Here is a 55,221-nt window from a genome sequence, read left to right on the forward strand (position 1 = left end):
CCCGGAACAACGCGTCGGCGTCACCGAATTCGTGGGGCATAACGTGTTCAGCATGGCCTCATTCATCATGCTGTTTGCCGTGCCGCTGCTGTCCATGCGCCTAATCAGCGAAGAGCGCAAGAATCAGACCTTGCCGTTCCTGTTCAGCGCACCGTTGTCGTTGACGGAAATCGTGCTGGGCAAGTTCTTCGGACTGGTGAGCTTCCTCACGGTGATGATCGCCATCATCGGCGTGATGATCTCCTCGCTGAATATCTGGGCGGAGCTTGATTTTGGCTACGTGGTCGCCAACCTGATCGGCCTGTGGCTCCTGGTCGCGAGCTTCTCTGCATTGGGTATCTTCGTGTCCAGTCTGACGCAGCAACCCATCATCGCCGCCATCATTACCTTCGTGGCCTTGTTCGGCTTGCTGATCCTAGATTACTTTTTCGCCAGCGATCCCAACAGCACGTTGAACTACCTGTCGCTGCTGCGCCATTTCGAACCGTTCTCGCGCGGTCTGATCGATACCCGCGATCTGGCTTATTTCGCGTTGTTCATCCTGACTTTCCTGACGTTCACGGTGCGCCGCCTCGATGCGGACCGCCTGCGCGGCTAACCGGGGCTTTAGACGATTATGAAGATCAACCGCAAACTGCGCATTCAGCTGTTCATGCAGAACAGCATTTTCGTGGTCCTGTTCCTGGCCCTGGTCGGGCTGGTGGGCTACTTGTCCTACGAGTTCCACGGCTCGCGCGACATTACCCAAAGTGCCCGCAACACGCTTACCGAGGGTAGCGTGAATGTCTTGAAGCAGATGAAGGGCCCGGTCAGTATTACGGTCTACGCATCCAACGACGATACCTACCGCAAGGGCATCGTCGACTTCGTGACGCGCTACCAGCGCGCCAAGCGAGACATCCAGTTCAAGTTCGTCAATCCGGCCGAAAACCCCAAGCAGGCGCAAGAAGCCGGCGTTCGTGCCGAAGGCGAGTTCGTCGTCGAATATAAGAGCAAGAGCGAACATCTGCTGCCGCCCATCGTCGAGCAGGATATGACCAACCTGCTGGTGCGCTTGTCCCGCGAGAAGTCGCGCAACGTGATGTTCCTGGATGGTCACGGCGAGCGTCGCCTCAACGGCCTCAAGAACTTCGACCTGGGCGATTTCGGTAAGCAGTTGGAAAAGAAGGGCTTCAAGCTCTCTAACCCCGACTTGACCTTGTCGCCGGATGTGCCTGCCAACGGCGCGATGTTGGTGATCGCAAGTCCGCAGGTGGATATTCCTGAAATCGAAGTCAACAAGATCAAGAAGTACATCGCAGAAGGCGGCAATCTGTTCTGGCTCATCGACCAGGACTCCATGCACGGCCTGATGCCCATCGCCGAGCAGCTCGGTCTGCAATTGACGCCGGGCATCGTGGTGGACCCGATGGCTGCGCAATATGGCGGCGACTACAAGATGGCCTTCGGCGTGCAGTACGGCGATCACCCGATTACCCAGGGCTTCGGTCTGCGTACGCTGTTCCCGATGGCCCGCCAGATCGATTCCAACGGCCAGGATCGCGGCTGGACGGTTTCCCACCTGGTAGACGTTTCTGCCACTGGTTGGCTGGAAACCAGCCCCATCGAGGGTACGCCGAAATTCGATGCTAAGACTGACGTAGGCGGCCCGATCAATATCGCGGTGGCGCTTGAGCGCAAGATCGAAAACAAGGACCAGCGCGTGGTGGTAGTCGGCAGCGGCGGTTTCCTGGCCAATACTTTCCTGGGTAACGGTGGCAACCTCGATCTCGGCGTCAACATGATCAACTGGCTGGCCGGCGACGATAACCTCATCACCATCCAGCCGCGTCCGCTCAAGGATGTGAACATCACCATCCCGCCGGGGGACAAGATTCTGGCGATCCTGATCTTCTTCGGCTTCCGTCTCGGCCTGCCGATTGTGCTGCTGATCACTGGTGTCGTCATCTGGCTGAAGCGCCGCAAGAGATAAGCGAGGGCAGGTATGAAATCTCGTTGGATCGTTAACCTGGTATTGCTGCTGTTGGTGGCCGGCATTGCCGCTTTCCTGTACCTGCGGCCGAAAACTGCGGATCAGAAGCCGACAAGCTATGCGTTGTCGCAGCTCAACCCCAACAAGTTCGAGCATTTGAACATCGAAGTGCCGGGCAAGAAGCCGGTAGTGCTGGAGAAGCAAGGCGGCCGCTGGCGCTTGCTCGAGCCGGCCAAAGGCCGTGCGGATCTAGCCTCCGTTGGGCGCGTGCTGTCGTTGGCGATTGCCTCTTCGGCAGAGAAGTTTCCGGCAACGGACCTCACCCGCTTCGGTCTCGACCATCCGGCATTGACCGTGCGCATGGACAACGAGGAATTCACTTTCGGCATGTATCACCCGGTGACGGGCGACCAGTACATCAAGTACAAGGGTGCCGTGTACCTGCTGCCGACCATGTTCTCGGAAGGCGCCTCCATGCAGCCGCTGGAGTTCCTGGACAAGCATCCGCTGGACCTCAACGAAGAGATCGTTGGCTTTGATTTCTCCGGCCTGGAGCAATGGGAAAAATCCCGCCTCTCCATGCAACTTGAAAACGGCAAGTGGAAGGTTTCCGCACCTGATGCCAAGCCCAAGCAGGATGAACTGAAGGAATGGTTCTCCAATAACTGGCAGCAGTTGACGGCCAAGTCGGTCGAACCCGCCAAGCTGGACGGACATCCGCAGCCCTGGTTCTCGGTCAAGCTCAAGAGCGGCAAGGTGGTGAAGTTCCTCAAGTTGCAAGAGTCGCCCGAACTCCTGCTGGTGCGCGAGGATGAAGGCTTGCTTTACCACTTCTCGCAAGACACCGGCTTTACCATCCTCAATCCGCCAGTCGGCTACAAGGAATAAGGCCTCTCCGTGCCTGAGTTGCCCGAGGTCGAGACAACGCGCCGAGGGCTGCTCGGCGTCGTTGGTCAGCGCATCGATCAGGTCGTCATCCGCGACCATCGCCTGCGCTGGCCCATCCCTCTCTCACTTCCAGAAATTCTTAAAGACCAGCATTGGCTTGAGCTAGACCGCCGCGCCAAATACATCCTGGCGCGCTGCGAGCGCGGCACTTTGCTGCTGCACCTCGGTATGTCGGGGCGGCTCTGTCTTCTAGCGGGCGACGAGCCTGCGCAGAAGCACGACCATATCGACATCGTGTTCGAAAGCGGCCAGCGCGTGCGTCTGCGCGATCCGCGTCGGTTCGGCGCCGTGTTATGGCTGGAGGGAGATCCCTTGCAACACTCGCTGTTAGCCAGCCTGGGCCCGGAGCCACTGGAAGATGCGTTCGATGGCGCTTATTTGTACCGAGAAACGCGTACTCGCAGCGCACCGATCAAAACCGTCATCATGGACAGCCATCTCGTCGTGGGCGTCGGTAATATCTATGCGAGCGAATCGTTGTTCCGTGCAGGCATTAATCCCAAGATTCCCGCAAACAAGCTCAGCAAACCTCGTTGCGAGCGATTGGTGGCGGAAATCAAAGCCACGTTGACCGATGCCCTTGCCGCGGGGGGTAGCAGCTTGCGGGATTTCTTCGGCGCGGATGGAAATCCGGGATATTTTCAGCAGACGTATTTCGTCTACGGGCGGACGGATGAGCCATGCCGAGTGTGCGGCGGGGCCGTGAGGATAATCAAGCAGGGGCAGCGCTCGACTTTTTATTGTCCAAAATGCCAGCGCTGATTGGCCATCCTAAACTAATCGCCGGTTTGTGAACTGGACACATCCAGACCAATTTAAGCGGCCTAAGAACTGTAGCGCAGGCGAGTCGCGGCCTGCGCTACAAATGGCGGTCCTCTTTACATCGGTAAGTTGTGCGAATTACTCGGGCCGATGCGTCACATGCGGCTGATGGGCGGCGTGTTCGTGCAGGTAATCGTGCGGCTCGACATGCGCCTCATGACCGAAGTAAGTGGGCATCAGCGAGCCAACAACCATCCCTAGCGTACTGGCGATCAGCCCGGCGAACTGAGCCGGAATCAGCGGGTCTTCCGGACCGACGAGGAGCACGGCAAGCCAGGTGCTCAAGCCTAGGAAGATCGACAGGAGGGCGCCCTGATTGGTCGCGCGCTTCCAGTACACCCCACATGCCAATGGTACGAATGCCATAACGAGCGTGACCTGATAGGCGTTCTCCACCATCTTGAAGATGCTCATCTTGGAATTCATCGCATAAAGCGTGACGAGTACCGTGAAAGTGAGCGTCACCACCCGCATCCAGTACAGCAGTTTCTGATCGCTCATCTTGCTCATCATCGGGCGCAGGATGTTCTCGGTAAACGTGACCGAAGGTGCCAATAGCGTGGCCGATGCACAGCTCTTGATGGCGGACAGCAGGGCGCCGAAGAACATCACCTGGGCAAACAACGGGGCGTGTTGCAGCACTAGGTTGGGCAGGATCATCTGCGGGTCGGCGTCGATGAATTTCTTGACCATCTTAGGATCGATGAGCGTGGCAGAATATGCCAGGAACATGGGTACAAAGGCGAAGATGAAATACAGGCTGCCGCCCAGGACCGAGCCCCAAATGGCGATTTTCTCGGTCTTGGAGGATTGCACGCGCTGGAAGACGTCTTGCTGCGGAATCGAACCGAACATCATGGTGATCCAGGCTGCTGCAAAGGCGATGACTTCCTTCAAATCCATCGTCGGCCAGAACGAGAACTTTCCAGCCTCGCTCGCATGCTGCACGACTGCCCCCACGCCGCCCACCATGCCGCTCACCTCGCCGCCGATATACAGCATGCCTACGCAGATGATGATCATCTGGAGGAAGTCGGTGATCGCTACCGCCCACATACCGCCGAACAAGGTATAGATGAGAATGGTACCGGAGCCGATCATCATGCCCATATGGCGACTGATCTCGCCGTTGGATACCACATTGAATACCAGTCCCAGCGCCGTGATTTGGGCGCCCACCCACCCCAGGTAGGAAATCACGATGGCGACGGTCGTCATCACCTCGACCTTTCGGCCGAAGCGTTTTTTGTAGAAATCGCCGATTGTCAGCAGATTCATGCGATAGAGTGGCGCGGCAAAGAACAAGCCGACCAGGATCAGGCACAGCGAGGAACCGAATGGATCGGCCACGACGCCGTGCAAGCCTTCCTGCAAGAAGGTGGCAGGAATGCCCAGTACGGTTTCCGATCCGAACCAGGTGGCGAATACTGTCGCCGTGACCATGTAAAAAGGAAGATGGCGCCCGGCAATGGCGAAATCCTTGGTGGTATGCACGCGGGAAGCGGCCCACAGGCCGATGCCGACGGAAATGACCCAGTAGGCGATAACGAACCAGAGAAGCACAAAAATCCTTTCCGGATAAGCTTAAATTGGCGTTATTCTAGCAATTTGCAAATAAAAGTCGGCGTTTACGATGAGCTTGGGAAGAATTTTTATTTCTTGCCCATATCTGAGTAATAGCGGGCTTAGGATTCAACGCAATTATCTGGGACGGCACGTATGGATTCCGTTTGTAGAAATCTCTGGCCCAGGCATTGAAACAAGGACGATTGCAACAAGGACAACCCAATGAGTGAGCACGAAAAGAATCTTGAATATTGGCTCAAGTTTTTGACTGCCGCTGAAATCCCCGTGTTGAAGCACACCGCACGGGAATTGGAGCGTTTGCACGCCGATGAGGAAAACCTGGGAGCACGGAGTGTTTCCAACGTGGTGATGCACGATCCACTGATGGCAGTGAAGCTTCTGCGCTTCATGCAAAACCACAAGCACAGCCGGCAAATGCGCGATCTGGTGCAAATTGAACAAGCCATCATGATGATGGGCACCACGACTTTTTTCCGCGATGTGCCTGCCATGCCCATCGTCGAGGAGATGCTGCACGAGCATCTGGACGCATTGGTGCGGCTTCTTCGCACCGTCCAGCAAGCGCAAAGGGCAGCGCATTACGCCTTTGACTGGGCCTTGCTGCTGCATGACCTTCATGCAGAAGAAGTGCGTATCGCCGCCTTGCTGAGTTACCTCGGGGAAATGCTGATGTGGTGCTTCAATCCGCTTCCCATGCTGGAAATTCGGCGTCGCCAGGAAGCGGATAAGACCCTCCGTAGCGCCACCGTGCAGGAAGAAGTGCTGGGCTTCAAGGGCTTGGACCTACAGCGTGCGCTGGCCACTCACTGGAACTTGCCGCAATTGCTCAAGGATATGCTGGACCCGGCGTTGGCTGAGAATCCGCGGGTAAAGAACGTGATGCTGGCGATCAACCTTGCCCGTCATTCAGCCAACGGTTGGGACGATGCTGCGCTGCCGGACGATTACAAGGACATCGGCGCGCTGCTGCGCATGAAACCCGAGGATGTGAAAGCCTTGGTGATGCCCAAGGAAGAAGCCAAGCTAGTTTAGCGCGTTGTTGCTAAGAGCCACACCGTAGGCGCCAGCTGCACGGCCAGGATAAGGAACAGCAGCCATGCAATGACGGCCAGCCTGCGGTTTTCGCGCCGCTCCTGGGCGATGAGCAGTGCCTCTATCTCGAGCAGGTGATCGGATTGGCTGCGAGCGAGCTGCCCATGCAGCAACCGCGGTAGTTGCGGCAGTAGTTTCCCCCACATCGGCGCTTCTTTTTGCAGCGTTTCCAGTGCGCCGCGCCATCCCAGCTGTTCCGACATCCAGCGCTCCAGATAAGGCCGAGCAGTTTTCCAGAGATCGAGCTCAGGATCGAGATCGCGTCCCAATCCTTCGATATTGAGCAAGGTCTTTTGCAGCATGACCAGCTGCGGCTGGATTTCCACGCCGAAGCGGCGCGAGGTTTGGAACAGGCGCAGCAGGACGCGGCCGAAGGAAATATCTTTCAGCGGCTTATCGAAAATCGGCTCGCAGACAGCGCGAATCGCCGATTCGAACTCATCCGGTGGAGTATCGGCAGGTGCCCAACCGGATTCGATGTGTGCCAAGGCGACTTCCTTGTAATCTCGACGGAAAAACGCGAGAAAGTTGCGGGCCAGGTAATTTTTATCGGTGTCGTTGAGCGTGCCCATGATGCCGAAATCGAGGGCGATATAACGCCCCGCATGCGGTCCTTCGGCTTCTACCAGGATATTGCCCGGATGCATGTCGGCATGGAAAAAACCGTCGCGGAACACTTGGGTGAAAAAAATCTGCACGCCGTCGCGCGCCAGTTTCGGAATATCAACGCCCAGCTCGCGCAGCCGTCCCACTTGGCTCACCGGCACGCCGTGCATGCGCTGCATCACCATGACCTGCTCGCGGCAGTAATCCCAATACACCTCTGGTACAGCCAGTAGCGGGCTGTCGAGAAAATTGCGGCGTAGCTGGCTGCAATTCGAGGCTTCCTGGATCAGGTCCAGTTCCTTGTGCACATGCTTGGCGAATTCGGCCACGACTTCGCGCGGCTTGAGGCGTTTGCCGTCGGACCAGAGCTTTTCCAGAAGGAGCGCTGCGGCATCCAGCAGCGCAAGGTCGTTCTCGATGATGGCGCCGATGCCGGGACGGAGGATTTTAACGGCGACTTCCGTGCCGTCCGGCAACCGCGCGAAATGGACTTGCGCGACAGAGGCGCTGGCGACCGGGATCGGGTCGAACTCGGCGAACACCTTTTGCGGGTACTGGCCATAGGCGAGGAATACGACTTGCTGCACGATCTGCGGAGCAAATGGCGGAACCTGATCCTGAAGTTTGGCCAGCTCGTCGGCGATGTCGAGGGGGATCAGGTCGCGGCGGGTGGAAAGCATTTGGCCGAACTTGACGAAGATCGGTCCCAAATCTTCAATCGCGAGCCTCAGTCGTACGCCGCGGGGTTTGCTGAGCGTGCGCCAGAACAGCAGGGCACGCGCCAACCGTTGCAGCCATCGGAAGCGGGCGTGGCCGAGGAAGAATTCCTCCAGGCCGTGACGCAGAGTGACGCGCAGGATTTTCGCAAGCCGCAAGAGGCGCATCAGTGCTGGGTTTCCAGTTTTTCGATGCGTTTGGCGAGGCGGGCGAGGTCGTCGCGCAAGGTGTCTACTTCCTGTGAAAAGGCCTCGAGATGACGCTGCTTGGCGATGAGCGGCTGCTCTTCCAGCCAGTAGTCGGCAAGCATTTCGCCGAAGGCGCGCAACTGGCGCTTACCTTCGCCGACAACGCGTTTTCCGGTGCTGACCAGTTGATGTGCCGGGATATCGCCTAACAGGCGGCTCAGGTCTTCCTCGACTTCCCATTCCAACTGTTGCAGCACGCGGCCGACACCGGTTGCGAGGTCTAGGTCGCCTTCCATGCGCGCTCCGCTCAGGTCGAATTCGCGGCTTAGCGCAAAGCGGAACGCGGCGGTGGGGGAGAGGGCGATGCTGGCGTCGATGACCGGATTCTCGACGGCGGGAACCAATAGTCCGCTATCGACGATGGTGATGTCTGTCGAAAATGGCGCGAGTTCCAGGCGCAGGGTTTTCCCAGCATAGGGTTGTAGATGCTCGGGCGCCCAGGCGTTCTGGTGCAACAAATGATTCAATGCATCGACCGCGGGACTCAATATTTCCAACCCTTGTGCAGCGCCACTACGCCGGCCGTGAGGTTGTGATACTCCACGCGGCCGAAGCCGGCATCCAGCATCATCTGCTTGAGTTCTTCCTGCCCCGGATGCATGCGAATGGATTCGGCGAGATAGCGATAGCTGTCTTCATCGTTCGCCAGGAGCTTGCCCATGATCGGCAGCAGCTTGAACGAATAGGCATCGTAGGCCGGTTTCAGCGGCGACCACACCTGGGAGAACTCCAGTACCAGCAAGCGGCCGCCGGGTTTCAGCACGCGGTGCATCTCGGCCAGTGCGCGGTCTTTGTGTGTCATGTTGCGCAGGCCGAAGGCGACGGAGACGCAGTCGAAATAATTCGAGGGGAAAGGCAGTTTTTCCGCATCGCATTGCAAGGCCGGCACGGCGGCCCCGTCGTCGATCAGACGGTCGCGGCCGACGCCGAGCATAGAGGCGTTGATGTCGGTGAGCAGTACCTGACCGGTAGGGCCTACTTTCTTGGCGAACAGGCGTGAGAGATCGCCGCTGCCGCCCGCGACGTCCAGCACGCGATCGCCGCTGCGTACGCCGCTGGTCTCGATGGTAAAGCGCTTCCACAAGCGGTGCAGCCCGGCTGACATGACGTCGTTCATGAGGTCGTAGCGACGGGCGACGGAGTGAAATACCTGGCCGACCTTCTTGGCCTTTTCTTCTTCGGCGACGGTTTCAAAGCCAAAATGCGTGGATGTCATGATGAACCTGCGTCAATCTGCCGTATCGGCGTTATTGCTTGCGTTGAATTCCTGCTGCGGCGAGCCGGTCCAGATATTCCTGCCACAGATGTTCGTGGCGCATGCACAAGTCGAACAGGTAGTCCCAGGAATAGAGGCCGGTGTCGTGACCGTCGGAAAATGCCAGTTTGATGGCGTAGTGGCCGACCGGTTCAATACCGACGATAGTGACGTCTTCCTTGCCGACTTGCAGCACTTCTTGCCCGGGGCCATGGCCGCGCACTTCCGCTGATGGGGAATAGACGCGCAAAAACTCGCAAGGAAGCACAAAGTGCATGTAGTTATCCCAGGCCAGCTCGAGCTTGCGTGATTGCTGATGCAGCTTGATTTCGGTGGGGCGTGGGGTGGTTGGGGTCAGTCCGCTCATAGGCTTGAAATCATACCAGAAAGGCCAGGGTTCAAATTGCGCCGTCGCCCACATAGCAACGTCGAGATGCCGCGCTAAAAGCCCGTCATATTATGCTGATTCCGTTGAATTTTCATTAGTTTGTGCTAGAGTTCCACCAATTCTTAAGTCCGGATTCGCGCTACATGGGTACTCTTGCCGATCAGTTCAATGCATACAGTCAATGGCGCGGCGGCCTGGTCGACACGCTTTGCGATTACCGTGCATGGCTGAACGAGCAGGAACTCAACGACGCCCAGATCGACCTGCGTATCCAGCATTTGCTGGATCGGTTGCGCGACGACAAGCTCAACGTGGCCTTCGTCGCCGAGTTTTCGCGCGGCAAATCCGAACTCATCAACGCCATTTTCTTCGCCGATTACGGCCAACGCTTGCTGCCTTCCAGCGCCGGACGCACCACCATGTGCCCGACCGAACTGCTGTACGACGAGTCCAAGCCGACTTCATTGCAGTTGTTGCCCATCGAGACACGCACTTCTGATGCGACGACGACCGAATACAAGCGTTATGCCGACGAGTGGAAAGTGTTCGAGTTCGACCTCGATTCCAGCGAGAGCATGATCGCCGCGTTCAAGCAGGTGAGTCTCACCAAGCAGGTATCGCAGGACGAGGCTGTGCGCTATGGGTTGTTCGACCCGAACAATCCGGATGACGCCATGAATCTCAACCCGGACGGTACAGTCGATATCCCGGCTTGGCGCTATGCCGTCATCAATTTTCCCCACCCTTTGCTCAAGCAAGGACTGGTGATCCTGGATACTCCTGGGCTCAACGCCATCGGTACCGAGCCGGAGCTCACGCTCAACATGCTGCCTAACGCGCACGCCGTGCTGTTTATCCTGGCGGCCGATACCGGCGTCACCAAGTCCGAGATCGATGTCTGGCGCCATTACATCAGCGGGACACGCTGGAAGCAAAAGGGCCGCCTTGCAGTGATGAACAAGATCGACGGTCTGTGGGATGAGTTGAAAAGCGATGCCCAGATCGAGCGCGAGATCGGCAAGCAGATTGCAACCAGCGCTGAGTTGCTGGGCTTGCAACCCAGTCAGATTTTCCCGGTGTCTGCGCAAAAAGGCCTGCTTGCCAAGGTCAACCAGGACGATGCACTGCTGGATAAAAGCCGCCTGCTGGAACTGGAGCGCGCACTGTCGGACGAGTTGATTCCTTCCAAGAAGGAGATCGTGCGGGACAACACCCAGAATGAGATCGAGGACCTGCTCAGCAATTCCGCCAATCTCCTCGATGCGCGGTTGCACAACCTGATCGAGCAACTGGAAGAGCTTCGCGGACTGAGAGGCAAGAACGAAGACGTGGTCGAGCACATGATGGCCAAGGTCAAGGTGGACAAGGAGAGCTTCGAGAAAGGCTTGCAGCGCTTCCAGGCGCTGCGTAGCGTGTTCTCGCAGCAAACCAATAACCTGTTCACCTACCTCGGCATGGAAACGCTCAAGGCCGAGGTGGCGAAGACGCACGAGGCCATGGTGAAAAGCAATTTCACCAAGGGCATCCGTACCGCGATGGACAACTTTTTCGCCGACTTGAAGTCCAAACTGACGCAATCTGAAAACCAGGTCGCGGAAATCAAGAACATGATGGATGCCATGTATAAGCGCTTTTCTGAAGAGCATGGCTTGAAGCAAGTCGAGCCGCCGGCATTTTCGACGCTACGCTATCAGAAAGAGTTGAACAAGCTGGAGCGCGCCTATAAGGAGCAGTTCGATACCGCATTTAACATGCTGACCAACGAAAAGATGACGCTGACCACCAAGTTCTTCGAAACCTTGGCAAGCCGCGTCATCCATGTGTACGAAGTTGCCAATCGTGACGTTGAAAGCTGGCTGAAGGCGGTGATGGCACCGATGGAATCGCAAGTGCGTGAGCATCAATTGCAGCTGCGTCGCCGCCTGGAAAGCATCAAGCGCATCTACCAGGCCACGGGAACGCTGGAAGAGCGTATCGGCGAGTTGGAAGCCATGGAAAAGTCCATACACGCACAAATGAAGGATGTGCGAGTGCTGCGTCAGCATATCGGCAACGCGCTCGCCTTTGATGTGCCGCACAAGGAAGAGCAAGCAGCATGACCCCGATTCTTTTATTTCTCTTCGGCTTGACGTTGGTATTCGTGGGCTTTGCCGCAGTGGGTATCCTATGGGCCATCAAGAGTGGCCAGTTCGACGACCTCGAAGGCCCTGCGCAGCGAATCCTGATGGATGACGACGATCCCATGATCCCGTTCAACGCCAAGCACAAGCCTTAGTATTGAAAGCTGGAAGGGGTTGGATTAAAATGCGACGTCTGCGTCTTTTATTGGGGGTCAAATAACATGGGTAAGCTCTTCACTTGGGAAAACGCTCCGATGACGGTGATCGTCACTTTGATCGTCTGGTCTTGGATCGCTTTCTTCTCCGTCATCCTGGCCTAACCGGATCCGGATTTAGAATTCACCAAATAAAAACGGCTGCCTAGGCAGCCGTTTTTATTTTCTGTGCTTGGCTTATCAAGCCGGCGCCATCAAGAGTTTCATCTTCTGCATGGCTTTCTGCTCGATCTGGCGGATGCGCTCGGCAGAGACGCCGTATTCAGCCGCTAATTCGTGCAGGGTCGCGGTGTTGTCCTCGCGCAACCAACGGGCTTCGACAATACGACGGCTACGCTCGTCCAGGCTCTCCAGGGCGTTCCTCAAGCCCACTGTATGCAGGATTTCCATCTCGCGTTCGGCCAATTCCTCGGAAGGCTCTGGGTGATGGTCCTCGAGATAGGCGATTGGGCTGTAGGTTTCCTCGCCATCTTCCTCGCCGTGCGACTCCATGGAGATGTCGTGCCCGCTGAAGCGGGATTCCATCTCCAAGACTTCCTCGGGCTTCACGTTCAATTCGCGGGCGATTTCCTGTACTTCTTCCGGATGCAGCGACCCACTATGGGTGGTCATGCTACGCAGGTTGAAGAACAGCTTGCGCTGCGCCTTAGTCGTGGCGATTTTCACCAAACGCCAGTTGCGCAGGATGAATTCGTGGATTTCAGCCTTGATCCAGTGCACGGCAAACGATACCAGGCGTACGCCGCGATCGGGGTCGAAACGCTTGACGGCCTTCATCAGGCCCAAGTTGCCTTCCTGAATAAGGTCGGCTTGCGGCAAGCCGTAGCCGGAGTAGCCGCGTGCGATGCTGACTACGAGGCGCAGGTGGGATAACACCAAGGATTTGGCGGCTTCGACATCGTTGTGCTGCTTGAGTCGCGAAGCAAGCTCGTGCTCTTCCTCTGCGGAAAGTACGGGGAATGCTCGCACGGCCTGAATATAGTGGTCCAGGCTGCCCAGCGGCATCGGTATAGGTAATGAAATTGATTGATTCATTGATTAACCTCCCGGAATGAATTCATTTTAGCACTCGCGATTAGAGAGTGCTAGTGGCGAAAAGTTCGCGAAAATCCGCTTCGCCTCGCTGCCTCGGTCGTACAGGGTAAGGACAGTTGAGTCGATTATTCAGGCCAAAAGTTCAATTGAAGCCAGTCGGGGGGTGCCAATGAAAACGGGCGGGAGGACGCCGTTTTGTGGCTGGGGATTTAGACTTGCCGGCTGAGCTTGAACTGCCGGATGGTGCTGCTGATTTCGTTGGCGAGGCGTTCCAGCGTGGTGGCCGTATGCGAGGTTGCTGCGGCCGCAGCGTTATTTTCGTCGGTCATTTGAGCCACTTGCTCGACGTTCTGGGCAATGATCTGGCTCGCGATGCTTTGTTCCTTCAACGCGGCTGAAATGTCCTGAACCGCCATCTTCACGTGCTGTGTGCTGGTCTGAATCTGGGCGATGTATCCGCCTGCTTGCGTCGCCAGTGCCTTGCCGTGATCGACCTTGGACAGCATCCCTTGCATGCTGGTCACGGCAGTGACGGTGCCATCTTGGATATTCGCCACCATGGATGCGATTTCTTCCGTGGAACGCGAGGTCCGTTCCGCGAGCTTGCGGACTTCATCGGCGACCACGGCGAAACCGCGGCCTTGCTCGCCGGCGCGGGCTGCTTCGATGGCGGCGTTGAGCGCAAGCAAATTGGTCTGTTCTGCAACCTCGCGGATGGTGCTGACGATGCTGGAAATCTGCGCGGAACGGTCTCCCAGCGTACCGATGGCTGTCGAGGTGCTTTTTGCGACTTCGCCGATGGCGTTCATTTCGTCCACGGTCTTGCGGATGACCATGCCGCCTTCCTCGGAAATCCGGCCTGCGCTTTCCGAGAGTTCCAGGGCTTGCGACGCATTGTCGGCCACATGGTCGATACTGACCGACATTTCTTCGACTGAGGCAGCCATGGATGCAGTCGCTTCGCTCTGGTCTTCCGAACTCCGAGCGACTTGTCCCGAAGCGGCCGATAAGGACTTGGCGGAATCGTCCAACTTGGTCGCCTTGCCGAGAATATCGAACATCGCGTGATCCATTTTGGCGATCAGGCTGTTGAACGCCTGGGCGGTCTCGCCGATTTCATCCTGGGTCGCAACCTCGGCCGGGCGCGTAAAGTCGTTGGTGCTTTCGATCGTCTTCATGGCGGACTTGACCGTTTGCAGCGGTCCGATGATGGAACGCGAGATCATGTAGCCCAGCAGCGCCAGCGCCAGGAATGCGGCAGCCACCGATGCGGCAATCCAGGTGTTTTGCCGCGAAATCGTTGCCGCGCTGGTTTCGTAGTATTGATTGGCTATCTTGACGTTGATGTCGACCAGCTGATTCAACGGCTTGAGTGTTTTCTGCAAAAGCGGATCGACTTCGTTGTCGAGCTCAGCTTTAAAGACCTGGACCAGATGTTTCTGAGATTCCATATCATTGTTGCGTGTCAGCTGGAGCAAGATGGTATCCAACTTTTTATTGGCATCCAGCCATTGACTGTAGTTATCGAGAAACTCCTTCCACGGCGCAATTTCCTCTGGCACCTGAGGTAAGGGTTCATAGATGCGCTTGCCGGCTTCCATTTGCCGGTAGGCATCCTGTTTCTTTTCCAGCTGGCGCGCGAATTTGGCTTGGGCGTTTTGCTCGTCGGCATACACAAAAACGCTCCGGTTTCTGACGCGAGCTTCCAACTGTCCCCGGCTCATGTCCATCAGTCCCACGATGCTGGGCATGCGGTTGAGGCCGATTTCACGGGTGACTTCAGCAGATTGGCCCAAACCGTAAATGGCGAAAAGACCTAGTACCAAAATGAAGACGAGGGCGATGAGGTTGAGCAGGTTGAGCTTGGCGCGTATCGATAGGCTATTCATGAGCTGGACGAGATGGAGAGGTGCTTGGAGTAGCTAATACGGCAGGGGGCGCCAGCATTTTAGGCCCGCTGTCATGCATTCAAGCCGCTAAGAACCACAAGTTTTTCCTTTGAGTTTCGTCGGTACTTAGTGCAAAGTCAGCGCTGAATCGTTATCGGGAGCAGTGATGGAGTGGGAAGAAGAAAGTCGCCTGGCGATTGCCGCGGTGCTTAAAGGCGGGGGAATGACGCAGCAACCTGCGGTCGCCTTGGATATCCAAACCAAGCAATCCGCGCGCGACATCGCAACAGTGGTGGATCTTGAGGTCGAACGCGTAGTGATGGAAATGCTGGGCGCATCCCCTTATCCCATCGTCGGCGAGGAAAGCGCTGCCGAGCGGTCATATCTGGAGGGGCCGACATGGGTGGTCGACCCTATCGACGGCACGGCCAACTTCGTGCATGGGATGGACTACTACGCCGTCTCCATCGGCCTGTGCCATGGTCTGGATTTCCTCACCGGCGCCGTCTATCTGCCGCGCATGCAGCAGCTGTATTCGCTGGTCGAGGGGCAGGCGCAGCTTAACCATGCTTCGATTTATCATGCCCATCAGCCATATCGCGAATCCTTGGTCGCGGTGGGGTTCGCCAATTTCGCCCACGATGCGGAACATCGCGCCAAACAATATGCCTTGTTCGGCGATATCAACGACGAAACGCGCGGCTGCTTGCGGCTGGGCAGCACCGCCGTCAATATTTGCTTTGCTGCGGCGGGCCGGGTGCAAGCGGCTTATGGCTTGCAAGCCAAGATTTGGGACGCGGCGGGCGCGATTGCCGTTGCCATCGGGTCTGGATGCAAGGTCAAGGTGGCGCCATGCAGCGGACGCAATACCATCGATTATATTGTCGGCTCACGCGATGCCGTGGATACGATTCACGAACGCTGTGTTGCGCGCGGCTTGATGAGCGCCGATTGCCGGGAGTGGGGCGCTTAAGGGGTAAGGGCTGGTTTCGTTAGCCGCGCTCAATCAGCGCGGCCATTTCCAGGGCGGTTGGGGATTGGTATCGCGCCATAAACCGCGGCGGTGGATCTTGGCATCGAATTCTGCATGCTGGTAGGCGCCGCGGTCGGCCTGCCCCAAATCTTCCACCGTCTCCAGGTGCCACCAGGCCATGCCGTCGTCGATCTGTTGCAAGCCGGCATCTTGCGGTTGTCCGCCGGGTGCGGCCAGCATTACTTTGCCGACGAGGGCGCCATCGGCCGAGCGCTTGTTCCAGAGCACATTCACTTGCTGTCCGGAAAGCAAACTCCCCAGATGGCTTTGCGATTCCTTGCCGAAAGGTTGCTGGAGGCGTGGCGCCGCGATACCGATGAGGCGAACCCGCATCGACCGCGAGTTCTGATCGACCAGGCGTATCGTATCCCCGCTTTCGATGCCGACGACTTGTCCGATAAGTATATCGGCATGCGTCTGGGCGGCAAACAGCCATAGAAGGAGCAGGACGGCAAGTTGCATGCGATGTGCCTCGGGGGGAGATACAAATGAAAACGGCAGCCGAAGCTGCCGTCTTGTCTACCGGTTTTGAACCGGCAGCAAACGCTTAGCGGTTGCAGACGTACATCGTCACTTCGAAACCGAAACGCATTTCCGTCACTTCAGGCTTGCTCCACATGGTGAATCTCCTTTTGAAAATTTAGTTTTAATACGGTCAAACGGTTGCTTGCCGTACGACCCTACTATACCTGTCTGCCCGAATTTGAAACTCGGGTGGGTCATGAATTGCGCCTAATGATTTTCATGAGTGCTGGGCTTGACGAAATGTACGTCCGTACAGTATTGTGCGCGCATGGGAAACGATTTCGATTACCTCGCCAAGCTGCAGGATTATTACGCCGACCACAAGACTCTGCCGTCGTATTCGACGATTGCACAGATGGTGGGGTTCAAGTCCAAGAACGCTGTGACCGCCCTGGTGGCCAGACTCAAGTTGCAGGGCTACTTGGAGTCCGCGCCGGATAAGCGCCTTAAGCCAGGTTTGCGCTTCTTCGAGCGTTTGTTGGCTGAAAGCACGGTGCGCGCGGGCTTTCCTTCCGCCGCCAGCAGCGATCGCGGCGATACGCTCAGCATCGACGAATTCCTGGTGGAGCGTCCTTCCCAAACTGTGCTGATTACGGTGAAGGGCGACTCCATGATCGACGCCGGCATCATGCCGGACGATATCGTCATCGTGGAAAAGCGCCAATTGGCGAATGTCGGCGATATCGTCGTCGCCATCGTCGATAACGAATTCACCCTCAAGACTCTTGGGCGCGAAAAGAACGAGTTCGTCTTATTGCCTGCCAACAAGGCCTACCCCGTCATTCGCCCACAAGGCCAGCTGGAAATCTTCGGCGTGGTCGTCGGGCAGTTCCGCAAATACAAGTAAGCTGATAAAAAAGCACGCGGCCTAGTCATGGCGCGTGCATTTTTGTTGCCGGCCAACCCTACAGATTGTGACCGGTTTACTCTTCTAGCAGGCTGCGCAGCATCCAGGCCGCCTTTTCATGTACTTGCAGGCGCTGGGTCAGCAGATCCGCCGTCGGTTCGTCGCTGGCGCGTTCCACGACGGGAAACAGTGAGCGCGCCGTCCGTGCGACCGCTTCTTGTCCTTGGACCAGTTGGCGGATCATGTCCTTGGCAGTGGGCACGCCTTCCGGTTCGGCAATCGAGGTCAGTTTGCCGAATTCGCGATACGTGCCGGGTGCGGGAAAATCCAGTGCGCGGATACGTTCAGCGATTAAGTCTACGGCCAGCGCAAGTTCGTTGTACTGCTGCTCGAACATCAGGTGCAGCGTCTGGAACATCGGGCCTTTCACGTTCCAGTGAAAGTTGTGAGTCTTGAGATAGAGCGTATAGGTGTCGGCCAGCAGGCGCGACAATCCTTGTGCGATTTCTGCCCGGTCTTGCTCATTGATGCCAATATCGATTGCCATTGAAGTATCTCCAGTCGTCGAAACATCCATCAATATTGCGCCGCGCCAGGGGTAAGGCTGGGCGGGTGTTCTGCTTTTTTTTCGCAACAGTTAAATTTCCACCATTTCAAAATCCGATTTACCTACGCCGCAATCCGGGCAAGTCCAGTCCGCGGGGACGCTCTCCCACGGCGTTCCGGGAGCGATGCCGTCCTCAGGCAAGCCATCGGCCTCGTTATAGACAAAACCGCATACCTTGCATTGCCAGACTTTCATGATGCGCTCCTTGATAGCTTTTGTTGGTTATGCAGCAGGCAAAGCCTGCGGGACGATATTGCTGCATCGCTCATTGACGATGGAGCGAATTGTAGCGCCTGAGGTTCAATAAGGATAATTTTATGATCTAATGCCTATCATTAACTATTCTTATTGTTTTAAGTAAGGTTATTCATCATGACGCTGAACGAGTTGCGCTATATCGTCGCGGTCGCACGTGAACGCAATTTTCGCCGGGCCGCCGAACGTTGCTTCGTAAGCCAGCCTGCCTTGAGCCTGGCGATCCAGAAACTGGAAGACGAACTCGGCGTGCAGCTGTTCGAGCGCAAAAAGACCGATATCAGCCCCACGGAGATCGGTGAGCGCATCATCGAACAAGCAACGCGGGTGCTGGACGAGGCGGCCAAGATCAAGGAAATGGCTAAGCAGGGCGGGGATCAGCTTATCGGTTCGATTCGCTTCGGCGTGATTTATACGGTCGGCCCTTACTTATTGCCCGAACTTATCCCGGTATTGCATCAAAAGGCGCCCGAAATGCCGCTGGATGTCGAGGAAAACACCACGGCCAGCCTGGAAGTGCAGTTGCGAAACGGCGTTGTGGACGCGGCCGTCATCGCGCTGCCGTTCGACCTGCCCGGCATCGTCACGGCACCGCTCTACGACGAGCCGTTCGTGGTAGTCGTGCCTGCCACCCATGCCTGGGCGAACAAAACCAGTATCGAGGCCGGCGATCTTTCAGGTGAAAAGGTGCTGCTGCTGAATAGCGGCCACTGCTTTAGCAACCAAGTGGTCGAGGCGTGCCCTGAACTATCGCGCAAGGGCGAGGTATTGCAGGGCAATTCGCTGGAGACGATCCGCAACATGGTGGCTTCCGGTCTTGGCATTACCGTACTGCCTTGCAGCGCTGCCAGTGACCGCTACCGCAATCCGCTGCTGCGGGTGATTCCCTTCCAGGAGCCCGTACCGACGCGTCGGATTGCATTGGCTTGGCGCAAGAGTTTCGTGCGGCAGAACGCCGTCGAGGTGCTGGTGGAAGCCGTCCGTGCCATCCGGTCGGACTGCTTTCACCCGATTCAGCTGGGTTAAAGCTTGGAAAGGTAACGGCTTACCGACCAGTAGGAGCCCAACCAGCCCAGCAGGGCGGCGCTAACGATCAGGATCAGGCTGGCTTGCAGGCCCAGTGGATGCAGGCGGAAGTCGGAGGCGTAGAGTTGCGCCAGCTCTTCTACCGATTGGTTGAAGATATAAAGCGCCACGAACAAAATCAGCCATGCCGTTACGCCGCCCAATACGCCTTGTAATGCGCCGGCGTAGAGAAAAGGCCGGCGGATGAAGCGGTCGGTGGCGCCGATAAGCTTGCTGACTTCTATCTCTTCGCGTTGCGTGAGGATTTGCAGGCGGATGGTGTTGCCGATAATGGCGATCAGCGCAAAGCCCAGCAGCACGGCCAAAATCATCACGGCTTTCTCGCCCAGCTTGAGCAGAGTGTAGAGCCGCTTGACCCAGGCAGCATCCAGTTGCACGTGCTCTACCTGGGGCCAGGCGGAAAACTCTTTTTGCAAGGCATCCGCCGTCGCCGGATCGCTGCTGCTGACATGCACGATGAAAGCATCCGGCAGCGGATTCTTCTCCAGACCGTTCAACGCCCCTTGTACGCCGTTACGTTCCTGCAAGTCATGCCAAGCGGTCTCGCGACTCACGAAACGGTATTCGCGGATGCCTGAATGCTTGTGCAAGCGGTTGTCGATCTCCTTGGTCGCGGCATCGTTTGCGCCCAACGTCATGAATAACGTGATTTGCGGGTCGGTTTCGATATCTGCAGCCGCGTTCCCCAGGTTGGCAAGCACCATGTAAAGGCCGGCAGGCAGACTGAGCGCGGCACCGATGACAGCCGCCATCACCAAGTGTGCGAATGGCGCGGACCGCAATTTTTTCAAAACTAGCGTCAACGCTTGCTGGTGGGCATGTATCCAGGCTTGCATCAGGCCGGTACTCCTTCGGTCAACGCCCCGTGATCGAGGTGCAGCAATCGGCCCTCGGCATTGCCGGCGTCATGCGTGGCGACGAGGACGGTCACACCGACTTCGTTGAACGAACGAAACAGCGCCATGATGTCGTGCGCGTAATTGGAATCCAGGTTGCCTGTCGGTTCGTCGGCCACCAGTACTGCCGGGCGGCTGACGATGGCGCGGGCGATGGCGAGGCGTTGCTGCTCGCCGCCGGAAAGCGCGATGGGCATGGCTTTTTCGCGGTTGAGCAGGCCGACTTTATCCAGGGCGGCGCGTACCCGTTTACCGGCCTCGCGTCCCGCAACGCCGTCAATGGCAAGCGGCAAGGCGACATTGTCGAACGCGCTGCGATCGTAAAGCAGCTTGTGATCCTGGAAGATCATGCCGAAATTGCGCCGAATGTAGGGCAGGGCAGCGCGGCGCAGGGTGCCGATGTTCTGGTTGTTGAGCAGGACGGTTCCCGTGGTGGGGCGCTCGATGGCCGCGATAAGTTTGAGTAACGTGCTTTTGCCTGCGCCGGAATGGCCGGTGATATACACCAGTTCACCCTTGGCGATTTCAAACGTGACGCTGCGCAGGGCTTCGTGCCCGCCTGGGTAGCGCTTGGTGACCTTGTCGAACTTGATCATGGTGCCGCCTGCGCTACAGCTGTTGTCCACCGCATCACGAGAACAATGCCTCGCTGAATTCCGCCGCGTCGAACGGCTGCAAATCGTCGATTTGCTCACCTACGCCAATAAAACGTACGGGAATCGGCCGCGTCTTGGCGATGGCCGCGATCACGCCGCCCTTGGCCGTGCCGTCCAGCTTGGTCAGCACCAGGCCGGTGACCTTGAGCGCGTCGTCGAAGGCCTTGACCTGCATGACGGCGTTCTGCCCGGTGGTGGAATCCAGTACCAGCAGCACTTCGTGCGGCGCATCGGGCAAGGCTTTGCCGATCACGCGCTGGATTTTCTTGATTTCTTCCATCAAGTTAAGTTGCGTAGGCAGGCGTCCGGCCGTGTCGGCGATGACGACGTCGATGCCCTTGGCCTTGGCCGAATTCACCGCGTCGAAGATGACAGCTGCCGGGTCGCCGCCTTCCTGGGCAACCACATGGACGTTGTTGCGCTCGCCCCAGGCTTGCAACTGCTCGCGGGCCGCGGCCCGGAAGGTATCGCCGGCGGCGATCAGCACGGATTTGCCTTCGGCTTGCAGCTTCCAGGCCAATTTTCCGATCGTGGTGGTCTTGCCCGCGCCGTTGACGCCGGCGAGCATGATGACGAAGGGCTGCTGCCTCGTGGTATCGAGCGGCTTGGCGAGCGGCGTGAGAAGATGGGTCATGGCCTGGCGCAAGGCACCGCGCAATTCGCTGGCATCCTTCAGCGAGCTGCGGCTCACTTGGCCGCGTACGTCTTCGAGCAATTCCGTGGTTGCCGAAACGCCGCAATCGGCCATCAGCAGCATGGATTCCAGCTCTTCGTAGAGCGCTTCGTCGATCTTGCCGCCGGTAAAGAGCTCGGAAATTGGCGTATTGAGCGTTTCCCGTGTTCGGGCGAGGCCGGCCTTGAGGCGATCGGTCCAGCTGGGACGTGCGGGCTCGGCCACAGGCGTGGTCGGCGCTGCCGGTGCGGTAGCAGGCGCCGGATCTTTTTTCTTAAAGAAATCGAACATAAGGTTATTTTACCCTGCCAGAACCAATTTCGCCTCTGCCGTGTCATATCGGGCGGGTATAATCCCCCGCCAAAAAGGAGAACTCACGTCGTGATCAGAAAAATTCTCGCTGTTCTGCTGTTGTCTTTTTCGCTGGGCGCGCTGGCCGACCAGCATATCCAGGAATTCAAGCTGCCCAACGGGCTCAAGGTCGTGGTACAGGAAGATCATCGATCCCCGGTCGTGGTCTCGCAGGTATGGTACCGCGCGGGCAGTATCGACGAATTCAACGGCACCACGGGTGTGGCGCATGTGCTCGAACACATGATGTTCAAGGGCACCAAGAAGGTGCCCGCAGGGCAGTTCTCGCGCATTGTCGCCGCGGCTGGCGGCAAGGAAAATGCCTTCACCAGCCACGATTACACCGTCTATTTCCAGCAGCTGGAAAAATCCAAGCTGCCGCTATCGCTGAAGCTGGAAGCCGACCGCATGGCCAACCTGCAACTTTCGGCTGAGGAATACGCCAAGGAAATCCAGGTGGTGATGGAAGAGCGCCGCTGGCGCACCGAGGACAAGCCGCAGGCCAAGGTGGGCGAGCAGTTCATGGCAGTGGCCTACCAGGCACATCCCTACGGCCGCCCGATTATCGGCTGGATGAACGACCTCGAGCACATGACGGTGGAAGACGCCCGCAACTGGTATCACACCTGGTACGCGCCCAACAACGCGACCCTTGTAGTGGTCGGTGATGTCGATCCCAAGCAGGTGTACAAGCTGGCGCAGCAGTATTTCGGCTCTATCAAGCCGCACAAGTTGCCGGTACGCAAGCCGCAGACCGAACCTGAGCAAAAGGGCGAGCGTCGCGTGGTGGTCAAGGCCCCGGCCAAGTTGCCCTACATCATCATGGGCTACCCTGCGCCGTCGCTCGAGAAGGCCGACGAATGGGAGCCGTACGCGCTGGAAATCCTCTCCGGCGTGCTGGACGGCAATGCTTCCTCACGCCTCAATCGCGACCTGGTGCGGCGCGACCGCATCGCTGTGGATGTGGATGCCGGCTACGACATGCTCAACCGAGGCCCCTCCATGTTCACCTTCGACGGAACGCCCAGCGAAGGCACCAAGATCGGCGACCTCGAAGCCGCGATCCGCAAGGAGATCGACAACCTCAAGCAAAACGGCGTGACCGAGGACGAGTTGCAGCGCGTCAAGGCGCAGGTCATCGCGGCCGACGTCTACAAGCGCGATTCGATGTTCTACCAGGCCATGCTGATCGGCCAACTCGAAAGCGTGGGGCTGTCCTGGCGCTTGCTGGACGACTATCCCAAGCGCTTGCAGGCCGTCACGGCCGAGCAGGTGCAGGCCGTCGCCCGTAAATACCTGGATAACGACAAGCTGACGGTCGCTACGCTCGACCCGCAGCCCATCGATGAGAACGCCCCCAAGCACAAGGAAATGCCGCATGTTCATTAATCCACTGTCTTTCGTCGGCCGCGGATTGCTGGCCGGCCTCTTCGCGCTACTGCCGTTTGCAGTGCAGGCCGGACTGCCGATCCAGCACTGGCAATCGGCCTCTGGCGCCCAGGTTTATTTTGTCGAAAACCACGATCTGCCTATCCTCGACGTCAGCGTCAATTTCTCTGCGGGTGGCAGCTTCGATAACGCCGACAAGGCCGGCACCGCCGCCATGACTCAGGGCATGTTGGCCTTGGGCGCGGGCGGCCTTACCGATGATCAAATCGCGGACAAGTTTGCAGAATTAGGTGCGCAAATGGGCGGCGATTTCGATCTGGATCGCGCCGGCCTCAAGCTGCGCACTTTGTCCAGCGAGCGTGAGCGCACCGCTGCCGTCGATCTTTTCGCCACGCTGTTGCAGCGGCCGGATTTTCCAGCCAGCGTGTTGGAGCGCGAAAAAGCGCGCATGATCGCCGGTTTGCGCGAAGCCAAGACGCAGCCTGAAAGCATCGCCTCCAAAGCGTTCTCCGGCGCCTTGTACGGCAGCCATCCGTATCACAACGACGAAGCGGTTGAGCCGGAAACGGTGGAGAAAATCAATCGCGACGATCTGGCAGGGTTCTATCAGAGCCATTACACCCGCAGCAGTGCGGTCGTGGCGCTAATCGGCGATCTGAGCCGCGCCCAGGCCGAGCAGTTGGCCGAGCAACTCACGGCCAAGCTGCCGGACGGTCCGGCGCCTGCAGCCGTTCCTCCGGTACCGCTTCCTACGCAGCCTGTCGAGAAGCGGATTCCGCATCCGGCGGCACAGTCGCACATCCTGATCGGCTACCCGGGCATCAAGCGCATCGACCCGGATTACTTCCCGCTGTATGTCGGCAATTACATCCTGGGCGGCGGCGGTTTCGTTTCGCGACTGACTGAGGAAGTGCGCGAGAAGCGCGGATTGGCGTATAGCGTCTACAGCTACTTCATGCCCATGCGCGAGGCCGGACCGTTCCAGATTGGCCTGCAAACCAAGCGTGAGCAGACGGACCAATCGCTCGCCATCGTACGCGATACGGTCAAGAAATTCGTGCAGGACGGTCCGACCGAGAAGGAACTGAAGGCTGCCAAGGACAACCTCGTGGGCGGCTTTGCCTTGCGCATCGACAGCAATTCCAAGGTGCTGGATTACCTGGAAGTGATCGGCTTCTACGGCCTCCCGCTGACCTGGCTGGACGATTACGTGGGCAACGTGCAGAAGGTGACCGTGGCGCAAATCAAGGACGCCTTCGCGCGGCGCATCAAGCCCGACGACATGGTGACAGTGGTGGTCGGTGGCGGCGCTCAATAAGGTTCGTATCGGCGGTGGGGAATGGCGCAGCCGCTTGCTGCGCTTTCCCGATGCGCTGGCGTTGCGGCCGACGCCGGATCGGGTGCGGCAGACGCTGTTCAACTGGCTCGGGCAGGAGCTGTATGGACTCCATTGCCTTGACTTGTTTGCGGGCAGCGGTGCGCTCGGCTTCGAAGCCTTGTCGCGTGGTGCGGCTTCGGTCACGTTGGTGGAGAATAATCCCGCCGTTCATCGCGCCCTGCAGGATAACGCCAAGCTGCTGAAAGCCGACAAGGCCCATATTTTACGCAGCGACGCCCTGTCTTTCCTCACCCAGAATCGCCAGCCTTTCGACGTGATCTTCCTCGATCCGCCTTACGGCCAGGGTTGGCTGGAGAAGTTGCTGCCGCTGTTGGCGCAACACTTGGCGCCCGAAGGGGGGGTGTATGCCGAAGCGGAAAAAGCCTTACAGGACGGGGAGGGTTGGCAGGTGGTCAAGCACGGCAAGGCGGGCAATGTGCACTATCACCTGCTAAAATCGGCGCATGACGCGTAAAGCCATCTATCCGGGAACCTTCGATCCCATCACCTGCGGCCATGAGGACATCGTTCGCCGCGCTTCCAAGCTCTTTCCAGAGGTCATCGTCGCGGTGGCCGATAGCCCGGGAAAGAACCCATTTTTTTCGCCGGCTGAGCGCGTGGAAATGGCTGCCGCAGCATTGGCCGATTGCGACAATGTCCGCGTCGTAGGGTTTTCCGGCTTGCTCATGCAGTTCGCGCGAGAGCAGGATGCCCAGGTGGTGTTGCGTGGATTACGGGCGGTGTCGGACTTCGAATACGAGTTCCAGCTCGCCGGCATGAACCGAAAGATCTATCCCGAGGTCGAAACGCTGTTCCTCACCCCGGCGGAGCAATACATGTTTGTTTCCGCGAGTCTGGTGCGGGAAGTAGCCGTGCTGGGCGGTGACGTGAGCAACTTCGTGTCGCCCTTGATTCACGAGCGGATTATGACGAAAATCCGCGACCTGAAGAAAAGTTGAGTGTTTTGTTATGTCATTGCTGATTACCGACGAATGCATCAATTGCGACGTGTGCGAGCCCGAGTGCCCCAACGGCGCCATCACGCAAGGCGCGGAAATCTACGAGATCACCCCGCATAAATGTACCGAATGCGTGGGGCATTACGACACGCCGCAATGCGTGGAAGTCTGCCCTATCGACTGCATCATTCCCGACCCCGACGTTCGCGAGAGCAAGGCGGAGTTGATGCACAAGTACGAAATTCTTACGACGAAAAGCTAGCTGCCAGGCTGGCCAGACGGCACAAGGTGTCCTGTCGGTAAAACTGCGCCAGTTGTTCGTACACGGCGGGATATTCCTGGTGCAGCAGCTCCGGCCATTCGAAGAAGTACTCGCTCATCACGGCAAAGAACTCTTCAGGCGCCTCCGCGGCATAAGGGTCCAGCGGCGTTTCCTCGCCGTCATCCACGCGGCGGCAAAAATCCTCGTAGGCCGGCTTGAAGGCATGGCGCCAGGCTGCAGCCGTCATGGCGTCCGATAGCCGGGGGCAACCGTCCATCGCGCCGTTGCTCATGTCCAGCTTGTGGGCCATTTCATGGATGACGGCGTTGTAGCCTTCGCAACCTCCGGAAGCCGTCACATCGGCCCAGGAAAGCACCACCGGCCCGATCTGCCACGCTTCGCCGCTGCGGATTTCCCGCCGGGCGTGCACGACGCCTGCCTCGTCCATCCAGTCCTGGCGTGTGGCGAACTCGTCGGGATAGAGCACCAGCGATGTCCAGCCGTCGTACCAATCGATGCCCAGGTTCAGGATAGGCAGCACGGTTTGTGCTGCGAGGTCGTAGCGCATGGCGTGGTCGAGTTGCAGCCCTTCTACCGGCTCCAGGCTTTTTTCGTGCAGGAACAGCGTCGCCAATTGGCGCAGACGCAGGAGTTCATCCTCGGTCAGCCCATGCAATAGCGGCAGGTTGGAAACAGTCGTTTCCCAGGCAGTTTGTGGGATGAGGTGATCGCGCAGAATGCGCTTGCGGCGCCAGTGTCGAAAAAACATGGGACTATTCTGCCGCGATTTCGACGCTGGCGCGAATCCGGTAAGATAGCCAATTAATTAGCCACCAAAGGAAAATATCATGCGCATGCTGCATACCATGTTGCGTGTCGGCAATCTCGACCGCTCCATCAAGTTTTATACCGAAATCCTGGGCATGAAGGTCTTGCGCAAGCAGGATTACCCGGATGGAAAGTTCACGCTGGCATTCGTCGGCTACGGCGACGAGCGCGAGAATACGGTGCTTGAATTAACGCACAACTGGGATACCGAGAGCTACGACCTAGGTAATGCCTTCGGTCATATTGCTCTTGAAGTGGACGATGCTTATAAAGCCTGCGATGCGGTGAAAGCGGCAGGCGGCAAGGTAGTGCGGGAGGCAGGGCCGATGAAGCACGGTAATACCGTAATCGCGTTCATCGAAGATCCGGATGGCTATAAGATCGAATTCATCCAGAAAGGCACGCAATTCTAGGCGTCTTGAAAACGATTACGGCGTTTCCCCTTCCTCGCCGTGCTAACAGCACTGTCTGCGTCGGGGCGCCTTGTTCTCGTTTCCAATCCACCTAGAATTGGAGGTTCCGTTTTATTTTAGCGCCGCGAAAATCTGATCGCGGATAGCTTCCACCGAGCCGACGCCGGCGATCTTGACGTGCTTGGGTGCACCGGGTTGGCCGCTGTTTGCACACTTGGAGTAATAGTCCACCAGCGGCTTGGTCTGGCTGTGATACACCTCCAGGCGCTTCTGCACGGTTTCTTCCTTGTCGTCGTCGCGCTGGATCAGGTCTTCGCCTGTGGCGTCGTCCTTGCCTTCCACCTTGGGCGGGTTGAAGACGACGTGATAGGTACGGCCGGAAGCAGGATGCACGCGGCGTCCGCTCATGCGTTTGATGATCTCGGCATCGTCCACGTCGATTTCAACCACGTAGTCGATACTGACGCCGGCTTCCTTCATGGCGTCCGCTTGCGGAATGGTGCGGGGGAATCCGTCGAACAGGAAACCGTTGGCGCAGTCTGCTTCCTTGATACGCTCCTTCACCAGCCCGATGATGATGTCGTCGGAGACCAACCCGCCCGCGTCCATCACCTTCTTGGCGGCAACACCCAGCGGCGTACCGGCCTTCACTGCGGCGCGTAGCATGTCGCCGGTAGAGATTTGCGGAATGCCGAATTTTTCCTTGATGAGGTTGGCCTGGGTGCCTTTACCGGCGCCGGGAGCGCCGAGCAGAATCAATCGCATGTATTTCCCTCCCTACAGGGGTCGTGAGTTTTGAATGGTTAACGCGAGATGGGCCTGCGCGATCCCCGCACCCTCTCGTAGTTTTGCTTTAGCCGGATTATATCAGGCGACGTGATTCGCTATCGCCACGAACTCCGCCACGCCGAGATTTTCCGCCCGCAACTGCGGGTCGATGCCGAGCGCGGCAAAGCCGGCGTCGTCGAGGATGCCCTTGAGCGTGTTGCGCAAGGTCTTGCGACGTTGTGCGAAGGCTGCCGTGACCACCCTGGACAGCACTTTCTCGTCCTTGGCGGGGTGGGGCAGCACGTCGAACGGCACAGCGCGTACGAAGGCGGACTCCACCTTGGGCGGCGGGTCGAAGGCATCGGGCGGTACGGTGAGGAGGTACACCATCTGCAAGCGGTATTGCAGCATGACCGACAAGCGTCCGTATTCCGGCGTCGAGGGCTCGGCCACCATGCGTTCCACCACCTCTTTTTGCAGCATGAAATGCATGTCCACGATGTGATCGACGTTGTCCAGCAGATGAAACAGTATGGGCGTGGAGATGTTGTAGGGCAGGTTGCCGACGACGCGGATGCGTTCGCCCAAGCTGGCGAAATCGAATTTCAGCGCATCGATATTGTGGATGGTGATCTTGCCCGCCGGATAATGGCCGTTCATCCATTCGATGATGTCGCGGTCGAGTTCCACAGCGTGGAGATGATTGAGCGTCTTGATCAGCGGCTGCGTCAGTGCGCCCAGGCCGGGGCCGATCTCGACCATAAGGTCATCCGACATCGGGCGGATCGCCTCGACCAGCGCACGGATGATGTCAGGGTCGTTGAGGAAATTCTGCCCGAAGCGTTTTTTGGGGATGTGTTTCACAGTCTTGCTTTTTTGTTGGCGGCTAATTCGATGGCGAGGTTAATGGCGGTCAACAGGCTGCCAGGATCGGCCTTGCCGGTTCCGGCGAGGTCGAGCGCCGTGCCGTGATCGACCGAGGTACGGATAATGGGCATGCCCAAGGTCACGTTGACGCCCTCGCCGAAGCTGGCGTGCTTGAGCACCGCCAAGCCTTGGTCGTGGTACATGGCGAGAAAACAATCGGCCTGGGTCAGGTTTTTCTGCGAGAACATGGTATCGGCAGGCAGCGGCCCTGACAGGTTCATCCCTTCGCCTCGCAATTTTTCGAGGACGGGCGTGATGACTTCGATTTCCTCCCGGCCCAGGTAACCGTCTTCCCCGGCGTGCGGGTTGAGACCGGCGACGAAAATCCGCGGTTGGCTAATGCCGAAGCGTTCAACCAAATCGTGGTGCAGGATCCGGATGATGCTCTCTAGTCCCGGTCGGGTAATGGCGTCGGGGACTTGGCGCAAGGCCATGTGTATGGTGATCAACGCTACGCGCATGCCGCCGCCGACCAGCATCATCACGACTTGCGGCGTATTGGTGAGTTCGGCGAGGAATTCGGTATGACCGGTAAAGGCAATGCCGGCATCGTTGATCACGCCCTTGTGCACGGGTGCCGTGACCATGGCATCGAATTCACCAGACAGGCAACCTTCAACGGCGCGGCGCAAGGTTTGAAGCACGTAGGAGCTGTTGGCGGCATCGAGTTTGCCGGGAGCTGCAGGCGTTTGGAGCGGAACGTGCTCGATATTGAGGTTGCCCAAAGGCAAACCGATTTGTTCGGCTCGAGCTTCGATCAGAGAGTGGTCGGCGATAATGGTGAGGTCGGCATCGATAACATGCTGGGCTAGCATCACACATAAATCGGGGCCGATGCCTGCGGGTTCGCCGGCGGTAATGGCAATGCGGGGAAGGCTCATGGTTGGTTCACGGGCAGCCGTCAAGCTGCCCGGATACTCCCTTAATCCTTGTCTTCCAGGCGGTATTCGACATAAGCGCGGTCGCGCAGTTCGCGAATCCAGTCTTGATAGGCTTCGTCAGCCTTGCGCGCCTTGATTTCCTGGCGAGCTTTCAAACGAGCTGAATCCTTGCTCATATCCTGGCTGCGGCGCTCGATCACTTGGATCAAGTGCCAGCCGAAAGGCGAGCGAACAGGGTCGCTGACTTGGCCGGGTTGCAGCGCATCCATGGCTTTCTCGAATTCAGGGACGGTATCGCCAGGATTCAGCCAACCGAGGTCTCCACCCTTGCTGGCGGTGCCGTCTTCGGAGTACTGGCGCGCTAGCTCTTCGAAATTGCCGCCGTTCTCCAGCCGTTCCTTGAGGTCGGTCAAGCGTCGCTGTGCTTCTGCGTCCGACAACACTTCGCTAGGTTTGACCAGGATGTGACGTGCATGGGTCTGCTGCACGACCATGGGGCCCGAATCGCCCCGCTTGTCGTTGATCTTGAGGATGTGAAAGCCGTTGGGGCTGCGCAGGATTTGCGTGATTTCACCCGCTTTGAGCTTCTTGAGCGGGTCCTGGAACAAGTCCGGCAGCTCAGATAATTTTTTCCAGCCGAGCTTGCCGCCTTCGAGCGCGTTAGGGGCATCGGAGAAGCCTGCGGAAATCTGGGCGAAATCGGCGCCGCCTTGCAGTTTCTTGAGCACATCCTCGGCCTTGGCGCGTAGCTTTTGCAGTTCTTCAGGGGAGGCTTGTTCAGGCGTGCGGATCAGGATATGGGAGATGTCGACTTGTTCGTCTTCCGAACCGCGTGCCTGCTGGGTGGTGAGCAGGTTGTCGACTTCGGCTTCACTCACGGTGACGCGGTTATCGACCTCACGTTCGCGCAGTCGCGCCAGGATGATTTCGCGGCGAATATCCTCGCGGAATTTCTTGAACGGAATGCCCTCGTCTTCCAGGGCCTTGCGGAAATCGGCTGTGCTGAGCTTATTCTGCTCCGCGATGCGATCGATGGTTTTGTCCAGTTGAGCATCGTCCACGCGCAAGCCGGTTTGGCCCGCATAGGCCAGCTGCAAGCGGTCGACGATCATGCGCTCGAGCAGTTGCTTTTCCAGAGCCTCCTGCGGCGGCATGGGCGTACCCTGCTGTTGCAACTGCTTGGTGACAATCTTCAGGCGGTCATCCAGTTCGCTGCGAGTGATAACGTCGTTATCGACCACGGCGATAATGCGATCGATCTGGACGACTTTATCGTCGCTACTCGCTGCGAAGGACGCGGGAATAAGTGTCGGCAGCAATAAACTGCCGATCAGGATGGCGTGCAGGAATCTCATGTTATTCGACAGTATTTGAAATCTGGTCTGGGTTGGTAAAGCCAGGGATGCTGCGCTTCAACAAGTCCAGCGGATTAGAACCGATGGAACTCATGCCGGTCAGCTCGAGCTGGAAGAAAATCGAATAGTTAGCGGTAGTCGTCGCGGTGGTCAAGCGGTGAACGACGGTACGAGCCTGCCAGCAGCCGGCGTTGTATTCCAGGCCGGCCAAGGCCTCGATGGGGCCGCGTTTGTCATTGGTGGAGGCATTGTTGCGCAAAGAATAGTTGAATCGAGCCAAGCCGTACCAGTTGGTTCCCAACGGCCATTCGGTGGAAACGTCGATTTGTTCCAGGCGGTCGCGCGTGAAGCGATAGCCTAAGTTCATGATTTTACCCGGCTCAGGCTGGTAGCGGAGCCCCATGTTGGCACGTACTGTTTCACTGTTGTCCGTGTTGTATTGCCACGCCGCATCGGCATTCCAGCCATTCAGCAGCTTGGCGGAGACGGCTGTTAAGAAGTCCGAGTGCACGGTGTTGGTACTGGAGCATTCTGCAGCAGTCGGGTTGGCCGGAGAGCAGGTGGTAACGCGTGGATCGTTGAAGTAGAAACGTTCACCAATGGTAGCTGACAGACGCTGAACTCCGGTGCGTTGGTCGATCATACGGCTGGTGAGCGCCAGCGTAACTTGGTTGGCATCGTTGATCCGGTCCCCCCCAACGAACTGGTTTTCTGCAAACAGGGTAGATATGTTGAGGTCGCTTAGACCCGTATCGAAGATGGGCAGGCGATTCTGGTTCTCATAGGGAATGTAAACGTAGAACAGCCGCGGCTCCAGCGTTTGCGTATAAACATTCTTGACGACCCGCATGGTGCGGTCGAAATAAAGACCGGTATCTAGGCTGAAAGTCGGGATAGCCGTCGATTTGGAGTCATAGCTTGTGCCGGCATTGTTCAGGTTGTACCCGGTATAGCGTAGACCGACTTTTGGGGTGATGTAGCCATAGGAGGCAAGGAGTGGCAGGCTAGCAGTAGGGTAGATCGTATACCGTTCTCCGGTCACTGATATCGGCGCAGCACTATTCTTGTCGAAGCGAACGAATTCGGTTGAAAGTCGGGTGTCGATGGGCCCTAATTCCTGGAAGCCACTGAGCGCAATTTGAGGTAAGCGCTGGTAAGGGTATGAAACCTTATCCAGCGTCTGATACTGTTGCGCCATCAGAGTAAAGTGCCAGTCGTTGGTCAGCGTGTTCTTGTCGTAGTGCAGATCGACCTGTTGCGGCAGGTTGACGCGGCTAGTCAAGGCGATGCGAGTGGACATGTCGGAGAAGTAAGTGTCATCAGAAACCCGCTCGAATTGCAGATTACCCCACCAACCACCTCCAAAAGTATGGGTGTTGCGTAAATTGATAGCGTAGCGGCTTCGCCCGGTCATATCATCGTTGGGTAGGTATTCCAGACGATCTGTATTGACGATGTGAGGATTCGATCTATCCAAGTAGCGGAACTCGCCCTGTACTTGGGTTCCACGCTTGCTCATGTAGCGCGGCGTAATGGTCGCATCCATTTCCGGTGCGATATTCAGATAGTACGGTACAGCCAGTTCAAACCCGCTGCGCGTGGTGCTGCCGAATGTTGGCAGCAGAACGCCGGAGGCACGCTCGTTACTGAACGGGAAGTCGATCCAGGGCGTATACAAAATAGGCATGCCCTTGAATTGAATCCACGCGTTTGTCGCCGTCGCTGTTTCGGAATGGTGGTCGATTTCCAGTTCATTGGCATGCATGTACCAATCGTTCACCCCGGCTTCGCAAGTGGTGTAGCGCACGCTTTTGAGGCGCTCCTTGGTCGGGCCTTCGAACATAATGGTGCTGGCGTTGCCGCGTCCCTTGCGTTCGCCATCTCCGCCAATAGTGAAGGAGGGCTCAGGCATTTCGCCCTCGCGATCTTCCATTTTCATCCGAAGTTCCGGGCCTTCTGCCGTAGCATTCCCTTGTTTGACGAAGACGTTGCCGACGGCATGGATTTCGTCATTGATGGTGTTGACGAAAATGCGATCGCCCTTGATGTATTGCCCATCCTTGCTGATCTCGGCATCGCCGAAGGCACGCATTTCGCGGTCCATGTAGATTTCCAGGCGCATCGCATCGATAGTGGTCGTTCCCTTGTCCGGAGCGGTTTCGGCAGCGTGGGCGGAAGAGCCTGCGCCACAGAGAAACAACATGGCCAGTGTGGTGGAGCGGGCGATCGACATGGGCGGAAAATTGGCGGACAAGTTTGTATTTTGTGATGATAAAATCACACAGATTCTACTATAAAGCAATCTCTAAAACCGCCTTGCCTTGGCGTCATCTGGAATTAAAAGGGTTTTCCTTCCAAGCCGGGGTGCTGTGCGCCGATTACCCACGAACCTACTTTCAGGGACATTAATTTTGCAACGCCAGCAACAACTCGAGCGTTGGCTGACCAGCCTGTTTCCGGGCCAGCCGTTTTCACTCACCTCAGCATCCTCCGACGCCAGTTTCCGCCGATATTTCCGCGCTAAGTTCGACGATGGTCGTACCTTGATCGTCATGGATGCTCCGCCCCAGCACGAAGATTGCCGGCCCTTCGTCAAAGTGGCTGGTATGCTGCACGAGATCGGTCTCAATGCGCCGCAAATCCTCGCACAGGATCTCGAGCAAGGCTTTTTGCTTTTGAGCGACCTAGGTACGCAGACTTTTCTTGATGTCATCGATGAAAGCAACGCCGATGGCATGTTTCGCGATGCCACTGATGCGTTGATTCAATGGCAACTTGCCAGCAAACCTGACGTACTTCCGGCCTACGATGAAGCGCTATTGCGACGCGAGCTCAACCTGTTCCCCGAGTGGTATGTCGGCCGGCATTTGGGGATGGAACTCGACGACAAGCAAAAGCAGGTGCTCGAATCGGCGTTTGCCTTGCTTATCAAAAGCAATCTCGCGCAACCTTCAGTTTATGTTCACCGTGATTTCATGCCGCGCAATCTCATGGTCAGCACACCTTCGCCGGGCATCCTCGACTTCCAGGATGCTGTTTACGGTCCAATCAGCTACGACGTGGTGTCGCTGTTCAAGGATGCCTTTATCAGCTGGGAAGAAGAGCGTGTGCTCGATGGTGCCGTGCGCTACTGGGAAAAAGCCAAGCGTGCCGGCTTGCCGGTCAGCCAGGATTTTGGCGAGTTTTACCGCGATTTCGAATGGATGGGCATGCAGCGGCATTTCAAGGTGTTGGGAATTTTTGCGCGGATCAATTACCGTGACGGCAAGCCTAAATACCTCGCCGACACGCCGCGGTTCATGGAATACGTGCGCAAGGTCGCGCAGCGCTACAACGCCTTTGGGCTGCTGCTGAAACTGCTTGATCAACTTGAAAATCGTCAGGACGAGACCGGATACACCTTCTGATGAAAGCCATGATCCTGGCGGCGGGCCGCGGTGAACGCATGCGTCCGCTCACCGACCATACGCCCAAGCCACTGCTGAGAGTCGGCGGAAAGCCGCTCATTGTCTGGCATATCGAACATCTGGCCGCGGCGGGGTTCAGGGATCTGGTCATCAATCATGCCCATTTGGGTAAGCAGATTGAAGCGGCGCTGGGGAACGGCGCGCAATTCGGCGTGTCCATCCAGTATTCGCCTGAGCCCGAGGCATTGGAAACCGCTGGCGGCATTGCCCAGGCGTTACCGCTGCTGGGCGATGAGCCTTTCCTGGTGGTCAACGGCGACGTGTACACCGATTACGATTTCACCCGAGTAAACGGCCAACTCGGCGCGGATCAGCTGGCCTGGCTGGTGCTCGTGGACAACCCCGAGCACAATGGGCGAGGCGATTTCGCGCTGGAGGGCCGGTGTGTGAGCGAACAAGGCCCGGAAATGCACACGTTCAGCGGGATTGGGATTTATCGGCCTGAACTATTTTTCGGTGTAACCCGCGGCAGCAAAGCCAAGCTTGCCCCCTTATTGCGTGAGGCCATGCGTTCGGGCAAAGTGGGGGGCGAATATTTCGGCGGCCGCTGGGTCGATGTGGGAACCCCGCAACGTCTTGAAGAACTGGATCGCAACCTGAATGAAGCATGAAGCCTACCGCGCCCGGCGCGCTCGTTTGATCGAATCCTTGGGCGACGGCGTCGCCGTCCTGCCGACCGCGCCCGAAAAAATTCGCAATCGCGACGCGCATTATCCTTACCGTTACGACAGCTACTTCTGGTATCTCACCGGCTTCCCCGAGCCCGAAGCCGTGCTGGTGCTGGTCGGCGGTCTGCAGCCACGCAGCATCCTGTTCTGCCGCGACAAGAACGAAGAACGCGAAATCTGGGACGGCTATCGATACGGCCCCGAAGGTGCACGATCGGAATTCGGCTTCGACGAGGCATATCCCATTGAGCAACTGGAAGAAAAACTGCCTCAACTCCTCGCCGACAAGAGCGCGCTCTGGTATTCACTGGGCCACGACGAGGTCTGGGATAACCGCATGACGCGTGCCCTCAATGCCGTTCGCGCCCAGAGTCGTGCAGGCAAACGGGCCCCTACGGAAATTCGGGATTTGCGCGCGCGGCTCGATGTCATGCGACTCATCAAGGACGGCGCAGAAATCGACGCCATGAAGCGCGCCGCAGCGATTTCTTCCGCAGGCCATGCTCAGGCCATGCGCGCCTGTCGTCCGGGAATGGCGGAATACGAACTGGAAGCCGAGCTGACCTACGAATTCCGCCGTCGCGGCGGCGATGCCCATGCCTACACGCCGATTGTGGCGGGCGGTGCCAATGCCTGCGTGCTGCATTACGTCAGCAACGACAAATTGCTCAACGACAACACCCTGGTGCTGATCGACGCCGGCTGCGAGGTCGAGGGCTATGCCGCCGACATTACCCGTACTTTCCCGGTCGGCGGCCGGTTTACGCCGGCACAGCGCGATGTCTACGAAATCGTGCTGGCCGCACAAGCGGCCGCGATCGAAGCGACCAAGCCGGGCAACCATTTCATGGATCCGCACGACGCTGCGCTCAAGGTGCTGGCGCAAGGGATGATCGATCTCAAGCTGTTGCAAGGTTCGGTTGAAGGCGTGCTGGAATCGGGCGATTACCGGCGCTTTTACATGCACCGCACCGGCCACTGGCTGGGCCTTGACGTGCACGACGCCGGCGAATACAAGGAAGGCGATGCCTGGACAACGCTGGTGCCAGGCATGGCGCTCACGGTGGAGCCGGGGATGTATATCCGTCCGGGCGAAGGCGTTCCACACGAATTGGTCGGCATCGGCATCCGTATCGAGGATGATGTGCTGGTTACGGCGGACGGGTGCGATGTGTACACCACAGCGCCTAAGACCGTGGCAGAGATCGAGGAGGTCATGCGGCATGAGTGAAACGGCGGATGTGCTGGTCGTCGGCGGTGGCCCAGTCGGAGGAACGCTGGCATTGGGATTGGCCGGGAGTGGCCTTCGCGTACAGGTGCTCGAAGCCCGATCACAGCCGGAAACGGGAGCTGACCCCCGCGCCATTGCCTTGTCCGAGGGGAGTCGTATCATCCTGCAGCGTCTAGGTGTTTGGGAAAACCTTGCTCCTCATGCTACAGCTATCCGCACCATCCATATCACGCAAAAAAAGCGCTTCGGCCGCACCGTACTTCGCAGTGAGGAAATGGGCCGCACGGAGCTCGGCTACGTAGTCGGTTTTGCCGAGTTGGCGGCATCTATCGATGCTCGCTTACAAGCTGTAGGCATCGAGGTCATGCGCGGCGCGCAAGCAAACAGCTTGCAACCGGGTAACGATGGCTGCCGTGTTGGGTATGAAAAAAATGGAAGTGAGCACACCGTTGAGGCCTCTCTAGCTGTCGTTGCCGATGGCGGGCGCAGCCTGGATTCGGTTCCTGGCTTGTCGCGCAATATCCGCGAGTACGGCCAAAGTGCCGTGGTCGCCATGGTGCAGGCAGAGCAAGCGCACGGTGGGGTAGCCTATGAACGTTTTACGTCCAACGGCCCGGTGGCCTTGTTGCCTTGGGGGGTGCGCGGTTTTGCTTTGGTATGGACGGTAGCACCGGAGGCAGCCGAGCGACTCGTGGCACTCAATGAAACCGATTTTCTGCAGGAACTGCATGCCCATTTCGGCGACCGCGTCGGACATTTCACCTCAGTCTCGGGTCGGGCAGCTTATCCGCTGAAGCTGGCCCGCATGCAGCCCAATACTGCACCACATCTCGCTGTTATCGGCAATGCCGCGCAAACCCTGCATCCGGTTGCGGGGCAGGGGTTCAATCTAGGGCTGCGGGACGCCTGGGAACTGGCGAACGTCATTCGTTCCTACTCGCCGCAAGAACTCGGCGGAGACAAAATGTTGGCCGAATACGTTGCCACGCGCCGTCCCGATACCGAAGGTGGCATGTTCTTTACCGATTTTCTGGTACGCACTTTTTCAAACGATTGGCCCGCCCTGGGCCACGTCCGCGGTGCGGCATTGGCGGCGTTGGATTTATGCAATCCCGCACGCCAATTCGTGGTGCGCAAAATGAGCCTGGGAGCGAAGGGATGAGCGGCGAAGCAAAAAATTACGATGTGATCGTCGTAGGCGGTGGTTTGGCCGGCAGTGCGCTGGCCTTGTCTTTGGGGCAAGGCGGATTGCAAGTGGCGCTGGTGGAACGTACCCAGCCTCAGCCTTTGCCGCAGGACGAAAGCTGGGACCCGCGTATTTACGCTATTACCCCGGGCAACGTTGATTTTCTGAGGCGCCTGGGCGTGTGGGAAACCATGGATACGGACCGTATCGCCCCCATCCATGCCATGGCAGTGTGGGGCGACAATGGGGACGCCAAGCTAGGTTTCGACCCGTACGATATCGGCGTGCCGGAGCTCGGTTTCATCGTCGAAAGCCGCTTGATGCAGGATGCCATGCATCGCGCCTTGCAAGAACAATCCACCGTGGAACTGGTTTGTCCCGCGCAATGTGCCGCGCTGACCCTGACTGACTCTGCCGCTATGCTTGATCTTGATGATGGGCGCACATTGAAAGCGGCGCTGGCTGTGGGTGCTGACGGCAGCGGTTCATGGATGCGCCAGCAAGCGGGTATTCAGGTCAATACTATGCCTTACGGCCAACTCGGCGTGGTGGCCAATTTCAAGACAGAAAAACCGCATGGCAATGTGGCCCGGCAATGGTTCCTAGAAGACGGTATCCTGGCCTGGCTGCCCTTGCCGGGCGACCGTATTTCCATCGTCTGGTCTGCGTTCGAGACGCGGGCCCAAGCTTTGCTGCAGCTCGACCAGCTCGCATTTTGCGAAACGGTTGCAGCAGCTGGGCACCATGCATTGGGCACGTTGCAACTGATTACGCCGCCGGCTGCTTTCCCACTGCGTTTGCAGCGCAATGAAGCCATGATCGGCCAGCGACTGGCCTTGGTAGGCGATGCTGCGCACTTGGTGCATCCGCTATCTGGCCAGGGGGCCAACCTGGGGTTCCGAGACGTGCAGGCCTTGGCGGAAGTACTGTTGCAACATGGGCGGCGCGATCTTGGCGATGCTCTGTTGTTACGTCGCTTCGAGCGCTCACGCCAGGCCGATATTCTGGCGATGCAGGCTGTCACTACAGGCTTGCAGCGCTTGTTCAATAACGATAGTCCGTCCCTGTCCTGGCTGCGTAATACCGGCTTGGGCCTGGTCGATAAAATTACTCCACTCAAGCGCCAACTCATGGCGCACGCCATTGCTTAAAAGGAAATTCATGCTTAAAAAAATCATTGCCGCGGCAGCCCTCATGAGCGTGACGGCGGCAACTTTCGCCGACGAAGCTTCCATTCGTAAGGCCATTCAAACAGCGTATCCCAAGGTCAAGGTGGATAGCGTTGCCAAGACGCCGTATCCCGGTTTGTACGAGGTTTTTCTAGAGGGGCAGATCGTCTATACCGACGAGAACTTTTCTTTCTTCATCGCGGAAGGTCGCTTGATCGACACCAAGACCAAGAAAGACCTCACCTCCAGCCGCATGGAGGATCTCACGCGTGTCGATTTCAAGTCGTTGCCTTTGGACCAGGCCATCAAGGTGGTGCGCGGCAATGGTAGCCGCAAGGTGGTGGTGTTCTCCGATCCTGATTGCCCGTACTGCAAGAAGCTTGAAGTGCAGGAGCTGGCGCCGCTCACCGATGTGACCATCTACACGTTCCTTTATCCGTTGGAGGGCTTGCACCCGGATGCCGGCAACAAGGCCAAGGCCATCTGGTGTTCGGCCGACCGCACCAAGGCGTGGAACGATTGGATGTTCAAGGGGCAGATCGATAAATCGAATACCAGCTGCGATACGCCGCTGGAAAAAAATGCAGAACTGGGTCGCAAGCTGGGCGTGAGCAGTACGCCTACGCTGATTTTTGCAGACGGTCGGCGCATGCTTGGGGCCTATCCAAGCAAGGACATTGAGAAGGCCTTGAACGGCGGCAAGTAAAACTGCTGGGAGCGCAAAAGAAAAGGCGGCAAGCTGGTGTTCAGCTTGCCGCCTTTGTTTTTACGGCTGTCGCTGGTCTGGGCTTAAACCACTTGACCCATCTTGAAGATCGGCAGGTACATGGCGATAACCAAGCCCCCGATCAGCGTACCCAGTACGACCATGATCATCGGTTCCATGAGGCTGGAGAGCGCTTCCACTGCGTCATCCACTTCCTGTTCGTAGAAGTCCGCAACCTTGCTTAGCATGGAGTCCAGCGCACCGGATTCTTCGCCGATGGCAACCATTTGCAGCACCATGTTGGGGAAGACTTCGGTGTTTTGCATGGCAACAGTCAGGCTGGTACCGGTGCTGACTTCGCTCTGGATGCGCTTGGTGGCGTCGAAATACACGCGATTGCCCGCTGCGCCGGCCACGGAATCAAGAGAATCGACCAGCGGTACGCCGGCGGCGAACATTGTGGACAAGGTGCGGGCGAAGCGGGCGATGGTGGCAATGCGGATGACATGGCCGAACACCGGCAGCTTGAGCAGCAGTCGGTCCATGACGTCCTGCATCTTTTCCGAGCGCTTCCATGTGTAGAAGAAGAACCAGATGCCGCCGCCGATGGTGCCGAAAATCGCCCACCAGTATCTGACGAAAAAGTCGGAAATCGCCATGACAATCAAGGTGGGCGCAGGCAGGTCGGCACCGAAGCTGGAGAACAACTCCTTGAAAGCCGGGATCACGAAAATCATGATGATGGCGGTGATAACGAAGGCCACCACGATGATGGAGATCGGATAGAACAGCGCGGACTTGATCTTGCCGATGATGGCCTGGGTCTTTTCCATGTAGGTAGCCAGGCGATCCAGCAGGGAATCGAGAATACCGGCCTGTTCGCCGGCGTTGACCAGGTTGCAGTACAGGTTGTCGAAGTAAAGCGGGTACTTGCGGAACGACTGGCTCAGGCTGCTACCGGTTTCCACGTCGGCCTTAATGTCTGCGAGCAGCTTGGAAACAGCCGGGTTGCTGTGACCCTTGCCCACGATGTCGAAGGCTTGCAGCAACGGAACGCCGGCCTTCATCATGGTGGCGAGTTGGCGCGTAAACAGGGTGACGTCCTTGGCCGTGACCTTGCCGCCGGCTTTGCTAAAAGCGCTTTGCTTCTTGATCTTGGTAACAGTGATGCCCTGGCGGCGTAGCGAGGCGTTGACGAAGCCCTGGCCGCTGGCCTTCATTTCACCCTTGAGTTTCTTGCCTTTCTTGTCCGTTCCTTCCCAGACGAAGACGGCTTCTTTAGCAGCACTTTGACCCATGTATTCCCCCGGTGCCGGCCGGTTAAACGGCAGCGTTATTCATTGGTACAGCTTTCGACCTCGGCTAAGGAGGTCAATCCCTGTTTGACTTTTAATAAACCGGACTGGCGCAAGTCGCGAATACCTTCGCGTTGCGCCTGGTCGGCGATGTCGTGAGCTGTCCCGTTCTTCATGATGATACGGCTCATTTCATCGCTGATCGGCATTACTTGGTAAATCCCCACGCGGCCCTTGTAGCCGCCATTGCACAATTCGCAACCGCCTTCCTTGGGGCCGTACGGGTGCCACGTTCCATCCAGTTCTTCTTCCTTGAAGCCGGCTTGCAGCAAGGCTTCCTTGGGCAGGTCGAGCGGTTCTTTGCAGTTTTTGCACAGGCGGCGCGCCAGACGCTGGGCTGTGATCAGACTTACGGCTGAAGCGATGTTGAACGGGGCAACCCCCATGTTCACGAGACGAGTGAGCGTGGAAGGCGCATCGTTGGTATGCAGCGTCGATAGCACCATGTGGCCGGTCGATGCAGCCTTGATCGCCATGTCGGCGGTTTCTAAGTCGCGGATTTCGCCGATCATGATGATATCCGGATCCTGACGCAGGAAGGATTTCAATGCGGCAGCGAAGGTGAGGCCTTGTTTTTCGTTGACGTTGACCTGGTTGATGCCCGGCAGCGGAATTTCTGCCGGGTCTTCGGCAGTAGAAATGTTGACGCCTGGATTGTTCAGGATGTTGAGGCAGGTGTAGAGCGATACCGTCTTGCCCGATCCGGTCGGGCCGGTGACCAGCACCAGGCCGTAGGGGCGGCTGACGGCGTGTAGCAGCGCTTCTTTCTGATCCGGCTCGTAGCCTAGTGCTTCAATGCCTAAAGTGGCACTGGTCGGGTCGAGAATACGCATCACGATTTTTTCGCCGTTGACGCAAGGCAGTGTGCTCACCCGGAAATCGATGGTGCGGTTCTTCGAGAGCACCAGTTTCATGCGGCCGTCTTGCGGCACGCGTTTCTCAGCGATATCTAGGCTGGAAATCACCTTGATGCGCGAGGCGATCTTTTCTTTGATTGCGAGCGGCGGCTGGGCGATTTCACGCAGTACGCCGTCCACGCGATAGCGAACGCGGTAAAACTTTTCGTAAGGCTCGAAGTGCAAGTCGGATGCGCCCATGTTGATCGCATCCAACAGCATCTTCTGAATGTATTTGACTACCGGCGCATCGTCGATCTCGGCTGTATTAGCTTCAGGTTCGGCCTCGGTTTCGGATTTGATATCGAGGTCGATATCGTCGCCTAGATCCAGCGATTTGAGGCTGGAGTCGCGCTGTTCGACGACTTTCTCCAGCAGCTTGGTCAGTTTGTCGTCCTCGACCACCACCGGCGACAATGCCATTCCGGTCTGGAATTTAAGATCATCCAACGCGTGCAGGTTGGTTGGATCGGAGAGACCTACAAACAGCGTATTCCCGCGCTGCTGCAATGCCAGCACCCGTGAAGCCTGCAACAGCTTCACATCGACACTGGTCGGAATGAAGTCTGGATTAATGCTGTTGAGGTCGAAAAGTGGAAAGCCGAAAGCCGCTGCTGCCGTCTCGGCAATCTGCAAGGCACTCAGTTTCTTGCTAGAAATCACTTGGGCCACAAACGGCAGGCTCTGGGCGTTGGCCTGCTTCTGGATGGCTTCTGCCTCTTCTTCTGGGAGAAGTTTTTCTTGAACCAGGATGCGAGCGAGGCCTCCTAGTTTGATCGGTGAGCTATTCGCGGCCATGCGAGAGGTGATTTAGGCGATCAAGGTCTTGATTTTTGGTGCCTTGAATAATGCACGCCGGTCCAGCATTTGTCAAAGGACTGGCGGCTTTGCAGGCGCTTCTGGATGGGCCGGCTGCCCACGCGGATGGGCAGCCGGAAACCTCATTACATATTGGCGACGATCTCTTCGCCGAACTGCGAGCACGATACCTGGGTCGCGCCCTCCATTTGGCTGGAGAAGTCGTAAGTAACGCGCTTGGATTCGATGGCTTTGCCCACGCCCTTGAGCACCAGGTCGGCAGCTTCGGTCCACCCCATGTGACGTAGCATCATCTCGGCGGAGAGGATGAGCGAGGAGGGATTGGCGATATCCTTGCCGGCGATCTTAGGTGCAGTGCCGTGCGTGGCTTCGAACATGGCGATGGTGTCGGACAAGTTGGCGCCGGGGGCAATGCCGATGCCGCCTACCTGCGCGGCCAATGCATCGGACACATAGTCGCCGTTGAGGTTGAGTGTCGCCACCACGTCGTGGTCTTCCGGGTGCAGCAGGATTTCCTGCAAGAAGGCGTCGGCGATGCAATCCTTGATGATCAGGCCGTTTTCCAGCTTGCACCATGGGCCGCCATCGATCTCCACCGCGCCGAACTCTTCCTTGGCCAGATCGTAGCCCCAGCTCTTGAAGCCGCCTTCGGTGAACTTCATGATGTTGCCTTTGTGGACAATGGTCAGTGACTTGCGGCCATTGTCGATGGCGTATTGGATGGCCTTGCGGATCAGTCGTTTGCTGCCGTCCACGGAGACAGGCTTGATGCCGATGGCGGAAGATTCCGGGAAGCGGATTTTCTTGCGAACGCCCATGTCGGAGAGGAAATCCACCACCTTCTTGACTTCCGCCGTACCTGCCGCCCATTCGATACCGGCGTAGATGTCCTCGGTGTTCTCGCGGAAGATCACCATGTCGGTCTTTTCCGGATGCTTGACCGGGCTGGGCACGCCGTTGAAATACTGCACCGGACGCAAGCAAACGTAGAGGTCGAGCTCCTGGCGCAGGGTGACGTTGAGCGAGCGGATACCGCCACCGACCGGCGTGGTCAGGGGGCCCTTGATGGAGATTACGTAATCTTTAACCGCCTGCATGGTTTCTTCCGGCAGCCAGATGTTTTCGCCGTAGACGCCAAGCGACTTCTCACCTGCGTAGACTTCCATCCAGGAGATGGAGCGCTTGCCGCCGTAAGCTTTTTCGACTGCCGCATCCACCACGCGCTTCATCGGTGGCGTAATATCCACACCGATGCCGTCGCCCTCGATAAATGGGATAATCGGGCAATCCGGCACGTTGAGCGTGTTATCGGCGTTGACCGTGATTTTTTGCCCATTCGCGGGCACGCTGATTTTTTGCGACATTATTTCAAAAACTCCTGGATGCTAATCCTGTTCAATAAACCCTACGGGGTCATCTGCCAATTCAGTAAGCACGAAACGCACCCGACGCTCAAGGATTACATTACGATTCCTGGGGTCTATGCGGCGGGACGGCTTGATACCGACAGCGAGGGATTGCTTATTTTAACCGATGACGGCGCCTTGCAACATCGGCTTTCCGATCCCAAGCACAAGCAGCCTAAAACCTATTGGGTGCAGGTCGAAGGCGCGCCTTCGGATGATGACTTGGCCCCATTACGAAAAGGTGTCGATCTGGGCGATTTTGTAACCCAGCCTGCCAAGGTACGTGTTATCGACGAACCGTCTGGATTGTGGGAACGCGTGCCCCCGATCCGCGAACGCAAGGCCATCCCTACTACTTGGCTCGAAGTCATTATTTCAGAAGGCAAGAACCGTCAGGTGCGTCGGATGACCGCCATTATCGGCTTTCCCACGCTCCGCCTGATCCGTGGCGCTATCGGCGAGCATAAGCTCGACGGCTTGCAACCGGGGGAGTGGCGCCAGATTGGCACGCCCATTGCTCCCAAACTTCAGCCAAAATCTCATTACGGCAAGTCTTCCCAACCACAACGCAAGCGCATCCATCGACCATGAAACCCATCGCCATTTTTCGTCATGCACGCACCGAAGGTCCCGGCCATCTCGCCACTTTTCTCGATCAACGCAATATTCCCTGGCAGTTGATCTGCATCGACGAGGGCGATGCGTTGCCTGATTCTGTCGAAGCGTTCAGCGGCCTGGTGTTCATGGGCGGCCCCATGAGCGTGAACGATGATCTGCCCTGGATTCCCCCTGTACTCGCGCTGATTCGGAGCGCAGTTGCAGCGGATATCCCCGTCCTGGGGCATTGCCTGGGCGGCCAACTCATGTCCAAAGCCTTGGGCGGCAGTGTCGGGCGCAATCCGGTCAAGGAAATCGGCTGGGGTGTGCTGAAAGCGGCTGATAATGCCGAAGCGCGCCGTTGGTTCGGCGATATGCAGGCTTTTACCGGTTTCCATTGGCACGGCGAGACGTTCACGATTCCCGAGCGCGCAACCCGCATTCTTGCCAGCGATTATTGCGACAACCAGGCGTTCTCGCTCGGCAAACACCTGGGTTTTCAATGCCATATCGAAATGACGGAGCCTATGATCCGCGAATGGTGCGACATTGGCATCGATGAAATCCAGTCCTCGGCCGCGAGTCCAGGTGTGCAAAAGCCAGAGACCGTGTTCGAGCAAATGCCGGCTCACCTGCCAAAATTGAATAGCGTGGCGGCACGTGTTTATGAGGAATGGATTCAAGGACTTAAATCCTGATTAGGCCTTATTGAAAATAAGGTCTGGTTTGGTTGGTATGGTTGGGCAACAGCTTGTATTTCCTCGTAAATCTTTATTTAAAGGAGGGAGTGGAAGATGTCGAACCAGCATACCTATGGGCCGGAGCCTGTACCCCATGAGGCCTGGTATTTCATTTTTGTGCTGATCGGGGTTTTGGGCGGGCTTATTACCGCCTGGATAGTCAGCATGCTTTGAGGTGATTCCTCAGATACAAGGCCAAGCCTTTCGGTTTGGCCTTTTTGTTTTTTTACGAACACCTGGGGTGGGGCTGATTTTGGAGTTGGCGTTTGATAATTCTGCGGATTATCACGCGTTTTATGGCCTGAAAAGACGGATGCTGTCTGTTAAAATGCCGTCATGTTTACCGGAATCGTTCAGGCCTTGGGCCGCATAGAAAAAGTCGAGCCGCATGGCGGTGATGTTCGTCTCACGATCGCGTGCGGCGGACTGGATATGGCAGACGTCATGCAAGGCGATAGCATCGCCGTCAATGGGGTATGCCTTACCGCGGTGGAATACGATGCAAACTCTTTCCAGGTGCATGTGTCGGCAGAAACGCTGCGCTGTGCCACCGGGTTAAGCGCCCCTGGCGAGGTCAACCTGGAAAAAGCCTTACGTCTGGCAGACCGGCTAGGCGGGCATCTCGTCAGCGGACACGTGGACGGCATCGGCGAGGTGACGCGCTTCGACGACGTGGGTGATTGCAAATTGCTGGCGATCCGTGCACCGCATGCCTTGTCGCGCTATGTGTCTACCAAGGGCTCGATCACGATCAACGGCGTCAGTCTTACCGTCAATACGGTCGAACGCGACGAATTCACCATTAACCTCATCCCGCACACGCTGGAAGTCACTACCCTTAAGCATCTCAAGCCTGGCAGTCCAGTGAATCTCGAAGTCGATCTCATTGCCCGCTACGTCGATCGCATGCAGCAGTGGGAGCAGGAAAGCGCATGACCGCCATTAGCCCGATCCGTGAGATCGTCGAGGATATCCGTGCCGGAAAGATGGTGGTGCTGGTGGACGAGGAAGACCGCGAAAACGAAGGCGACCTCGTATTCGCCGCTCAATTCGTTACCCCCGAACACATCAATTTCATGGCCACCCACGGCCGCGGCCTGATTTGCCTGACGTTGACCGAGGCACGCTGCCGCCAGCTCAACCTCACGCCCATGGTGCAGCGCAACGGCACCAAGATGGGGACCAATTTCACGGCTTCCATCGAGGCTGCGGTCGGCGTCACCACGGGGATTTCCGCCGGCGACCGTGCCAAGACTATTGAAGTCGCCGTCGCCAAGAACGCCAAGGCGAGCGATATCGTCAGCCCTGGTCATGTGTTTCCATTGATCGCCCAGAGCGGCGGCGTGCTGGTGCGCGCCGGACATACCGAAGCCGGTTGCGATCTCGCCCAAATGGCCGGGCTGGAGCCGGCCGCGGTGATCTGCGAGATCCTCAAGGATGATGGCACCATGGCGCGCCTGCCCGACCTGCTGGTGTTCGCCGAAAAGCACGGCCTCAAGATCGGCACGATTGCCGACCTCATCCATTACCGTAGCCAGACCGAGCATCTGGTGGAACGCGCCGCCGAACGCATGGTCAATACACCGTATGGCGAATTCAAACTGATCGCCTATAGCGATAAGACCGCCAACGAGACACACCTCGCGCTGATCAAAGGGGAACCCAAGCCGGATGAGGAAACCTTGGTTCGCGTTCACGAACCTTTGTCAGTTTTCGATTTGCTGGACCACGACAGCCAAACCCACGCCTGGAGCGTGCCGCGGGCAATGGAGGCCATCAACGAAGCCGGCTGCGGCGTGATCGTCCTGCTGCGTCGCAACGAAGACGGTCAGCAGTTGATCGACCGCATCCGTTTTGCCAACGAGCCCGTGCGTTTCAAGCAGGATTTACGTGACTACGGCATCGGCTCGCAGATTCTGCTGGACGTCGGCGTTAAGAAAATGCGCCTCCTCGCCGTACCGCGCAAAATGCCGAGCATGACGGGCTTTGGGTTGGAAGTTTGTGGGTATCTGGAAAAGTGAGATAATCGCCCCATGGAAAACGTCAACCTCACCGGACATTTCCTGATTGCCATGCCCGCCATGGTCGATCCCAATTTTGCCAAATCCGTCACCTACGTCTGCGAGCACAACGAAAACGGCGCGCTCGGCATCGTCATCAACCGCCCCATCGACATGAAGCTCGACGACCTGTTCGAGCAGATCAGCATCGAGCTGCAAAACAAGGAACTGGGCGGCAATCCTGTGCACTTCGGCGGCCCGGTGCAAGTCGATCGCGGTTTCGTGCTGCACCAGCCCGTGGGCGATTGGCAATCCACCATCGCCGTGACCGGCGAAACGGCGCTTACCACCTCCAAGGATGTACTAGAAGCCGCGGCGCGCGGCGAAGGTCCGGAAAAAATGCTGGTGAGCCTGGGCTACACCGGCTGGTCGCCCGGCCAGCTGGAACAAGAGATTTCCCAAAACGCCTGGCTGACCGTGCAGGCGAGCGAAGGTATCATTTTCGACCTGCCGGCCGAAGAAAAGCTAGTCGCAGCCATGGGGCTGCTGGGGGTGGATTTCGCAACGCTGTCGGAATTTGCGGGACATGCATAGGTTGCCCGGGGCCTCTTTGTGAACGGCGCCGTCTTGGCCTTTGATTTCGGCGAAAAACGCATCGGCGTCGCAGTCGGCGATCTGGAAATCGGCATCGCGCATCCTTTGCAAACCATTGCCGGCGAAGGCAACGATCTCAAGTTTGCCGCCATCGCCGAACTCATTTCCGAATGGAAACCCGCTCGCTTGGTCGTCGGCCTGCCCATGCATCTCGACGGTACCGAGCACGAGTTGACCCGGCTATCGCGTAAATTTGCGCGTCGCCTGGAAGGGCGTTTCAGCCTGCCTACTGCCATGATCGACGAGCGCCTGAGTTCGGCCGAGGCCAGTCAAACCCTCAACGAACTCGGTATCCGTGGCCGCAACCAGAAAGCGATGCTGGACCAAGTGGCAGCGCAACGCATTCTTCAATCCTATTTCGATATGCAACCTCATGAACTTGCCTGACGCGGAACAGCTGATCCTGTCCCTGGCCGACCAGGTGCGCCCCCTTCTGGACGAGGGCGCGGCGCTGGTCGGTATCCATAGCGGCGGCGCCTGGCTGGCGCAGCGCATCCAGAAGCTCTACGGCAAGAACGTCGATCTCGGCACGCTGGACATTTCCTTTTATCGCGACGATTTCAGCCGCATCGGCCTGCATCCGCAGATCAAGCCGTCGGATATCCCCTTCGACGTCGAAGAGCGTCCCATCGTGCTGGTGGACGACGTGCTGTTTACCGGCCGTACGGTGCGGGCGGCAATGAACGAACTATTCGACTACGGCCGTCCCGGGAAGGTCACCCTGGCCGCGCTGGTGGATCGCGGCGGGCGCGAGTTGCCTATCGAGGCGCAAATCGTCGGCGCGCATATCCCGTTGCAACCCCAACAAAATCTCCACCTGCTGCGCGACGAGCACGGCACCCTTAGCTTGAAACTCCATGAGGCCGCATGAACAATCCGCAGCTCACTAAAAACGGCGAATTAAAACACCTGCTCTCCATCGAAGGGCTACCGAAAGCCATCCTCAACCAGATCCTCGATACCGCCGAATCCTTTGTTGGCGTGGCCGAGCGCGAGGTCAAGAAAGTCCCGCTGTTACGCGGCAAGACGGTGTGCAACATCTTCTTCGAGAACAGCACGCGCACCCGGACCACCTTCGAGATCGCGGCCAAGCGGCTCTCGGCCGACGTGATCAACCTCAACGTCAATACGTCCTCGCAATCCAAGGGCGAGACCATCCTCGACACCGTAGATAACCTCATCGCCATGCATGCGGACATGTTCGTCATCCGTCATGCGCAATCCGGGGCGGCGCACTTCATTGCCCGCCATGTGGCGCCGCATATCCGCGTCATCAACGCCGGCGACGGCCGCCATGCCCACCCTACGCAAGGCTTGCTGGACGTGTTCACCATCCGCCGCTACAAGCCGGACATGCACAACCTGCGCATCGCAATCGTCGGCGACGTGCTGCATTCACGCGTGGCCCGTTCGGAAATTCACGCTCTGACCACGCTGGGCGTGCCTGAAGTGCGCGTGATCGCCCCCAAGACGCTGCTGCCTCACGACGTGGAGCGTCTGGGCGTGCAGGTCTACCACGACATGAACGCCGGTTTGAAAGATGTGGACGTGGTGATGATGCTGCGCTTGCAGAACGAGCGCATGAACGGCGCCTTGTTGCCGTCGGCGCAGGAATACTTCAAGTGCTACGGCCTGACGCAGGAAAAACTCGCGCTCGCCAAGCCCGACGCCATCGTCATGCACCCCGGCCCCATGAACCGCGGCGTGGAAATCGATTCTGCCGTGGCCGACGGTGCGCAATCCGTGATCCTGCCGCAAGTGACCTACGGGATTGCGGTTCGCATGGCCGTGATGAGCATCCTCGCCGGGAATACAGAAGAATGAAGATCCTGATCAAGAACGGTCGATTGATCGACCACAAGAACAATATCGATGCGGTGCGCGATGTCTACGTTGCTGCCGGCAAGGTGGTGGCGGTGGGCGATGCGCCGGCCGATTTTCACCCCAACGCCACTATCGATGCCACCAACTTGGTCGTAGCCCCAGGCTTGGTCGACGTTTCGGCCCGCCTGCGCGAACCCGGCTTCGAGTACAAGGCCACGTTGAAAAGCGAACTGCGGGCCGCGGTCGCCGGCGGCGTGACCAGCCTGGCATGCCCGCCCGATACCGATCCCGTCCTGGATGAGCCCGGTCTGGTGGAAATGCTTAAGCATCGTGCCAAGCTGCTCAACCTGGCTCACGTTTATCCCGTCGGAGCATTGACGCGCAAGCTGGAAGGCAAGGAGCTCACCGAGATGAGCGAATTGGCCGAAGCCGGCTGCGTCGGCTTCTCCCACGTGACGGCCCGCCTGACCGATACTCTGGTACTACGCCGCGCCATGCAATACGCCAGCACCTTTGGATTCACGGTCTGGCTGCATCCTGAAGACGCTTACCTGGCCAAGAACGGCGTGGCGCACGACGGCGAAGTGGCGGCGCGACTAGGTTTGGCAGGGATTCCGTCGAGCGCCGAAACCATCGCGTTGGCGACCATACTCACATTGGCAGAAGAGACCGGCGCCCGCGTCCATATCTGCCGCATTTCCACCCGCGAAGGCGTTGAAATGCTGCGCCAGGCCAAGCAACGCGGCCTCGCGGTGAGTGCCGATGCTGCGGCAAACCATGTGCACCTGACCGAGCACGACATCGGCTATTTCGATGCGCAGTGCCACCTCAAGCCGCCGCTGCGCAGCCAGCGCGACCGCGACGCACTGCGTCAAGGCTTGGCCGACCATACCCTGGATGTGATTTGCTCCGACCACACGCCGGTAGACGATGACGCCAAGTTGGCGCCCTTCGGCGAGACCGAGGCCGGCGCGACCGGTCTGGAACTGTTGCTGCCGCTTACCCTCAAGTGGGCTCAGGAAACCGCCACGCCGCTCGCCGCAGCGTTGGCGCGCATCACCAGCGAACCAGCACGGCTACTAGGCATTAATGCAGGACACTTGTCGGTGGGAGCCACGGCCGATATCTGTGTGTTTGACCCGGAGCAGTTCTGGAAAATCGAGCGCAACGCGTTGCATAGTCAAGGCAAGAACACGCCTTTCCTCGGAATGGAACTCGCCGGAAAAGTCCGTTGGACCTTGGTGGCGGGGCAGGTGGTCCATCAAAGTTAGGAGCCGTCATGAACAAGCGCTTCGTGCTGTTACTCGTCGTTTTTCCGTTGACCGCAACGGCTGCGGTGGATGTGCGCGAAGGCTTGTGGGAACTCGGTGCCACGGTGCACCTGGAAAACCAGACCATGGGGCCTTATACCCGCCAGCAATGCATCACCAAGGAAGACCTGCAGCATCCCGAGCGCATCTTCGGCGAAACCAACGGTAGCTGCGATTACACCAGCAAGCGCTACTTCGGGAACCAGTTCAGTTTTAACGTACGTTGTAATTCGGGAATCCCGCTGACCGGGGCGGGCGAGGTGGAATACGGCGCGGATTGGATCAAGGGCCACATGGAACTCAATGCGCAAGTCTCCGGCGGCCCGACGATTGAGAGTACCAGCGAAATTGCCGGCAAGCGGCTGGGCGATTGCACGCATTAGCAAGCAACCGCCCCATTCCCTTTTTCACCTAGTGGTAAACAAAACCCCTGTATTTGATGCCGGCGTAGATGCTCCAGCGCGTGTCGTCGTTCCCGGTGCGAAAAGCCTGCAAAGCCTTTTTGTCGGCCGACAGGTGTTCAATCACCTTCTTGTCCCAGGCAGAAACCTGGGCGGGAAGCGCGCCTAAAAAGTGGGATAGCAGTGACAACACTTCGGTATGCATAATGTTTCTCCTTCAGGATGTCTACTCGCCGCCTAATCGCAGAGCTCGGGGACGGCACTGCGATTAAGCCGGGCCGGTGCCGTCGCTCTATCCTAAACAAGATCTATGCCAATAATTTAATCATTTAAAAACAATAACTTGTTGTTTTGTTCGCGATTGTGCTGCTAGCCGGCAAGCACCAGTAGATATCGATATGCACCAATTTGAACAGGTGACTAGGGTGGCGGTGTGAGCGGAGTCAGCCCGTGTTCCAAGCCGAGTCGGCCGAGCAGCTTGCGTGCGTCGAACGGGGCTTTCACCTTGATGTCGTTATCGAAATAACAAAACACATCCCGAGATTTGCGATGCGGGGGCGCAAGATCCGCAATCAAGCGTGCATCTTCGGGTTGCGAACCCTGACTCCATGCCCGGATACGCGCCGCCCATCGATCCAATGCCTCATCCGTGTATCCGCTGGCATAAAGTTCCTCGGCGCCGTGCAGGCGGAGATAGACAAAGTCGCTGGTGACGTCCTCGTAATAAGGCCATTTCCCTGCGGTATCGGCGATTACCAGCGCGACGTCATATCGACGCAGCAGCTCGATAAAGTGCGGCGTGACAAAGCTCGTATTACGGATTTCTACCGCATGGCGCAAGGGACGCTTGCGATCGATTGCAAGGAATACCTGCTTCATGCCCGCATCGTGTCGCCGAGCCAGTTCCAGCCCTTCCTCCGTATCGTGAGGCAGCAGCTTGAGAAACGCCTCGAATAGCATCGGATCGAACTTGAAACTGGGCGGAAACTGCCATAGCAGCGGCCCGAGTTTCTCCTTGAGGCAGAACAATCCCGAGGCGAAAAAATTGGCGATGGGCTTCTCGACTTCACGGAGCCGCAGGATATGCGTGACATATCGCGGGGATTTCACGCTAAAGACGAAATCTTTTGGGGTGTCTGCGTACCAGTTGGCAAAGCTCGTTGGGCGTTGCTGGCCGTAGAACGTGCCATTGATTTCTATAGTAGGCAACGCGCGAGAAGCGAAATTGAGTTCATGCGCTTGCTTGAGGTCCTTGGGGTAGAACACGCCTCGCCATGGGACATAGCGCCAGCCGGAAATGCCGATGCGAATATCTGCGGCCATAGAGGATGCGACTTCTACTCAGCGTATTAGCGGCTGCAACATGCTCAAGCGGTTGCCTTCCGTATCGATAAACGACACATATTGCCCCACGCCGGGAATCTCCATAGGCTCGCCCAACACTTTGCCACCTGCTTCCGCTACTTTCTTCATCGCCGCCTGAATATCCTGCACGGCAATGACTAGCGAAGGATGCTGCGCCGGCCAATCCGGTTTATTCTGGTAAAAGCCCCCCGTTGATTGCCCCCGGGTGCTTGGGGCGACCGTCTTCCCCGGCTTCAGTCGTGGTTGCCAGCACATAATTTCCCATCTCCTCGCCCAGCATTTGCGTCTGCCAGCCGAAGGCCGAGGTGTAAAACTTGGCCATACGCGTGCGGTCATCGTAGGGTATTTCGAAGTGAACGACGGGGTTCATGACTCTCTCCTCGACAGATTTAGTATCAAGTGTTGCTCAGCCATTTAAGCAAGAGAATCATATAACGCACGCTATTGTTTGAATGTCGGCAAGCGATCAAACCCTTAGGTAGATAGCGACGGAAAATTTCTGGCGCATGATGCCCCGGAAAATTGCACAATACATGTCTGGGCTGATCGAAGCTCGCCGTCAAAACCTCGGAAACATCAACAGATGTCGCAATACTTAACCGCCGCCCTCTATAAATTCGTAGCGCTGCCCGATTTTGCCGAACTCCAAGCGCCGCTCTTGGCCTGCTGCAACGATCACGGTGTGAAAGGCACGTTGTTGTTAGCTGAGGAGGGCATCAACGGCACCATCTCCGGCTTGCCGGAAGGCATCCATGCCGTACTTGCGTTCCTGAGGTCCGATCAGCGCCTGGCCGATCTAGAGCACAAGGAATCGTTCGCTGCAAAAATGCCGTTCTACCGCATGAAAGTACGGCTGAAGCGCGAGATCGTGACCCTGGGCGTGCCGGGCGTCGATCCCACCAAGATGGCCGGCCGTTATGTCAGACCGCAAGACTGGAACGCGCTGATCAGCGACCCCAATGTCGTGGTCGTCGATACCCGCAACGATTACGAGGTGACGGTGGGTACCTTCAAAGGCGCACTTAACCCCAAGACCAAAAGCTTTTCGGAACTGCCGGCGTGGGTTGCACAAGCCGAGGCCCTGCGCGAAAAAGACGGCACTAAGCCTAAAGTCGCGATGTTCTGCACCGGCGGCATCCGCTGCGAAAAATCCACCGCCTTGATGCGCAGCCTGGGTTATGACGAGGTCTATCACCTGGAAGGCGGCATCCTGAAATACCTGGAAACCGTGCCGCAAGAACAAAGCCTGTGGCAAGGCGAATGCTTTGTGTTCGACGAGCGTGTATCGGTCGGCCATGGCTTGAAACAAGGCAGCTACGAATTCTGTCGCGCCTGCCGCCACCCCATCAGCGCAGCAGACAAGGCTTCCGAGTTTTTCGAGCCCGGCGTCAGTTGCCCGCATTGCCACGGCCAGAAAACCGAAGCGCAGAAGCAAGCTTTGGCCGAACGCCAGCGCCAAGTCACCTTGGCCGAGCAACGCAATCAGGCGCACATCGGCGCACGTTTCGAACCCAAAACCAAACGCAAGCCTGACGATGCAGAAGACTGACGCTGATCTCCCAGTTCTGTATTCCTTCCGCCGTTGCCCCTATGCCATGCGTGCACGGCTGGCATTGCTGGTCAGCGGTCAGCGATGCGAGTTGAGGGAAGTGGTGTTGCGGGATAAACCGCAGGCCATGCTGGACGCATCGCCAAAAGGGACGGTGCCGGTTTTGATACTCACGGATGGGCAGGTGCTGGATGAAAGCCTGGACATCATGCTGTGGGCGCTGCGGCAGTACGACCCTGAACAATGGTTAAGTCCGCAGCAGGGCTCGCTGGAGGCGATGCTGGCGTTGATCGCGCAATGCGATGGGGAGTTCAAGTTTCACTTGGATCGCTACAAATATCCGGAGCGTTATGACAATGTCGATGCGCTGGAGCATCGTGAGGCAGCGCAGGGGTTTTTGTTGGGGCTTGAGGCGCGGTTGGGTGAGGCAGCTTATTTGTTCGGCGAACATCCGGCGTTGGCGGATATGGCGATTGCGCCGTTTGTGAGGCAGTTTAGCCAGACGGATTTGGATTGGTTTAGCGCGCAGCCTTGGCCGCGGCTGCGGGATTGGTTGTCGGGGATTGTGGGGGCGGGGATGTTCGAGCGGGTTATGGAGAAATATTCGCAGTGGGTGCCGGGGACAGATGGCGTTGTTTTCTCCTAGGTAAGGTGGGAGGCAGTTTGGAACGCCAATTCGGAACTATGCTTCTCTCGTACATGTGCGTTTCATTGGTTAGATCATGGCCCTGGGAGGTCCATTTAATGCGGCTTCCAGGAACGAGCAACATCTAATGAAAATTCAATACATACGAAATGGAGGAGCTTTCTGTAGGGTGCAATAAGCTTCGCATATTGCACCTATCATTTGTGGCTCCGGCGTAAGTTGGGTTGAATGAAATGAAGCCCAACGATT

At 57.7% G+C, this 55,221-nt stretch carries 61 protein-coding genes (1 of these 61 cut by a window edge); 34 read left to right on the forward strand and 27 right to left on the reverse strand.

What is annotated here, in order from left to right; translation table 11 throughout:
• The 4 genes in view from NMK_RS15725 to mutM are tightly spaced (at most 18 nt apart) and all read left to right on the forward strand, a layout consistent with a single transcriptional unit that may run on beyond the window.
• A protein-coding gene (locus NMK_RS15725) for an ABC transporter permease (protein ID WP_109016714.1) crosses the window boundary here: on the forward strand, positions 1–598 show its 3' portion. Its footprint begins 149 nt before the window's first position; only the last 598 of its 747 coding nucleotides appear in the window; the start codon falls outside the window, past its left edge; the stop codon is at positions 596–598.
• A gap of 18 nt (positions 599–616) precedes the next feature.
• Complete coding sequence (locus NMK_RS15730) at positions 617–1,972, forward strand: GldG family protein (RefSeq protein WP_109016715.1); 1,356 nt, start codon at positions 617–619, stop codon at positions 1,970–1,972.
• A gap of 12 nt (positions 1,973–1,984) precedes the next feature.
• Entirely contained in the window at positions 1,985–2,860 is an 876-nt protein-coding gene (locus NMK_RS15735) for a DUF4340 domain-containing protein (RefSeq protein WP_109016716.1), read from the forward strand.
• A gap of 9 nt (positions 2,861–2,869) precedes the next feature.
• Complete coding sequence (mutM, locus tag NMK_RS15740; RefSeq protein WP_109016717.1) at positions 2,870–3,682, forward strand: bifunctional DNA-formamidopyrimidine glycosylase/DNA-(apurinic or apyrimidinic site) lyase; 813 nt, start codon at positions 2,870–2,872, stop codon at positions 3,680–3,682.
• 138 nt (positions 3,683–3,820) lie between these two features.
• Here mutM and NMK_RS15745 read toward each other — a convergent pair whose 3' ends face one another.
• On the reverse strand, positions 3,821–5,305 hold the full coding sequence (locus NMK_RS15745; RefSeq protein ID WP_109016718.1) for a high affinity choline transporter 1: 1,485 nt from the start codon (positions 5,303–5,305) through the stop codon (positions 3,821–3,823).
• A gap of 225 nt (positions 5,306–5,530) precedes the next feature.
• Between NMK_RS15745 and NMK_RS15750 the strand changes: the two genes are divergently transcribed.
• Positions 5,531–6,361: an HDOD domain-containing protein gene (locus tag NMK_RS15750; protein WP_109016719.1), complete on the forward strand. Its 831-nt coding sequence runs from the start codon at positions 5,531–5,533 to the stop codon at positions 6,359–6,361.
• Here the strand turns inward: NMK_RS15750 and ubiB are convergent.
• Genes ubiB through NMK_RS15770 form a run of 4 tightly spaced genes read right to left on the reverse strand, consistent with a single transcriptional unit; the run spans position 6,358 to position 9,614 of the window.
• On the reverse strand, positions 6,358–7,911 hold the full coding sequence (ubiB, locus tag NMK_RS15755) for a ubiquinone biosynthesis regulatory protein kinase UbiB (protein WP_109016720.1): 1,554 nt from the start codon (positions 7,909–7,911) through the stop codon (positions 6,358–6,360). The genes NMK_RS15750 and ubiB overlap by 4 nt on opposite strands.
• Complete coding sequence (locus NMK_RS15760; protein ID WP_109016721.1) at positions 7,911–8,480, reverse strand: ubiquinone biosynthesis accessory factor UbiJ; 570 nt, start codon at positions 8,478–8,480, stop codon at positions 7,911–7,913. Before NMK_RS15760 ends, ubiB begins: the two co-directional genes overlap by 1 nt.
• On the reverse strand, positions 8,477–9,208 hold the full coding sequence (gene ubiE, locus NMK_RS15765) for a bifunctional demethylmenaquinone methyltransferase/2-methoxy-6-polyprenyl-1,4-benzoquinol methylase UbiE (protein WP_109016722.1): 732 nt from the start codon (positions 9,206–9,208) through the stop codon (positions 8,477–8,479). The genes NMK_RS15760 and ubiE overlap by 4 nt, the downstream gene beginning before the upstream one ends.
• Positions 9,209–9,239: 31 nt before the next feature.
• A complete protein-coding gene (locus tag NMK_RS15770; RefSeq protein ID WP_109016876.1) occupies positions 9,240–9,614 on the reverse strand; it encodes a gamma-butyrobetaine hydroxylase family protein in 375 nt (124 codons plus the stop codon).
• Positions 9,615–9,778: 164 nt separating this feature from the next.
• Between NMK_RS15770 and NMK_RS15775 the strand changes: the two genes are divergently transcribed.
• Together NMK_RS15775 and ccoS are read left to right on the forward strand one after the other, a co-directional pair.
• Positions 9,779–11,734 (forward strand): dynamin family protein, encoded by a 1,956-nt coding sequence (locus NMK_RS15775; RefSeq protein WP_109016723.1) that lies wholly within the window; start codon positions 9,779–9,781, stop codon positions 11,732–11,734.
• Positions 11,731–11,910 (forward strand): cbb3-type cytochrome oxidase assembly protein CcoS, encoded by a 180-nt coding sequence (ccoS, locus tag NMK_RS15780; RefSeq protein ID WP_109016724.1) that lies wholly within the window; start codon positions 11,731–11,733, stop codon positions 11,908–11,910. The genes NMK_RS15775 and ccoS overlap by 4 nt, the downstream gene beginning before the upstream one ends.
• Before the next feature lie 240 nt (positions 11,911–12,150).
• Here the strand turns inward: ccoS and rpoH are convergent, their stop codons facing one another.
• Positions 12,151–13,005, reverse strand: a complete 855-nt coding sequence (rpoH, locus tag NMK_RS15785) for an RNA polymerase sigma factor RpoH (protein WP_109016725.1) — start codon at positions 13,003–13,005, stop codon at positions 12,151–12,153.
• A gap of 209 nt (positions 13,006–13,214) precedes the next feature.
• Positions 13,215–14,894, reverse strand: coding sequence for a methyl-accepting chemotaxis protein (locus NMK_RS15790; protein WP_109016726.1), 1,680 nt, complete (start codon positions 14,892–14,894; stop codon positions 13,215–13,217).
• A 166-nt stretch (positions 14,895–15,060) separates the two neighbouring features.
• Between NMK_RS15790 and NMK_RS15795 the strand changes: the two genes are divergently transcribed.
• Positions 15,061–15,867 carry an inositol monophosphatase family protein gene (locus NMK_RS15795; protein ID WP_109016727.1) on the forward strand — a complete coding sequence of 269 codons (807 nt, stop codon included), beginning with the start codon at positions 15,061–15,063 and terminating at the stop codon, positions 15,865–15,867.
• 33 nt (positions 15,868–15,900) lie between these two features.
• On the opposite strand, the gene NMK_RS15800 is transcribed toward NMK_RS15795, so the two are convergent.
• Complete coding sequence (locus NMK_RS15800; protein WP_109016728.1) at positions 15,901–16,389, reverse strand: thermonuclease family protein; 489 nt, start codon at positions 16,387–16,389, stop codon at positions 15,901–15,903.
• Between the two features lie 85 nt (positions 16,390–16,474).
• On the reverse strand, positions 16,475–16,546 hold the full coding sequence (pqqA, locus tag NMK_RS15805; protein WP_109016877.1) for a pyrroloquinoline quinone precursor peptide PqqA: 72 nt from the start codon (positions 16,544–16,546) through the stop codon (positions 16,475–16,477).
• Between the two features lie 174 nt (positions 16,547–16,720).
• On the opposite strand from pqqA, the gene NMK_RS15810 reads away from it, so the two are divergent.
• Positions 16,721–17,299 carry a LexA family protein gene (locus NMK_RS15810; RefSeq protein WP_109016729.1) on the forward strand — a complete coding sequence of 193 codons (579 nt, stop codon included), beginning with the start codon at positions 16,721–16,723 and terminating at the stop codon, positions 17,297–17,299.
• 76 nt (positions 17,300–17,375) lie between these two features.
• On the opposite strand, the gene NMK_RS15815 is transcribed toward NMK_RS15810, so the two are convergent.
• On the reverse strand, positions 17,376–17,840 hold the full coding sequence (locus tag NMK_RS15815) for a Dps family protein (protein WP_305778758.1): 465 nt from the start codon (positions 17,838–17,840) through the stop codon (positions 17,376–17,378).
• Between the two features lie 96 nt (positions 17,841–17,936).
• Positions 17,937–18,101: a rubredoxin gene (locus NMK_RS15820; protein WP_109016731.1), complete on the reverse strand. Its 165-nt coding sequence runs from the start codon at positions 18,099–18,101 to the stop codon at positions 17,937–17,939.
• A 177-nt stretch (positions 18,102–18,278) separates the two neighbouring features.
• Between NMK_RS15820 and NMK_RS15825 the strand changes: the two genes are divergently transcribed.
• A complete protein-coding gene (locus NMK_RS15825; protein ID WP_109016732.1) occupies positions 18,279–19,187 on the forward strand; it encodes a hydrogen peroxide-inducible genes activator in 909 nt (302 codons plus the stop codon).
• On the opposite strand, the gene ftsX is transcribed toward NMK_RS15825, so the two are convergent.
• Genes ftsX through ftsY form a run of 3 tightly spaced genes read right to left on the reverse strand, consistent with a single transcriptional unit; the run spans position 19,184 to position 21,763 of the window.
• Positions 19,184–20,083: a permease-like cell division protein FtsX gene (gene ftsX / locus NMK_RS15830; RefSeq protein WP_109016733.1), complete on the reverse strand. Its 900-nt coding sequence runs from the start codon at positions 20,081–20,083 to the stop codon at positions 19,184–19,186. The two genes, NMK_RS15825 and ftsX, sit on opposite strands and share 4 nt — an antisense overlap.
• Entirely contained in the window at positions 20,083–20,739 is a 657-nt protein-coding gene (ftsE, locus tag NMK_RS15835) for a cell division ATP-binding protein FtsE (RefSeq protein WP_109016734.1), read from the reverse strand. Before ftsE ends, ftsX begins: the two co-directional genes overlap by 1 nt.
• A gap of 34 nt (positions 20,740–20,773) precedes the next feature.
• Positions 20,774–21,763 carry a signal recognition particle-docking protein FtsY gene (gene ftsY / locus NMK_RS15840; protein WP_109016735.1) on the reverse strand — a complete coding sequence of 330 codons (990 nt, stop codon included), beginning with the start codon at positions 21,761–21,763 and terminating at the stop codon, positions 20,774–20,776.
• A 93-nt stretch (positions 21,764–21,856) separates the two neighbouring features.
• Between ftsY and NMK_RS15845 the strand changes: the two genes are divergently transcribed.
• The 5 genes from NMK_RS15845 to NMK_RS15865 are packed head-to-tail and all read left to right on the forward strand — an operon-like array spanning position 21,857 to position 25,811.
• Positions 21,857–23,212 carry a M16 family metallopeptidase gene (locus NMK_RS15845; RefSeq protein WP_370849010.1) on the forward strand — a complete coding sequence of 452 codons (1,356 nt, stop codon included), beginning with the start codon at positions 21,857–21,859 and terminating at the stop codon, positions 23,210–23,212.
• Positions 23,202–24,530: a M16 family metallopeptidase gene (locus NMK_RS15850; RefSeq protein WP_109016736.1), complete on the forward strand. Its 1,329-nt coding sequence runs from the start codon at positions 23,202–23,204 to the stop codon at positions 24,528–24,530. The genes NMK_RS15845 and NMK_RS15850 overlap by 11 nt, the downstream gene beginning before the upstream one ends.
• On the forward strand, positions 24,514–25,065 hold the full coding sequence (gene rsmD / locus NMK_RS15855) for a 16S rRNA (guanine(966)-N(2))-methyltransferase RsmD (protein ID WP_109016737.1): 552 nt from the start codon (positions 24,514–24,516) through the stop codon (positions 25,063–25,065). The genes NMK_RS15850 and rsmD overlap by 17 nt, the downstream gene beginning before the upstream one ends.
• Complete coding sequence (gene coaD, locus NMK_RS15860; RefSeq protein ID WP_109016738.1) at positions 25,055–25,549, forward strand: pantetheine-phosphate adenylyltransferase; 495 nt, start codon at positions 25,055–25,057, stop codon at positions 25,547–25,549. The genes rsmD and coaD overlap by 11 nt, the downstream gene beginning before the upstream one ends.
• Positions 25,550–25,559: 10 nt before the next feature.
• Positions 25,560–25,811, forward strand: a complete 252-nt coding sequence (locus NMK_RS15865) for a YfhL family 4Fe-4S dicluster ferredoxin (RefSeq protein WP_109016739.1) — start codon at positions 25,560–25,562, stop codon at positions 25,809–25,811.
• Here NMK_RS15865 and NMK_RS15870 read toward each other — a convergent pair.
• Positions 25,795–26,580: a M90 family metallopeptidase gene (locus NMK_RS15870; RefSeq protein WP_109016740.1), complete on the reverse strand. Its 786-nt coding sequence runs from the start codon at positions 26,578–26,580 to the stop codon at positions 25,795–25,797. The two genes, NMK_RS15865 and NMK_RS15870, sit on opposite strands and share 17 nt — an antisense overlap.
• Before the next feature lie 79 nt (positions 26,581–26,659).
• Between NMK_RS15870 and gloA the strand changes: the two genes are divergently transcribed.
• Entirely contained in the window at positions 26,660–27,052 is a 393-nt protein-coding gene (gene gloA, locus NMK_RS15875) for a lactoylglutathione lyase (protein ID WP_109016741.1), read from the forward strand.
• A gap of 111 nt (positions 27,053–27,163) precedes the next feature.
• Here the strand turns inward: gloA and adk are convergent, their stop codons facing one another.
• The 5 genes from adk to NMK_RS15900 all read right to left on the reverse strand — a co-directional run bounded on the left by adk (position 27,164) and on the right by NMK_RS15900 (position 33,237).
• A complete protein-coding gene (gene adk / locus NMK_RS15880) occupies positions 27,164–27,817 on the reverse strand; it encodes an adenylate kinase (protein ID WP_109016742.1) in 654 nt (217 codons plus the stop codon).
• A 102-nt stretch (positions 27,818–27,919) separates the two neighbouring features.
• Positions 27,920–28,684: a 16S rRNA (adenine(1518)-N(6)/adenine(1519)-N(6))-dimethyltransferase RsmA gene (rsmA, locus tag NMK_RS15885; RefSeq protein ID WP_109016743.1), complete on the reverse strand. Its 765-nt coding sequence runs from the start codon at positions 28,682–28,684 to the stop codon at positions 27,920–27,922.
• The gene (gene pdxA, locus NMK_RS15890) at positions 28,681–29,628 is read right to left on the reverse strand and encodes a 4-hydroxythreonine-4-phosphate dehydrogenase PdxA (RefSeq protein ID WP_109016744.1); all 948 of its coding nucleotides are present in this window, start codon (positions 29,626–29,628) and stop codon (positions 28,681–28,683) included. Before pdxA ends, rsmA begins: the two co-directional genes overlap by 4 nt.
• A gap of 41 nt (positions 29,629–29,669) precedes the next feature.
• The gene (locus NMK_RS15895) at positions 29,670–30,983 is read right to left on the reverse strand and encodes a peptidylprolyl isomerase (protein ID WP_109016745.1); all 1,314 of its coding nucleotides are present in this window, start codon (positions 30,981–30,983) and stop codon (positions 29,670–29,672) included.
• Position 30,984: 1 nt separating this feature from the next.
• Positions 30,985–33,237 (reverse strand): LPS-assembly protein LptD, encoded by a 2,253-nt coding sequence (locus tag NMK_RS15900; protein WP_227871535.1) that lies wholly within the window; start codon positions 33,235–33,237, stop codon positions 30,985–30,987.
• A 157-nt stretch (positions 33,238–33,394) separates the two neighbouring features.
• Here NMK_RS15900 and NMK_RS15905 point away from each other — a divergent pair, with 157 nt between their 5' ends.
• The 6 genes from NMK_RS15905 to NMK_RS15930 are packed head-to-tail and all read left to right on the forward strand — an operon-like array spanning position 33,395 to position 39,410.
• Positions 33,395–34,390, forward strand: coding sequence for an aminoglycoside phosphotransferase family protein (locus NMK_RS15905; RefSeq protein WP_109016746.1), 996 nt, complete (start codon positions 33,395–33,397; stop codon positions 34,388–34,390).
• Positions 34,390–35,061 (forward strand): N-acetylmuramate alpha-1-phosphate uridylyltransferase MurU, encoded by a 672-nt coding sequence (gene murU, locus NMK_RS15910; protein WP_109016747.1) that lies wholly within the window; start codon positions 34,390–34,392, stop codon positions 35,059–35,061. The genes NMK_RS15905 and murU overlap by 1 nt, the downstream gene beginning before the upstream one ends.
• Positions 35,051–36,349 carry an aminopeptidase P N-terminal domain-containing protein gene (locus tag NMK_RS15915; protein ID WP_109016748.1) on the forward strand — a complete coding sequence of 433 codons (1,299 nt, stop codon included), beginning with the start codon at positions 35,051–35,053 and terminating at the stop codon, positions 36,347–36,349. Before murU ends, NMK_RS15915 begins: the two co-directional genes overlap by 11 nt.
• Complete coding sequence (locus NMK_RS15920; RefSeq protein WP_109016749.1) at positions 36,342–37,511, forward strand: FAD-dependent monooxygenase; 1,170 nt, start codon at positions 36,342–36,344, stop codon at positions 37,509–37,511. The genes NMK_RS15915 and NMK_RS15920 overlap by 8 nt, the downstream gene beginning before the upstream one ends.
• A complete protein-coding gene (locus NMK_RS15925; RefSeq protein WP_109016750.1) occupies positions 37,508–38,686 on the forward strand; it encodes a UbiH/UbiF family hydroxylase in 1,179 nt (392 codons plus the stop codon). Before NMK_RS15920 ends, NMK_RS15925 begins: the two co-directional genes overlap by 4 nt.
• A gap of 10 nt (positions 38,687–38,696) precedes the next feature.
• A complete protein-coding gene (locus NMK_RS15930) occupies positions 38,697–39,410 on the forward strand; it encodes a DsbC family protein (protein ID WP_109016751.1) in 714 nt (237 codons plus the stop codon).
• 83 nt (positions 39,411–39,493) lie between these two features.
• Here NMK_RS15930 and NMK_RS15935 read toward each other — a convergent pair whose 3' ends face one another.
• The 3 genes from NMK_RS15935 to icd form a co-directional block, all read right to left on the reverse strand.
• A complete protein-coding gene (locus NMK_RS15935) occupies positions 39,494–40,708 on the reverse strand; it encodes a type II secretion system F family protein (protein ID WP_109016752.1) in 1,215 nt (404 codons plus the stop codon).
• Between the two features lie 35 nt (positions 40,709–40,743).
• Entirely contained in the window at positions 40,744–42,459 is a 1,716-nt protein-coding gene (gene pilB / locus NMK_RS15940; protein WP_109016753.1) for a type IV-A pilus assembly ATPase PilB, read from the reverse strand.
• 146 nt (positions 42,460–42,605) lie between these two features.
• On the reverse strand, positions 42,606–43,844 hold the full coding sequence (gene icd, locus NMK_RS15945; protein WP_109016754.1) for an NADP-dependent isocitrate dehydrogenase: 1,239 nt from the start codon (positions 43,842–43,844) through the stop codon (positions 42,606–42,608).
• An 18-nt stretch (positions 43,845–43,862) separates the two neighbouring features.
• On the opposite strand from icd, the gene NMK_RS15950 reads away from it, so the two are divergent.
• The 10 genes from NMK_RS15950 to NMK_RS15995 all read left to right on the forward strand — a co-directional run bounded on the left by NMK_RS15950 (position 43,863) and on the right by NMK_RS15995 (position 51,394).
• On the forward strand, positions 43,863–44,477 hold the full coding sequence (locus NMK_RS15950) for a pseudouridine synthase (protein ID WP_109016755.1): 615 nt from the start codon (positions 43,863–43,865) through the stop codon (positions 44,475–44,477).
• Positions 44,474–45,181, forward strand: a complete 708-nt coding sequence (locus tag NMK_RS15955; RefSeq protein WP_109016756.1) for a type 1 glutamine amidotransferase — start codon at positions 44,474–44,476, stop codon at positions 45,179–45,181. Before NMK_RS15950 ends, NMK_RS15955 begins: the two co-directional genes overlap by 4 nt.
• 378 nt (positions 45,182–45,559) lie before the next feature.
• The gene (locus NMK_RS15960) at positions 45,560–46,159 is read left to right on the forward strand and encodes a riboflavin synthase (protein ID WP_109016757.1); all 600 of its coding nucleotides are present in this window, start codon (positions 45,560–45,562) and stop codon (positions 46,157–46,159) included.
• The gene (gene ribBA, locus NMK_RS15965) at positions 46,156–47,244 is read left to right on the forward strand and encodes a bifunctional 3,4-dihydroxy-2-butanone-4-phosphate synthase/GTP cyclohydrolase II (protein WP_109016758.1); all 1,089 of its coding nucleotides are present in this window, start codon (positions 46,156–46,158) and stop codon (positions 47,242–47,244) included. The genes NMK_RS15960 and ribBA overlap by 4 nt, the downstream gene beginning before the upstream one ends.
• 12 nt (positions 47,245–47,256) lie before the next feature.
• Positions 47,257–47,817, forward strand: coding sequence for a YqgE/AlgH family protein (locus NMK_RS15970; RefSeq protein WP_109016759.1), 561 nt, complete (start codon positions 47,257–47,259; stop codon positions 47,815–47,817).
• A gap of 18 nt (positions 47,818–47,835) precedes the next feature.
• Entirely contained in the window at positions 47,836–48,264 is a 429-nt protein-coding gene (gene ruvX / locus NMK_RS15975) for a Holliday junction resolvase RuvX (RefSeq protein WP_109016760.1), read from the forward strand.
• On the forward strand, positions 48,251–48,748 hold the full coding sequence (pyrR, locus tag NMK_RS15980; RefSeq protein WP_109016761.1) for a bifunctional pyr operon transcriptional regulator/uracil phosphoribosyltransferase PyrR: 498 nt from the start codon (positions 48,251–48,253) through the stop codon (positions 48,746–48,748). The genes ruvX and pyrR overlap by 14 nt, the downstream gene beginning before the upstream one ends.
• A complete protein-coding gene (locus NMK_RS15985; RefSeq protein ID WP_109016762.1) occupies positions 48,745–49,701 on the forward strand; it encodes an aspartate carbamoyltransferase catalytic subunit in 957 nt (318 codons plus the stop codon). The genes pyrR and NMK_RS15985 overlap by 4 nt, the downstream gene beginning before the upstream one ends.
• Positions 49,698–50,972, forward strand: coding sequence for a dihydroorotase (locus tag NMK_RS15990; protein WP_109016763.1), 1,275 nt, complete (start codon positions 49,698–49,700; stop codon positions 50,970–50,972). The genes NMK_RS15985 and NMK_RS15990 overlap by 4 nt, the downstream gene beginning before the upstream one ends.
• Before the next feature lie 8 nt (positions 50,973–50,980).
• Positions 50,981–51,394 carry a DUF3617 domain-containing protein gene (locus NMK_RS15995; protein ID WP_109016764.1) on the forward strand — a complete coding sequence of 138 codons (414 nt, stop codon included), beginning with the start codon at positions 50,981–50,983 and terminating at the stop codon, positions 51,392–51,394.
• A gap of 28 nt (positions 51,395–51,422) precedes the next feature.
• On the opposite strand, the gene NMK_RS16000 is transcribed toward NMK_RS15995, so the two are convergent.
• From NMK_RS16000 to NMK_RS18825, 4 genes are all read right to left on the reverse strand, one after another.
• Positions 51,423–51,617, reverse strand: a complete 195-nt coding sequence (locus NMK_RS16000; protein WP_109016765.1) for a hypothetical protein — start codon at positions 51,615–51,617, stop codon at positions 51,423–51,425.
• Positions 51,618–51,832: 215 nt separating this feature from the next.
• A complete protein-coding gene (locus NMK_RS16005; RefSeq protein ID WP_109016766.1) occupies positions 51,833–52,735 on the reverse strand; it encodes a DUF72 domain-containing protein in 903 nt (300 codons plus the stop codon).
• 18 nt (positions 52,736–52,753) lie between these two features.
• On the reverse strand, positions 52,754–53,032 hold the full coding sequence (locus NMK_RS19105; protein WP_370848971.1) for a VOC family protein: 279 nt from the start codon (positions 53,030–53,032) through the stop codon (positions 52,754–52,756).
• The gene (locus NMK_RS18825; protein WP_227871536.1) at positions 52,947–53,147 is read right to left on the reverse strand and encodes a VOC family protein; all 201 of its coding nucleotides are present in this window, start codon (positions 53,145–53,147) and stop codon (positions 52,947–52,949) included. Before NMK_RS18825 ends, NMK_RS19105 begins: the two co-directional genes overlap by 86 nt.
• Before the next feature lie 213 nt (positions 53,148–53,360).
• Here NMK_RS18825 and trhO point away from each other — a divergent pair, with 213 nt between their 5' ends.
• Together trhO and NMK_RS16020 are read left to right on the forward strand one after the other, a co-directional pair.
• Entirely contained in the window at positions 53,361–54,326 is a 966-nt protein-coding gene (gene trhO / locus NMK_RS16015) for an oxygen-dependent tRNA uridine(34) hydroxylase TrhO (RefSeq protein ID WP_109016767.1), read from the forward strand.
• Complete coding sequence (locus NMK_RS16020) at positions 54,313–54,972, forward strand: glutathione S-transferase (RefSeq protein WP_109016768.1); 660 nt, start codon at positions 54,313–54,315, stop codon at positions 54,970–54,972. Before trhO ends, NMK_RS16020 begins: the two co-directional genes overlap by 14 nt.
• Positions 54,973–55,221 lie beyond the last annotated feature (249 nt).

The sequence above is a fragment of the Novimethylophilus kurashikiensis genome, assembly GCF_003112435.1.
Taxonomy (GTDB): Bacteria; Pseudomonadota; Gammaproteobacteria; order Burkholderiales; family Methylophilaceae; genus Novimethylophilus; species Novimethylophilus kurashikiensis.

Coding starts and splice junctions, on each gene's coding strand:
- NMK_RS15960 (WP_109016757.1), top strand. CDS start 45,560: ATGTTTACCGGAATCGTTCAGGCCTTGGGCCGCATAGAAAAAGTCGAG.
- NMK_RS15950 (WP_109016755.1), top strand. CDS start 43,863: ATGCTAATCCTGTTCAATAAACCCTACGGGGTCATCTGCCAATTCAGT.
- coaD (WP_109016738.1), top strand. CDS start 25,055: ATGACGCGTAAAGCCATCTATCCGGGAACCTTCGATCCCATCACCTGC.
- ftsY (WP_109016735.1), bottom strand. CDS start 21,763: ATGTTCGATTTCTTTAAGAAAAAAGATCCGGCGCCTGCTACCGCACCG.
- NMK_RS15895 (WP_109016745.1), bottom strand. CDS start 30,983: ATGAGATTCCTGCACGCCATCCTGATCGGCAGTTTATTGCTGCCGACA.
- murU (WP_109016747.1), top strand. CDS start 34,390: ATGAAAGCCATGATCCTGGCGGCGGGCCGCGGTGAACGCATGCGTCCG.
- NMK_RS15865 (WP_109016739.1), top strand. CDS start 25,560: ATGTCATTGCTGATTACCGACGAATGCATCAATTGCGACGTGTGCGAG.
- NMK_RS15850 (WP_109016736.1), top strand. CDS start 23,202: ATGTTCATTAATCCACTGTCTTTCGTCGGCCGCGGATTGCTGGCCGGC.
- NMK_RS15810 (WP_109016729.1), top strand. CDS start 16,721: ATGGGAAACGATTTCGATTACCTCGCCAAGCTGCAGGATTATTACGCC.
- NMK_RS15820 (WP_109016731.1), bottom strand. CDS start 18,101: ATGAAAGTCTGGCAATGCAAGGTATGCGGTTTTGTCTATAACGAGGCC.
- NMK_RS18825 (WP_227871536.1), bottom strand. CDS start 53,147: ATGAACCCCGTCGTTCACTTCGAAATACCCTACGATGACCGCACGCGT.
- adk (WP_109016742.1), bottom strand. CDS start 27,817: ATGCGATTGATTCTGCTCGGCGCTCCCGGCGCCGGTAAAGGCACCCAG.
- NMK_RS15995 (WP_109016764.1), top strand. CDS start 50,981: ATGAACAAGCGCTTCGTGCTGTTACTCGTCGTTTTTCCGTTGACCGCA.
- NMK_RS15970 (WP_109016759.1), top strand. CDS start 47,257: ATGGAAAACGTCAACCTCACCGGACATTTCCTGATTGCCATGCCCGCC.
- NMK_RS15790 (WP_109016726.1), bottom strand. CDS start 14,894: ATGAATAGCCTATCGATACGCGCCAAGCTCAACCTGCTCAACCTCATC.
- NMK_RS15735 (WP_109016716.1), top strand. CDS start 1,985: ATGAAATCTCGTTGGATCGTTAACCTGGTATTGCTGCTGTTGGTGGCC.
- NMK_RS15870 (WP_109016740.1), bottom strand. CDS start 26,580: ATGTTTTTTCGACACTGGCGCCGCAAGCGCATTCTGCGCGATCACCTC.
- pyrR (WP_109016761.1), top strand. CDS start 48,251: ATGAACTTGCCTGACGCGGAACAGCTGATCCTGTCCCTGGCCGACCAG.
- ribBA (WP_109016758.1), top strand. CDS start 46,156: ATGACCGCCATTAGCCCGATCCGTGAGATCGTCGAGGATATCCGTGCC.
- NMK_RS15795 (WP_109016727.1), top strand. CDS start 15,061: ATGGAGTGGGAAGAAGAAAGTCGCCTGGCGATTGCCGCGGTGCTTAAA.
- NMK_RS15930 (WP_109016751.1), top strand. CDS start 38,697: ATGCTTAAAAAAATCATTGCCGCGGCAGCCCTCATGAGCGTGACGGCG.
- NMK_RS15920 (WP_109016749.1), top strand. CDS start 36,342: ATGAGTGAAACGGCGGATGTGCTGGTCGTCGGCGGTGGCCCAGTCGGA.
- NMK_RS15750 (WP_109016719.1), top strand. CDS start 5,531: ATGAGTGAGCACGAAAAGAATCTTGAATATTGGCTCAAGTTTTTGACT.
- ubiE (WP_109016722.1), bottom strand. CDS start 9,208: ATGACATCCACGCATTTTGGCTTTGAAACCGTCGCCGAAGAAGAAAAG.
- NMK_RS15915 (WP_109016748.1), top strand. CDS start 35,051: ATGAAGCATGAAGCCTACCGCGCCCGGCGCGCTCGTTTGATCGAATCC.
- pdxA (WP_109016744.1), bottom strand. CDS start 29,628: ATGAGCCTTCCCCGCATTGCCATTACCGCCGGCGAACCCGCAGGCATC.
- pilB (WP_109016753.1), bottom strand. CDS start 42,459: ATGGCCGCGAATAGCTCACCGATCAAACTAGGAGGCCTCGCTCGCATC.
- gloA (WP_109016741.1), top strand. CDS start 26,660: ATGCGCATGCTGCATACCATGTTGCGTGTCGGCAATCTCGACCGCTCC.
- NMK_RS16005 (WP_109016766.1), bottom strand. CDS start 52,735: ATGGCCGCAGATATTCGCATCGGCATTTCCGGCTGGCGCTATGTCCCA.
- NMK_RS15990 (WP_109016763.1), top strand. CDS start 49,698: ATGAAGATCCTGATCAAGAACGGTCGATTGATCGACCACAAGAACAAT.
- icd (WP_109016754.1), bottom strand. CDS start 43,844: ATGTCGCAAAAAATCAGCGTGCCCGCGAATGGGCAAAAAATCACGGTC.
- NMK_RS15770 (WP_109016876.1), bottom strand. CDS start 9,614: ATGAGCGGACTGACCCCAACCACCCCACGCCCCACCGAAATCAAGCTG.
- NMK_RS16020 (WP_109016768.1), top strand. CDS start 54,313: ATGCAGAAGACTGACGCTGATCTCCCAGTTCTGTATTCCTTCCGCCGT.
- NMK_RS15935 (WP_109016752.1), bottom strand. CDS start 40,708: ATGGGTCAAAGTGCTGCTAAAGAAGCCGTCTTCGTCTGGGAAGGAACG.
- NMK_RS16000 (WP_109016765.1), bottom strand. CDS start 51,617: ATGCATACCGAAGTGTTGTCACTGCTATCCCACTTTTTAGGCGCGCTT.
- NMK_RS15730 (WP_109016715.1), top strand. CDS start 617: ATGAAGATCAACCGCAAACTGCGCATTCAGCTGTTCATGCAGAACAGC.
- ubiB (WP_109016720.1), bottom strand. CDS start 7,911: ATGCGCCTCTTGCGGCTTGCGAAAATCCTGCGCGTCACTCTGCGTCAC.
- NMK_RS15825 (WP_109016732.1), top strand. CDS start 18,279: ATGACGCTGAACGAGTTGCGCTATATCGTCGCGGTCGCACGTGAACGC.
- NMK_RS15775 (WP_109016723.1), top strand. CDS start 9,779: ATGGGTACTCTTGCCGATCAGTTCAATGCATACAGTCAATGGCGCGGC.
- rpoH (WP_109016725.1), bottom strand. CDS start 13,005: ATGAATCAATCAATTTCATTACCTATACCGATGCCGCTGGGCAGCCTG.
- NMK_RS15985 (WP_109016762.1), top strand. CDS start 48,745: ATGAACAATCCGCAGCTCACTAAAAACGGCGAATTAAAACACCTGCTC.
- ftsX (WP_109016733.1), bottom strand. CDS start 20,083: ATGCAAGCCTGGATACATGCCCACCAGCAAGCGTTGACGCTAGTTTTG.
- ftsE (WP_109016734.1), bottom strand. CDS start 20,739: ATGATCAAGTTCGACAAGGTCACCAAGCGCTACCCAGGCGGGCACGAA.
- NMK_RS19105 (WP_370848971.1), bottom strand. CDS start 53,032: ATGTGCTGGCAACCACGACTGAAGCCGGGGAAGACGGTCGCCCCAAGC.
- NMK_RS15955 (WP_109016756.1), top strand. CDS start 44,474: ATGAAACCCATCGCCATTTTTCGTCATGCACGCACCGAAGGTCCCGGC.
- NMK_RS15800 (WP_109016728.1), bottom strand. CDS start 16,389: ATGCAACTTGCCGTCCTGCTCCTTCTATGGCTGTTTGCCGCCCAGACG.
- ccoS (WP_109016724.1), top strand. CDS start 11,731: ATGACCCCGATTCTTTTATTTCTCTTCGGCTTGACGTTGGTATTCGTG.
- NMK_RS15925 (WP_109016750.1), top strand. CDS start 37,508: ATGAGCGGCGAAGCAAAAAATTACGATGTGATCGTCGTAGGCGGTGGT.
- trhO (WP_109016767.1), top strand. CDS start 53,361: ATGTCGCAATACTTAACCGCCGCCCTCTATAAATTCGTAGCGCTGCCC.